Origin of the sequence: Paracoccus haematequi, from assembly GCF_900631945.1 — a bacterium.
Classification (GTDB): Bacteria; Pseudomonadota; Alphaproteobacteria; order Rhodobacterales; family Rhodobacteraceae; genus Paracoccus; species Paracoccus haematequi_A.
The window spans coordinates 56,117-112,003 of sequence record NZ_UZWE01000025.1; the positions used below are offsets into that span (position 1 = coordinate 56,117).

General features: G+C 67.4%; 53 protein-coding genes and 1 riboswitch (2 of these 54 only partly in view). Of the genes, 20 read left to right on the forward strand and 33 right to left on the reverse strand.

The genetic code is table 11. The features are described 5' to 3' along the window. The 3 genes from nrdI to nrdF form a co-directional block, all read left to right on the forward strand. Positions 1 to 294, forward strand: the 3' portion of a protein-coding gene (nrdI, locus tag PARHAE_RS06690) for a class Ib ribonucleoside-diphosphate reductase assembly flavoprotein NrdI (RefSeq protein ID WP_126153836.1). Its footprint begins 120 nt before the window's first position; only the last 294 of its 414 coding nucleotides appear in the window; its start codon lies beyond the left edge, outside the window; the stop codon is at positions 292 to 294. Then, positions 279 to 2,402, forward strand: coding sequence for a class 1b ribonucleoside-diphosphate reductase subunit alpha (gene nrdE, locus PARHAE_RS06695; RefSeq protein ID WP_126153837.1), 2,124 nt, complete (start codon positions 279 to 281; stop codon positions 2,400 to 2,402). The genes nrdI and nrdE overlap by 16 nt, the downstream gene beginning before the upstream one ends. Before the next feature lie 79 nt (positions 2,403 to 2,481). Continuing rightward, positions 2,482 to 3,453, forward strand: coding sequence for a class 1b ribonucleoside-diphosphate reductase subunit beta (gene nrdF, locus PARHAE_RS06700; RefSeq protein WP_126153838.1), 972 nt, complete (start codon positions 2,482 to 2,484; stop codon positions 3,451 to 3,453). Here the strand turns inward: nrdF and PARHAE_RS06705 are convergent. Continuing rightward, a complete protein-coding gene (locus PARHAE_RS06705; RefSeq protein WP_126153839.1) occupies positions 3,450 to 5,093 on the reverse strand; it encodes an NAD(P)H-hydrate dehydratase in 1,644 nt (547 codons plus the stop codon). The genes nrdF and PARHAE_RS06705 overlap by 4 nt on opposite strands. A 154-nt stretch (positions 5,094 to 5,247) precedes the next feature. On the opposite strand from PARHAE_RS06705, the gene PARHAE_RS06710 reads away from it, so the two are divergent. Both PARHAE_RS06710 and glnA read left to right on the forward strand, forming a co-directional pair. Next, a complete protein-coding gene (locus PARHAE_RS06710) occupies positions 5,248 to 5,586 on the forward strand; it encodes a P-II family nitrogen regulator (RefSeq protein ID WP_126153840.1) in 339 nt (112 codons plus the stop codon). Between the two features lie 78 nt (positions 5,587 to 5,664). Continuing rightward, positions 5,665 to 7,071 carry a type I glutamate--ammonia ligase gene (glnA, locus tag PARHAE_RS06715; RefSeq protein ID WP_126153841.1) on the forward strand — a complete coding sequence of 469 codons (1,407 nt, stop codon included), beginning with the start codon at positions 5,665 to 5,667 and terminating at the stop codon, positions 7,069 to 7,071. Between the two features lie 46 nt (positions 7,072 to 7,117). On the opposite strand, the gene PARHAE_RS06720 is transcribed toward glnA, so the two are convergent. The 8 genes from PARHAE_RS06720 to PARHAE_RS06755 form a co-directional block, all read right to left on the reverse strand. After that, positions 7,118 to 7,999 (reverse strand): LysR family transcriptional regulator, encoded by an 882-nt coding sequence (locus PARHAE_RS06720; RefSeq protein ID WP_164555168.1) that lies wholly within the window; start codon positions 7,997 to 7,999, stop codon positions 7,118 to 7,120. Positions 8,000 to 8,078: 79 nt separating this feature from the next. Next, positions 8,079 to 8,342 carry a hypothetical protein gene (locus tag PARHAE_RS06725; protein ID WP_164555169.1) on the reverse strand — a complete coding sequence of 88 codons (264 nt, stop codon included), beginning with the start codon at positions 8,340 to 8,342 and terminating at the stop codon, positions 8,079 to 8,081. A 110-nt stretch (positions 8,343 to 8,452) separates the two neighbouring features. Next, on the reverse strand, positions 8,453 to 8,962 hold the full coding sequence (locus tag PARHAE_RS06730; RefSeq protein WP_241232701.1) for a gluconokinase: 510 nt from the start codon (positions 8,960 to 8,962) through the stop codon (positions 8,453 to 8,455). Next, on the reverse strand, positions 8,959 to 10,335 hold the full coding sequence (locus PARHAE_RS06735; protein WP_126153845.1) for a GntP family permease: 1,377 nt from the start codon (positions 10,333 to 10,335) through the stop codon (positions 8,959 to 8,961). Before PARHAE_RS06735 ends, PARHAE_RS06730 begins: the two co-directional genes overlap by 4 nt. A 172-nt stretch (positions 10,336 to 10,507) precedes the next feature. Then, complete coding sequence (locus tag PARHAE_RS06740; protein WP_126153846.1) at positions 10,508 to 11,386, reverse strand: transglutaminase family protein; 879 nt, start codon at positions 11,384 to 11,386, stop codon at positions 10,508 to 10,510. Further along, positions 11,386 to 13,773 carry a circularly permuted type 2 ATP-grasp protein gene (locus PARHAE_RS06745; protein ID WP_126153847.1) on the reverse strand — a complete coding sequence of 796 codons (2,388 nt, stop codon included), beginning with the start codon at positions 13,771 to 13,773 and terminating at the stop codon, positions 11,386 to 11,388. The genes PARHAE_RS06740 and PARHAE_RS06745 overlap by 1 nt, the downstream gene beginning before the upstream one ends. Positions 13,774 to 13,779: 6 nt before the next feature. Beyond that, the gene (locus PARHAE_RS06750; protein ID WP_126153848.1) at positions 13,780 to 17,112 is read right to left on the reverse strand and encodes a transglutaminase family protein; all 3,333 of its coding nucleotides are present in this window, start codon (positions 17,110 to 17,112) and stop codon (positions 13,780 to 13,782) included. A 73-nt stretch (positions 17,113 to 17,185) separates the two neighbouring features. Then, the gene (locus tag PARHAE_RS06755) at positions 17,186 to 18,079 is read right to left on the reverse strand and encodes a threonine-phosphate decarboxylase (protein WP_126153849.1); all 894 of its coding nucleotides are present in this window, start codon (positions 18,077 to 18,079) and stop codon (positions 17,186 to 17,188) included. 203 nt (positions 18,080 to 18,282) lie between these two features. Here PARHAE_RS06755 and PARHAE_RS06760 point away from each other — a divergent pair, with 203 nt between their 5' ends. The 7 genes from PARHAE_RS06760 to PARHAE_RS06790 all read left to right on the forward strand — a co-directional run bounded on the left by PARHAE_RS06760 (position 18,283) and on the right by PARHAE_RS06790 (position 23,395). After that, positions 18,283 to 18,786 carry a type III secretion system chaperone family protein gene (locus PARHAE_RS06760; protein WP_126153850.1) on the forward strand — a complete coding sequence of 168 codons (504 nt, stop codon included), beginning with the start codon at positions 18,283 to 18,285 and terminating at the stop codon, positions 18,784 to 18,786. A gap of 38 nt (positions 18,787 to 18,824) precedes the next feature. Further along, positions 18,825 to 19,640: a pyrroline-5-carboxylate reductase gene (gene proC, locus PARHAE_RS06765; protein ID WP_126153851.1), complete on the forward strand. Its 816-nt coding sequence runs from the start codon at positions 18,825 to 18,827 to the stop codon at positions 19,638 to 19,640. After that, the gene (locus PARHAE_RS06770; RefSeq protein ID WP_126153852.1) at positions 19,637 to 19,969 is read left to right on the forward strand and encodes a tRNA-binding protein; all 333 of its coding nucleotides are present in this window, start codon (positions 19,637 to 19,639) and stop codon (positions 19,967 to 19,969) included. The genes proC and PARHAE_RS06770 overlap by 4 nt, the downstream gene beginning before the upstream one ends. Further along, the gene (locus tag PARHAE_RS06775) at positions 19,969 to 20,916 is read left to right on the forward strand and encodes a 2-hydroxyacid dehydrogenase (protein WP_126153853.1); all 948 of its coding nucleotides are present in this window, start codon (positions 19,969 to 19,971) and stop codon (positions 20,914 to 20,916) included. The genes PARHAE_RS06770 and PARHAE_RS06775 overlap by 1 nt, the downstream gene beginning before the upstream one ends. 72 nt (positions 20,917 to 20,988) lie before the next feature. Continuing rightward, the gene (locus PARHAE_RS06780) at positions 20,989 to 21,192 is read left to right on the forward strand and encodes a CsbD family protein (protein ID WP_126153854.1); all 204 of its coding nucleotides are present in this window, start codon (positions 20,989 to 20,991) and stop codon (positions 21,190 to 21,192) included. Positions 21,193 to 21,267: 75 nt separating this feature from the next. Next, positions 21,268 to 22,257 (forward strand): magnesium transporter CorA family protein, encoded by a 990-nt coding sequence (locus PARHAE_RS06785; protein WP_338142918.1) that lies wholly within the window; start codon positions 21,268 to 21,270, stop codon positions 22,255 to 22,257. 79 nt (positions 22,258 to 22,336) lie between these two features. Next, positions 22,337 to 23,395, forward strand: a complete 1,059-nt coding sequence (locus PARHAE_RS06790; protein ID WP_126153856.1) for a DUF475 domain-containing protein — start codon at positions 22,337 to 22,339, stop codon at positions 23,393 to 23,395. Between the two features lie 88 nt (positions 23,396 to 23,483). Here the strand turns inward: PARHAE_RS06790 and PARHAE_RS06795 are convergent, their stop codons facing one another. The 13 genes from PARHAE_RS06795 to PARHAE_RS06855 form a co-directional block, all read right to left on the reverse strand. Continuing rightward, positions 23,484 to 23,765, reverse strand: coding sequence for a protealysin inhibitor emfourin (locus PARHAE_RS06795; protein ID WP_126153857.1), 282 nt, complete (start codon positions 23,763 to 23,765; stop codon positions 23,484 to 23,486). Between the two features lie 34 nt (positions 23,766 to 23,799). Continuing rightward, entirely contained in the window at positions 23,800 to 24,897 is a 1,098-nt protein-coding gene (locus tag PARHAE_RS06800; protein WP_126153858.1) for a M4 family metallopeptidase, read from the reverse strand. 68 nt (positions 24,898 to 24,965) lie between these two features. Then, positions 24,966 to 25,973, reverse strand: coding sequence for a sn-glycerol-3-phosphate import ATP-binding protein UgpC (locus PARHAE_RS06805; protein ID WP_126153859.1), 1,008 nt, complete (start codon positions 25,971 to 25,973; stop codon positions 24,966 to 24,968). Positions 25,974 to 25,976: 3 nt separating this feature from the next. Next, positions 25,977 to 26,825: a sn-glycerol-3-phosphate ABC transporter permease UgpE gene (gene ugpE, locus PARHAE_RS06810; RefSeq protein WP_126153860.1), complete on the reverse strand. Its 849-nt coding sequence runs from the start codon at positions 26,823 to 26,825 to the stop codon at positions 25,977 to 25,979. Continuing rightward, positions 26,825 to 27,703, reverse strand: coding sequence for a sn-glycerol-3-phosphate ABC transporter permease UgpA (gene ugpA, locus PARHAE_RS06815; protein WP_126153861.1), 879 nt, complete (start codon positions 27,701 to 27,703; stop codon positions 26,825 to 26,827). Before ugpA ends, ugpE begins: the two co-directional genes overlap by 1 nt. Positions 27,704 to 27,754: 51 nt before the next feature. Beyond that, positions 27,755 to 29,074 carry a sn-glycerol-3-phosphate ABC transporter substrate-binding protein UgpB gene (gene ugpB / locus PARHAE_RS06820; RefSeq protein ID WP_126153862.1) on the reverse strand — a complete coding sequence of 440 codons (1,320 nt, stop codon included), beginning with the start codon at positions 29,072 to 29,074 and terminating at the stop codon, positions 27,755 to 27,757. Between the two features lie 165 nt (positions 29,075 to 29,239). Beyond that, complete coding sequence (locus PARHAE_RS06825; RefSeq protein WP_126153863.1) at positions 29,240 to 30,223, reverse strand: DUF808 domain-containing protein; 984 nt, start codon at positions 30,221 to 30,223, stop codon at positions 29,240 to 29,242. Between the two features lie 77 nt (positions 30,224 to 30,300). Further along, entirely contained in the window at positions 30,301 to 31,263 is a 963-nt protein-coding gene (locus PARHAE_RS06830; protein ID WP_126153864.1) for a Bug family tripartite tricarboxylate transporter substrate binding protein, read from the reverse strand. Between the two features lie 19 nt (positions 31,264 to 31,282). Beyond that, positions 31,283 to 32,791, reverse strand: coding sequence for a tripartite tricarboxylate transporter permease (locus PARHAE_RS06835; RefSeq protein ID WP_126153865.1), 1,509 nt, complete (start codon positions 32,789 to 32,791; stop codon positions 31,283 to 31,285). A 10-nt stretch (positions 32,792 to 32,801) separates the two neighbouring features. Beyond that, positions 32,802 to 33,266 carry a tripartite tricarboxylate transporter TctB family protein gene (locus PARHAE_RS06840; RefSeq protein WP_126153866.1) on the reverse strand — a complete coding sequence of 155 codons (465 nt, stop codon included), beginning with the start codon at positions 33,264 to 33,266 and terminating at the stop codon, positions 32,802 to 32,804. A 56-nt stretch (positions 33,267 to 33,322) separates the two neighbouring features. Further along, complete coding sequence (locus tag PARHAE_RS06845; protein WP_126153867.1) at positions 33,323 to 34,297, reverse strand: tripartite tricarboxylate transporter substrate-binding protein; 975 nt, start codon at positions 34,295 to 34,297, stop codon at positions 33,323 to 33,325. 92 nt (positions 34,298 to 34,389) lie between these two features. Then, positions 34,390 to 36,333: a MacB family efflux pump subunit gene (locus PARHAE_RS06850; protein WP_126153868.1), complete on the reverse strand. Its 1,944-nt coding sequence runs from the start codon at positions 36,331 to 36,333 to the stop codon at positions 34,390 to 34,392. A 4-nt stretch (positions 36,334 to 36,337) separates the two neighbouring features. Next, the gene (locus PARHAE_RS06855; RefSeq protein WP_126153869.1) at positions 36,338 to 37,555 is read right to left on the reverse strand and encodes an efflux RND transporter periplasmic adaptor subunit; all 1,218 of its coding nucleotides are present in this window, start codon (positions 37,553 to 37,555) and stop codon (positions 36,338 to 36,340) included. A gap of 201 nt (positions 37,556 to 37,756) precedes the next feature. Here PARHAE_RS06855 and PARHAE_RS06860 point away from each other — a divergent pair, with 201 nt between their 5' ends. The 3 genes from PARHAE_RS06860 to PARHAE_RS06870 all read left to right on the forward strand — a co-directional run bounded on the left by PARHAE_RS06860 (position 37,757) and on the right by PARHAE_RS06870 (position 41,102). Further along, positions 37,757 to 38,476, forward strand: a complete 720-nt coding sequence (locus PARHAE_RS06860; RefSeq protein ID WP_126153870.1) for a response regulator transcription factor — start codon at positions 37,757 to 37,759, stop codon at positions 38,474 to 38,476. Further along, positions 38,473 to 39,720, forward strand: coding sequence for an ATP-binding protein (locus tag PARHAE_RS06865; RefSeq protein WP_126153871.1), 1,248 nt, complete (start codon positions 38,473 to 38,475; stop codon positions 39,718 to 39,720). The genes PARHAE_RS06860 and PARHAE_RS06865 overlap by 4 nt, the downstream gene beginning before the upstream one ends. A gap of 296 nt (positions 39,721 to 40,016) precedes the next feature. Continuing rightward, positions 40,017 to 41,102 carry a DUF475 domain-containing protein gene (locus PARHAE_RS06870; protein ID WP_126153872.1) on the forward strand — a complete coding sequence of 362 codons (1,086 nt, stop codon included), beginning with the start codon at positions 40,017 to 40,019 and terminating at the stop codon, positions 41,100 to 41,102. A 259-nt stretch (positions 41,103 to 41,361) separates the two neighbouring features. Here the strand turns inward: PARHAE_RS06870 and PARHAE_RS06875 are convergent, their stop codons facing one another. From PARHAE_RS06875 to PARHAE_RS06925, 11 genes are all read right to left on the reverse strand, one after another. Beyond that, complete coding sequence (locus tag PARHAE_RS06875; protein ID WP_126153873.1) at positions 41,362 to 41,901, reverse strand: SRPBCC family protein; 540 nt, start codon at positions 41,899 to 41,901, stop codon at positions 41,362 to 41,364. Next, the gene (locus PARHAE_RS06880; RefSeq protein ID WP_241232702.1) at positions 41,898 to 42,836 is read right to left on the reverse strand and encodes a vWA domain-containing protein; all 939 of its coding nucleotides are present in this window, start codon (positions 42,834 to 42,836) and stop codon (positions 41,898 to 41,900) included. Before PARHAE_RS06880 ends, PARHAE_RS06875 begins: the two co-directional genes overlap by 4 nt. Then, entirely contained in the window at positions 42,833 to 43,384 is a 552-nt protein-coding gene (locus PARHAE_RS06885; protein WP_126153874.1) for a hypothetical protein, read from the reverse strand. Before PARHAE_RS06885 ends, PARHAE_RS06880 begins: the two co-directional genes overlap by 4 nt. Continuing rightward, positions 43,381 to 44,394 (reverse strand): vWA domain-containing protein, encoded by a 1,014-nt coding sequence (locus tag PARHAE_RS06890; protein WP_126153875.1) that lies wholly within the window; start codon positions 44,392 to 44,394, stop codon positions 43,381 to 43,383. The genes PARHAE_RS06885 and PARHAE_RS06890 overlap by 4 nt, the downstream gene beginning before the upstream one ends. After that, entirely contained in the window at positions 44,391 to 45,209 is an 819-nt protein-coding gene (locus PARHAE_RS06895; protein WP_126153876.1) for a nonribosomal peptide synthetase MxaA, read from the reverse strand. The genes PARHAE_RS06890 and PARHAE_RS06895 overlap by 4 nt, the downstream gene beginning before the upstream one ends. Continuing rightward, positions 45,206 to 46,069 carry a DUF58 domain-containing protein gene (locus PARHAE_RS06900; RefSeq protein WP_126153877.1) on the reverse strand — a complete coding sequence of 288 codons (864 nt, stop codon included), beginning with the start codon at positions 46,067 to 46,069 and terminating at the stop codon, positions 45,206 to 45,208. Before PARHAE_RS06900 ends, PARHAE_RS06895 begins: the two co-directional genes overlap by 4 nt. Continuing rightward, positions 46,066 to 47,094, reverse strand: a complete 1,029-nt coding sequence (locus tag PARHAE_RS06905) for an AAA family ATPase (protein WP_126153878.1) — start codon at positions 47,092 to 47,094, stop codon at positions 46,066 to 46,068. Before PARHAE_RS06905 ends, PARHAE_RS06900 begins: the two co-directional genes overlap by 4 nt. Positions 47,095 to 47,174: 80 nt before the next feature. Then, entirely contained in the window at positions 47,175 to 47,486 is a 312-nt protein-coding gene (locus PARHAE_RS06910) for a methanol dehydrogenase (RefSeq protein WP_126153879.1), read from the reverse strand. A gap of 56 nt (positions 47,487 to 47,542) precedes the next feature. Then, positions 47,543 to 48,076: a cytochrome c(L), periplasmic gene (gene moxG / locus PARHAE_RS06915; protein ID WP_126153880.1), complete on the reverse strand. Its 534-nt coding sequence runs from the start codon at positions 48,074 to 48,076 to the stop codon at positions 47,543 to 47,545. Positions 48,077 to 48,090: 14 nt separating this feature from the next. Then, complete coding sequence (moxJ, locus tag PARHAE_RS06920; RefSeq protein WP_126153881.1) at positions 48,091 to 48,927, reverse strand: methanol oxidation system protein MoxJ; 837 nt, start codon at positions 48,925 to 48,927, stop codon at positions 48,091 to 48,093. Positions 48,928 to 48,992: 65 nt separating this feature from the next. Further along, complete coding sequence (locus PARHAE_RS06925) at positions 48,993 to 50,891, reverse strand: methanol/ethanol family PQQ-dependent dehydrogenase (protein ID WP_241232703.1); 1,899 nt, start codon at positions 50,889 to 50,891, stop codon at positions 48,993 to 48,995. 325 nt (positions 50,892 to 51,216) lie between these two features. On the opposite strand from PARHAE_RS06925, the gene PARHAE_RS06930 reads away from it, so the two are divergent. The 5 genes from PARHAE_RS06930 to PARHAE_RS06950 all read left to right on the forward strand — a co-directional run. Next, positions 51,217 to 51,699, forward strand: coding sequence for a protein moxZ (locus PARHAE_RS06930; RefSeq protein WP_126153882.1), 483 nt, complete (start codon positions 51,217 to 51,219; stop codon positions 51,697 to 51,699). Then, complete coding sequence (locus PARHAE_RS06935; protein WP_241232706.1) at positions 51,699 to 53,084, forward strand: LapD/MoxY N-terminal periplasmic domain-containing protein; 1,386 nt, start codon at positions 51,699 to 51,701, stop codon at positions 53,082 to 53,084. Before PARHAE_RS06930 ends, PARHAE_RS06935 begins: the two co-directional genes overlap by 1 nt. Then, complete coding sequence (locus PARHAE_RS06940) at positions 53,081 to 53,752, forward strand: response regulator transcription factor (protein ID WP_126153884.1); 672 nt, start codon at positions 53,081 to 53,083, stop codon at positions 53,750 to 53,752. The genes PARHAE_RS06935 and PARHAE_RS06940 overlap by 4 nt, the downstream gene beginning before the upstream one ends. A 96-nt stretch (positions 53,753 to 53,848) precedes the next feature. Then, positions 53,849 to 54,040, forward strand: a riboswitch (cobalamin riboswitch). 96 nt (positions 54,041 to 54,136) lie between these two features. After that, a complete protein-coding gene (locus PARHAE_RS06945; RefSeq protein WP_206436885.1) occupies positions 54,137 to 55,147 on the forward strand; it encodes an ABC transporter substrate-binding protein in 1,011 nt (336 codons plus the stop codon). After that, positions 55,144 to 55,887, forward strand: partial view of a FecCD family ABC transporter permease gene (locus PARHAE_RS06950; protein WP_126153885.1) — the 5' portion only. The gene runs 294 nt beyond the window's last position; 744 of the gene's 1,038 nt are visible here — the first part of the coding sequence; its start codon is at positions 55,144 to 55,146; its stop codon lies beyond the right edge, outside the window. The genes PARHAE_RS06945 and PARHAE_RS06950 overlap by 4 nt, the downstream gene beginning before the upstream one ends.

A 55,887-nucleotide genomic window follows, 5' to 3' on the forward strand; every position in this document is an offset into this window, starting at 1 on the left:
GCGCCTTTTGTGCTGATCTGCCCCACCTATGCCGACGGGCAGGGGCGCGGCGCGGTCCCGAAGCCGGTGATCCATTTCCTGAACGATCCCGCCCGCCGCGCATTGCTGCGCGGGGTGATCGGCACGGGAAACCGCAACTTCGGCGCGACCTATGCGCTGTCGGCCCGCGTAATCGCGGAAAAATGCAATGTCCCCGTGCTGTGGCGGTTCGAGCTGGCGGGGACGGACACCGATATTCAAAAGGTCCGCGCGGGCCTTCATCACTTCCGGGGGTTGGAATGCTTGACGGTCTGAAGCCAGAACTGGATTACCACGCGCTGAACGCGATGCTGAACCTGTATGACGCCGACGGCCGCATCCGGTTCGACGCCGACCGCATGGCCGCGCGGCAATATTTCCTGCAACATGTGAACCAGAACACCGTCTTCTTCCACAACCTGGACGAAAAGCTGCGCTATCTGGTGGACGAGGGCTATTACGAGCCCGAGGTGCTGGACCAGTATTCCAAGAATTTCCAGCGCGCCATCTGGGACGCCGCCTATGCGCGCAAGTTCCGCTTTCCCACCTTCCTGGGCGCGTTCAAATATTACACCAGCTATACGCTGAAGACGCGCGACGGGCAGCGATACCTTGAACGCTACGAGGATCGCGTGGTTATGGTCGCCCTGACGCTGGCGCGCGGGGACGAGGCGCTGGCGATGCGCTTCATGGAGGAGATGCTGTCGGGCCGCTTCCAGCCCGCGACGCCCACCTTCCTGAACGCGGGCAAGAAATCGCGGGGCGAGCTGATTTCCTGCTTCCTGCTGCGGATCGAGGACAACATGGAGTCCATCGGCCGGGCGATCAATTCGTCGCTGCAACTGTCCAAGCGCGGCGGCGGCGTGGCGCTGATGCTGACCAACATCCGCGAGGCCGGGGCGCCGATCAAGGGAATCGAGAACCAGTCCTCGGGCGTCATCCCGGTGATGAAACTGCTGGAGGACAGCTTCAGCTATGCCAACCAGCTGGGCGCGCGGCAGGGGGCAGGCGCGGTCTATCTGAACGCCCACCATCCCGACATCCTGCGCTTCCTGGACACCAAGCGCGAGAACGCGGACGAAAAGATCCGCATCAAGACGCTGTCGTTGGGCGTGGTCATCCCCGACATCACCTTCGAACTGGCCAAGAAGAACCAGGACATGTACCTGTTCTCGCCCCATGACGTGCAGAAGGTCTATGGCGTGCCTTTCTCGGACATTTCCGTGACCGAGAAATATGCCGAGATGGTGGACGACAAGCGCATCAAGAAGCGCAAGATCAACGCCCGCGAATTCTTCCAGACCATCGCCGAGATCCAGTTCGAGAGCGGCTATCCCTATATCATGTTCGAGGACACGGTGAACCGCGCCAACCCCATCCACGGGCGCATCACCATGTCGAACCTGTGCAGCGAGATCCTGCAAGTGAACGAGGCGTCCGAGTTCAACGAGGATCTGTCCTATTCGCACCTTGGCACGGATATTTCCTGCAATCTCGGCTCGCTGAACATCGCCGCGACCATGGACGGCCCGGACTTCGGCGCCACCATCGAGGCCGCGATCCGCGCCCTGACCGCCGTGTCGGAAATGTCGGCGATCGACGCCGTGCCCTCGATCCGGCGCGGCAACGACGAGGCGCATGCGGTGGGCCTGGGCCAGATGAACCTGCACGGCTTCCTGGCGCGCGAACGCATCCATTACGGATCGCCCGAGGGGGTCGAGTTCACCTCGGTCTATTTCGCCGCCGTGGCCTTCCACGCGATCCGCGCGTCGAACCTGCTGGCGCAGGAGAAGGGCCTGACCTTCAAGGATTTCGACAAGTCGGCCTATGCGGACGGGTCGTTCTTCGACAAATACACCAGCCGCGACTGGCTGCCCACGCTGCCGGACGTGGCGCGCGTCTTCGAGGGCGTGACCCTGCCCACGCGCCAGGACTGGGCGGCGCTGAAAGCCGATGTGATGGAACACGGACTGTATAACCGCAACCTTCAGGCGGTGCCGCCCACGGGGTCGATCAGCTATATCAACAATTCGACCAGTTCGATCCATCCCATTGTTTCCAAGATCGAAATCCGCAAGGAGGGCAAGATCGGCCGGGTCTATTACCCCGCCGCCTTCATGTCGAACGAGAACCTGGAATACTATCGCGACGCCTATGAGATCGGCCCCGAGGCGATCATCGACACCTATGCCGCCGCGACCGAGCATGTGGACCAGGGCCTGTCGCTGACCCTGTTCTTCCCGGCCGAGGCCACGACCCGCGACATCAACCGGGCGCAGATCTATGCGTGGAAGAAGGGCATCAAGACCATCTACTACATCCGCCTGCGCCAGACCGCGCTGGAGGGGACCGAGGTCCAGGGCTGCGTGTCCTGCACCTTGTAAGGACCGTCGCACCGGGGGTTTCACACCCCCGGACCCCCGTGGGATATTTTTACACAGAAGATGAGAGGGGTTCTTCGCCATGAAGGATCAGCAGATGCGGACGGTCGCGCGCGCGATCAACTGGAACCGCCTGGACGACGAGAAGGATCTGGAGGTCTGGAACCGGCTGACGGTGAACTTCTGGCTGCCGGAAAAGGTGCCGCTGTCGAACGACGTGCAAAGCTGGGCGACACTGCGGCCCGAGGAGCGGGAATTGACCATTCGCGTCTTCACCGGGCTGACATTGCTGGACACGGTGCAGAACACCATCGGCGCGCCTTCGATGATGCCGGATGCGATCACCCCGCACGAGGAGGCGGTGCTGTCCAACATCGCCTTCATGGAGGCGGTTCATGCGCGGTCCTATAGCTCGATCTTCTCGACCCTGTGCCTGACCAAGGAGGTGGACGAGGCCTTCCGCTGGTCCGAGGAAAACCCGCATCTGCAGGGCAAGGCGCGGCTGATCCTGGACGAATACAAGGCGGGCAGCGATCCGCTGAAGCGCAAGATCGCCAGCGTTTTCCTGGAAAGCTTCCTGTTCTATTCGGGCTTTTATCTGCCGATGTACTGGTCCAGCCGCGCCAAGCTGACCAACACCGCCGACCTGATCCGCCTGATCATCCGCGACGAGGCGGTGCATGGTTATTACATCGGCTACAAGTATCAGCGCGGGCTGGAAAAGCTGTCCGAGGAGAAGCGGGCCGAGTTGAAGGACTTCGCCTTCTCGCTGATCTTCGAGCTTTACGATATCGAGCAGCGCTATACGGCCGAGCTTTACGACGGCATCGGCCTGACCGAGGACGTCAAGGCCTTCCTGCATTACAACGCGAACAAGGCCTTGCAGAACCTTGGTTATGAAGCGCTTTTCCCGCCCCAGGTCTGCGAGGTGAACCCCGCCATCCTGGCCGCCCTGTCGCCCGATAGCGAGAACCACGATTTCTTCAGCGGATCCGGGTCGTCCTATGTCATCGGCAAGGCCGTCGCGACCGAGGACGAGGACTGGGATTTCTAAGCCGTCTCGCGCAAGATCTGCGGGATCATCTCTGGCAGGTCGTCGGCGATCAGGCCGGGGCCGAAGGCGCGGGCGGCCTTGGCGTGGATCAGCGCGCCCAGGCCGGCGGCGTCCAGCGGTGGCAGGCCGCGCGCCAGCAGGCCGGTGATGATCCCCGCCAGCACGTCGCCTGCGCCCGCGGTGGCAAGCCAGGGGAGGTCTAAGGCGGAATGGATGCGGGCGCGGCCATCTGGGGCGGCGATCACCGTGTCGGGGCCTTTCAGCAGGACAACCGCGCCGCAGCGCACAGCGGCCCCGCGGGCGGCGTCCAGCTTGGAATAGGCGGGGCCTTGCAGGGGCGTGGCGTCCAGCCGTTCGGCAAGGTCGGGGAACAGGCGGGCGAATTCACCCATGTGGGGCGTCAGGACGCAGTTGTCGTGCAGCGCGGCCATCAGGTCGGGGTTGCGCGACAGGGCCGTCAGGGCGTCGGCGTCCAGGACGATCGGGCGCCGGGCGGGCAAGGCCTCGGCCAGCAGGGCGGTGGCGCGGTCCACGCCGCAGCCGGGGCCGATGCAGATCGCATTGATGCGGGCGTCGGTCAGCAGGTCGCGCAGGGCGTCGGCATCGTCGATGGCGCGGCGCATCAGGGCGTCGGGTTGACCTGCATGTTCCGCCAGAGCATCGGCGTGCGGCGCGATGGTCACAAGCCCCGCGCCGATCCGCAGGGCGGCACGGGCGGACAGACGGGCCGCGCCGCCCTTGGCCGGACCCCCCGAAACGACAAGGGCATGACCGTGGCTGTATTTGTGACTGCCGCTTGCGTCCCGCTTTTGAAGCCATGCCGCCTGCCTTTCGGTCGTATCCGAATACCGGCGGGAGTCCGAAACAGAGAACGGGGGCCAGATCGCCTCGACATAGGGACGGCGCACCACGGTTACGGGTGGCCCATCCTTGCGAATGCGCACCTCGCTAACGCGCTGCTGGTGCAGGCCGATGTCGGCGATTGCCAAGGTGCCGCAGCATTCCGGCCCTTGTTCCAGCAGATGCCCGATCTTGGGGCTGTCGAAGGCAACGGTTAGGCTTGCCCGCAGCTTGTACCAGGTTGAGTCCTGGCCGCGTCGGCTGCCCAGCATCACTCCGCTGTCCAGGCACAGGCCGCTTGGGCAATCGACGGCAACAAGGCGCGGCAGATAATAACCGATGTCGCCGCCATATCCGCCCAGATGCCTTATAATTCGTTCAACGTCGCCTTCGGGCGGGCGGGTCAGGCCGGTGCCGAAGATCGCGTCGACATAAACGTCGCTCTTGGCCCCGCTTCGCAATTCCTGCACGGTCAGCACCCCGATCCCCCCGATCTTTCCCCACCGCCGCTTCATCTCGGCCGCGTCCGGGCCCGGCGTGTTGTCCATTCCCAGCACTCGCACCCGCCATCCCGCCCGGTGCAGCAGCCGCGCCACCACATAGCCGTCGCCGCCGTTGTTGCCGGGACCGCACAGCACCGTGACCCGCCCCGGCTTGGGCCAGCAAAGGCGAATCTGCCCTGCCACGGCGCTGCCCGCCCGCTCCATCAGGTCCAGTCCCGTGACCTTGCCGCTGGCCATGGCGGCGGATTCGATGGCGCGCATTTGGGTGGTCGTCAGAACTTCGGTGCCTGTCAGCATGGCGTCTGCCTTTTAATTCATCATCAAGCGCAAAAAACAGGCACAAAACCCGGCTCTCTGGGGTTGCAGCGGCAATCCGCATCGCCGCCCGTTTACCCGTGCCATGAAACCCGCCAATCAGGCTTCAGACAAGCCGCGAGGAAGGATCATTGCGATGAAGAAGATCGAGGCGATCATCAAGCCGTTCAAGCTGGACGATGTGAAGGAGGCGCTTCAGGAAGTGGGCGTGCAGGGTCTTTCCGTCACCGAGGTCAAGGGCTTCGGTCGCCAGAAGGGTCATACCGAGCTTTATCGCGGCGCGGAATACGTGGTCGATTTCCTGCCCAAGGTGAAGATCGAGATGGTGCTGCCCGACGACCAGGTCGATGCCGCCATCGACGCCATCGTCGGCGCCGCCCGTACCGAGAAGATCGGCGACGGCAAGATCTTCGTCTCTCCGGTCGAGCAGGCGATCCGCATCCGCACGGGCGAAACCGGCGACGACGCCGTCTGAACCCGTCACGCAATCCCAGAATGACTTTCGTGCCCGGCGTCAGGATGGCCGGGCCGCAGCTACGAAGAAAGGGAAGAGATGAAAGTCAATGATGTCTTGGCTCTGCTGAAGGACGAGGAGGTCGCCTATGTCGATGTCCGCTTCACCGATCCCAAGGGCAAGCTTCAGCATGTGACGCTGGACGTGGATCTGATCGACGAGGACTTCTTCGAGGAAGGCTTCATGTTCGACGGATCGTCCATCGCGGGCTGGAAGTCGATCGACCAGTCCGACATGAAGCTGATGCCGGACCCGTCCTCGGTCTATCTGGATCCGTTCTATGCGGAAAAGACCCTGTGCATCCATTGCAACGTGGTCGAACCCGACACCGGCGAGGCCTATGCCCGCGACCCGCGCGGCACCGCCGTCAAGGCCGAGGCCTATCTGAAATCCACCGGCATCGGCGACGCCTTCTATTGCGGCCCCGAGGCCGAGTTCTTCATCTTCGACGACGTGCGCTATTCGGTCACGCCGCAGAAAGTCAGCTTCCAGATCGATTCGGTCGACGCCGCCTGGAACACCGACACCGAATACGAGATGGGCAACACCGGCCATCGCGCGGCCCACAAGGGCGGCTATTTCCCGGTGAACCCCATCGACGCGGGCCAGGACATCCGCGGCGAGATGCTGTCCACCATGAAGCGGATGGGCATGAAGGTCGACAAGCACCATCACGAGGTCGCCAGCGGCCAGCACGAGCTGGGGCTGATCTTCGGCGGGCTGACAGAACAGGCCGACAACATCCAGAAGTACAAATACGTCATCCACAACGTCGCCCATGCCTATGGCAAGTCGGTGACCTTCATGCCCAAGCCCATGAAGGGCGACAATGGGTCGGGGATGCACGTCAACATGTCGATCTGGAAGGACGGCAAGCCGCTGTTCGCGGGGGACAAATATGCCGACCTGTCGCAAGAGGCGCTGTATTTCATTGGCGGCATCCTGAAGCACGCCAAGGCGCTGAACGCGCTGACCAACCCCAGCACGAACAGCTACAAGCGGCTGATTCCCGGCTTCGAGGCGCCGGTGCTGCGCGCCTATTCCGCGCGCAACCGTTCCGGCTGCGTCCGCATTCCGTGGACCGAATCGCCGAAGGCCAAGCGTGTGGAAGCCCGCTTCCCCGATCCGTCGGCCAACCCCTATCTGGCTTTCGCGGCGCTGCTGATGGCGGGCCTGGACGGGATCAAGAACCGGATCGACCCCGGCCCCGCGTCGGACAAGGATCTGTACGACCTGCCGCCGGAAGAACTGGCCGAAATCCCGACCGTCTGCGGCTCCCTGCGCGAGGCGCTGGAAGAGCTGGAGAAGGACATGGACTTCCTGCTGGCGGGCGACGTGTTCACCCGCGACCAGCTCGAATCCTATATCAAGCTGAAATGGGAAGAGGTCTATGCCTATGAGCATACGCCCCATCCCATCGAATACGCGATGTATTACAGCTGCTGAACCGCAGCGTCGGCGATACCGGAAGCCGCCCTTGGGGCGGCTTTCTTCATGACAGCCGCAGCTTGGTCGCGAAATCCAGAAAGCTGCGCATCGCCCCGGTCAGCAGCTTGCCCGAGGGATAGACCAGGTTCACCGGCAGGTCGGGCAGCGTGTATTCGGGCATCAGCACCTCCAGCCTGCCCGCCGCCACGTCGTCGCGCACCAGGAATTCCGGCAGCAGCGCGACCCCCTGACCGTTCAGCGCCATGGCATGCAGCAATTCCGTGTTGTTGCTGGAAAAGCTGGGCCTGACCAGTTGGCGGATCGTGCGGCTGCCGCGGCGCAGGGGCCAGGTCAGGTTGCCGGGCAGGTTGGTGTAATGCAGGCAATCGTGACGCAGCAGGTCGGCGGGGCGTTCCGGGCGGCCGTTGCTGTCCAGATAACCGGATGCGGCCACCAGCCGGATCTGCACCGAATGCAGCTTGCGCGCGTGCAGGGTGGAATCCCGCAGATTGCCGATGCGGATCACCGCGTCGAAGCCCTGGCCGATGATGTCGCTGGCGCCGTCGTCCAGCATGACCTGCAACTGGATGTCGCGATACCGCTCCATGAAGTCCAGCAGATGCGGCTGCAATACCTTCAGCGTATAGAAGATCGGGCTGCCGATCTTGAGGATGCCGGACTGACTGCCCGAGGCGGCCTTGACCGATTCCGTCGCCTCGTCCAGCCGCGCAAGGATTTCTCGCAGATCGCGGCAATAGGACAGGCCGACCGCCGTGGGCGTCACCTTGCGGGTGGTGCGCGTCAGCAGCCGGACGCCCAGGTCGGCTTCCAGGTCGGCGACATGCTTGCTGCACAGGCTGCGGGAAATGCCCAGGCGCAGGGCGGCGGTTGAAAAGCTGCCCTCATCGACGACGCTGACGAATGTGCGGAAGACACCGATATCCATGCGCGCCACCATGCACCGGGCCGGCGAAAAGGAAAACCGCCCCCTGTAAGGGGGGCGGTTCGGGCGCGGAACGGGCCGTTCAGCGGGTATAGGTCGAACGCGGGCCGGGGGCGGTGAAATCGCTGACCGTCACTTCGGTGTTGGCGTCCACACCGCGCCGCGCAAGCTCCTTGCCGGACAGCACCTTCGCCGCCTTCACCTGCACGCTGTGGGCGGCGACGACCGGGGCGGTCGGCATGTCGGCATCGGGATTGCCTGCGTTGAAGCTGGCGGCTTGGGCAGTGCCGGTGGCCAGGATCAGGGCGCCAAGAACAGTTGCAAAGGTTTTCATCGTATTGCTCATCGTGTTTGTCGTTTCCATGACAAAGGATATAAGCCGATGAAATGTCAGGAATTAGTATGCCTCTGCTGGCTTCAGTGTTCAACGGTGCTGCACAATCATGCGCCGGTCCGTCAGGCCAGCCCCAGCATCCGCACCGCCGCCCGCACCTGATCCTCGACCGGCAGCGCCAGGTCCACGACCGCGCCGTCCTCGTCTTCCGCCAGCGGTTCCAGCGCCGCCAGTTGCGATTCCAGCAGCTTAGGCGGGAAGAAATGGCCCGCGCGGTGGTTCAGCCGTTCGGCCAGCAATTCGCGCGGGCCGTGGATATGCAGGAACCGCACGCGGGGCGCGCCGCCGCGCAGGATGTCGCGATAGGCGCGCTTCAACGCCGAACAGCCCAAGACCAGGCTTTCGCCCCGCGCCTCGGCCGCGGCGATCTGGTCCGCAAGGGCTTGCAGCCAGGGGGCGCGGTCGGTGTCGTCCAGGGGCGTGCCCTCGGCCATCTTTCTGACATTCGCTTCCGGGTGGAAGCTGTCGCCTTCCACGAAGGGCCAGCCCATCCGCTGGGCCAGGGCGGCGCCGGTGGTGGTCTTGCCGCTGCCCGACACGCCCATCACCACGATATGCTGCGGCCCTGTCACAGCAGCCACCATCCCAGCAGGGCGAAGCCGAAGCCGATGCTGCCCAGCAGGGTCTCCATCACCGTCCAGGTCTTCAGCGTGGTCCTTTCGTCCATGTTGAGGAACCGCCCGACCAGCCAGAAGCCGGAATCGTTGAAATGGCTCAGCACCGTGGCTCCGCCCGCGATGGCGATGACCAGGAAGCAGCGGTCCAGTTCGGACAGGCCGGTGGTGGCGGCGACGGTAGGGGCGATCAGCCCGGCGGTGGTGGTCAGCGCCACCGTGGCCGATCCCTGCGCCACCCGCAGCGCGGTCGAGATCACGAAGGCCGCCACGATCAGCGGCATCCCGACCGATTCCAGGCTGCCCGCAAGCGCCTGGCCCACGCCGCTGGCGCGCAGCACGCCGCCGAACATGCCGCCCGCGCCGGTCACCAGGATGATGGCGCAGATCGGGCCAAGGGCGCGGTCCACGATCCGTTCGACCTCGGACGCGGGCTTGCCCTTGCCCAGGATCGCCATCGCCACCAGCAGCGTGATCAGCAGCGCCACGGGCGTCTGGCCCAGCAGGCGCAGGCCGATGATCCAGGCGGCCTCTGCGTCCACCACGCCGATGGTCGCCAGGGTGTTCAGCCCGGTGTTGAGGAAGATCAGCCCCAGCGGCAGCAGCAGGACCAGCATCACCTGCCCGAAGCGCGGCACCGGCCCGGCGTTGTCCCGCGTCAGGTCGGCTCCCAGCAGTTCCGGGACAGGAACCACGAACCGCTTGCCGGCCCATTGCCCGAACAGATAGGCGCCCAGATACCAGGTGGGGATCGCGACGATCACGCCCACGATCAGCAGCAGCCCGATATCCGCCCCCAGCAGGTCGCCCGCCGCGACCGGGCCGGGATGGGGCGGCACGAAGGCGTGCATCACCGCGAAGGCCCCGGCGGCGGGCAACGCATACAGCAGCACGGACCCCCCGAACCGCAGGGCCACGCTGAAGATGATCGGCAGCATCACCACCAGCCCGGCGTCGAAGAAGATCGGAAAGCCGAACAGCAGCGACGCGATGCCCAGGGCAAAGGGCGCGCGGCGTTCCCCGAACTGGGCGATCAGCCGGTCGGCCAGAACCTGCGCGCCGCCCGTCACCTCCAGCAGGCGGCCGATCATGGCGCCGAACCCGACCAGCAGCGCGACGGACGCGAGCGTGCTGCCGAAGCCTTGCAGCAGCGTGGGCATCACGTCGTTCAGCGGAATGCCCGCGACCAGGGCCGTGACCAGGCTGACCAGCACCAGGGCGATGAACGCGTGCATCTTCAGCCGCATGATCAGGAACAGCAGCAGCACGATCGCCAAGGCCGCGATGATCAGCAGCGTGGCGGTGCCATAGACCGGCTCGATCGGTGTCATGAAAACCTCCCCCCAATTCGTTAGCGCAAACAGGTCGCGCTTCTTACAACCAAAATCGCGACCGCGTGAAGCCATCAAATCCATGGCAGCGGGCTTGTATCGCCCCCAGCTTGGCACGGCTTTGGCGCAGGGTCATCCCTGATTGTCGCGGGGCGCGGCGGGGCCGGGACGGTTATTCCTCGGCGACGATGTCGACGCTATGGCTGCCCGATTGCGACCCGGCCAGCCGCATGGATCCGGTGACGGGGGCCACGTCGCCATAGTCGCGGCCATAGCCGATGGTGACGTGATCGGCGCCCACGAAGCAGGCATTGGTCGGGTCGTATTCGCACCAGCCCGCCTCGGCCCCGGTCCAGGCGCGGACCCAGGCGTGCATGGCGTCGGCGCCTTCCAGCCGGGGCCTGCCGGGCGGCGGCACGGTGCGCAGGAAGCCCGAGACATAGGCCCCCGGAACGCCGATGCTGCGCAGCCCCGAGACCATGATCTGCGAAAAATCCTGGCAGACCCCCTGCCGCCCGGCAAAGGCGTCGGCGATGGGGGTGTCGACCTCGGTCGCGACGGAATCGAAGCGCATGTGGGCGTGGATGGCGCGGCCCAGGGATTGCACCGCATCGCGCAGGGTGGCCGCACCGGCGCAGGCGGCGCGGGCGAAATCGGCGATGGCCGGGACATGCGGGATGCGGGGCGAGGGGCGCAGGAAGTGATGCGGTGAATGGGGGCCAAGATCGGTGATCTCGGCCAGGTCCAGGGCCAGAGAGGCGGGGCTGGCCGACAGGTCCAGTTCGGTCTCGTCCCCGTGGCGCAGCACGCGGCCCGACATGTCGAAGCGCAGCTGTGTCAGACCGGCGGGAAGGACCAGCTGCGTCACCTCGTTGCCGAAGAAATCGGTGAAGCCGCTGCGCTCGACCGGCGGCGGGGTGACGGTGATGGCGGTCTGCTGGACCTCTTGCAGGCCCGGCAGGTCGGCGGGGGTGATGCGCAGAAGCTGCCGCCCGGCGCCCGTCGGACGGGCGAAGTCATAGCGGAAGGACAGGCGCAGGCGGTACAGCATCAGGGAAAATAGGCGGCGGTCAGCAGGTCGGACAGCCCGCCGATGCGCCCGCGCAGCGACCACAGCGCGTCGGTCGTCAGGCTGTCGGGATCGGCGGTGGCCAGGTCGGCGTGCAGGCGCAGGACCGCGCGCGCCAGCGGAGACAGGGCGCCGTGGTCGTTGGCGGCAGGCAGCATGTCCACCTGTTCGCGCAGCCCGTCGATCTGGTGGCGCAGCGCGCGCGGGTTCAGCGGGTCCAGCGCCAGCAGGTCGATGACTGTCGCGCGGGACGCATCCAGGGTGAAGCGGCGGCGATGGGTCAGCACACTGTCGCCGACCTCGATCGCCAGGTCCAGGGCGCCTTCTGGCGCGGTCTCGTCGCACAGCACCGCCAGCAGCGCCGCGGTGCCCATGGCGCGTTCGTGCAGCCGCCCGATCGTCAGGAACCGCCAGCCGACGAAGCGGTACATGTTTTCATGCACCAGCCCCGAGATCCCCGCCAGCTTGCGCAGCAGCGCCGACAGTGCGCGGGCCGCGTCGTCGCCCGGCGCCACGCGGGGGGCCATGGCGCGGGCGCTGCGGTCGATATCGTGCAGCGCCGACCAGGCGTCGGGGGAAAAGCGGTCGCGCACCCGGCCCGCGCTGCCGATGGCGGCGGCCAGGTTGTCCAGCAGCCTTTGCGGAATGGGCGCGGCGGGGTCGATGCCCATCTGCCGGAACAGCGGATCGAACCCCTCCAGCAGCCCCGCCCCCGCATCGCCCGATTCCGCCAGGCGCATGTGATAGGCCCGCATCAACCGCACGATCCCCTCGGCCCGTTCGGCATAGCGGCCCAGCCAGAACAGGTTGTCGGCCGCCCGCGCGGGCAGGCCGCCGGGGATCAGGCGCTTGTCGGCGGCGCTTGCCTGCCGGGCCAGGCTGATCGCCGGCACCGGATCGCGCCCGACCACCCAGACATCCGCCGCCGCCCCGCCGTCCTGCATGGCGATGGCCGAAGCGTCGCCCGACGCGCCGATCCGGGCGAAGCCGCCGGGCATCACCGTCCAGCCTTCGGCGGTGCGGGCCAGATAGACGCGCAGCGTCATCGGGCGCGGCACCAGCCTGCCCTCCACCAAGGCGGGGGTGGTGGACAGGGTGACGGCTTCCTGCGCGACCAGATCGCCGCCGCCCTGGTCCAGCCTGAGGGCGAGCGCCTGGGGCGGCAGCGCGGCTGCCCGGATCAGGTCGTCCTTGGGATCGAAGGGCGCGCGCGTGGTCAGCGCGTCGGCCAGCACCATCCGGCGGGGATCCGCCCGCACCTCGGCCCGCGCGGATGCCGTGCCGCACCACCAGGTCGCGATATTCGGCATGGCCAGCGGCGCACGCACCAGTTCGGGCGCAAGCTGCGGCAGGAAGGCCATCAGGGCGCGGGTCTCCAACACCCCCGACCCCAGGGCGTTGACCATCGTCACCGTGCCCGCCCGCAGCGCGGCCATCATCCCGGGGGTGCCGATTCGCGAGGCCGGGTCCAATTCCAGCGGGTCGGCATAGTTCCCGTCCAGCCTGCGCCACAGCACGTCGACCGGGGCCATCCCCTGTACGCTGCGCACCATCAGCCGGTCTCTGGCCACGACCAGGTCGTCGCCCTCCAGCAGGGTGAAGCCCAGATAGCGGGCGATATAGGCATGTTCGAAATAGGTTTCGTTCATCGGGCCGGGGGTCAGGATCGCCACCCGGCCGTCGCGGTCGCCCGCCTGGTCGCGCAAGGCGTCGCGGAAGGCGCGGAAGAACCCGGCAAGGCGGTGGACATTGCCTGCGGCGTAAAGCTCGGAATAGGCGCGGGTCATGGCGACGCGGTTTTCCAGGGCATAGCCCGCGCCCGAGGGCGCTTGGGTGCGGTCTGCCAGAACCCACCACTGCCCGTCGGGGCCGCGCCCCAGCTCGAAAGCCAGGAAATGCAGGAAATGCCCGCCGCGCGGCTTGACGCCCACCATCGGGCGCAACCATTCCGGGTTGCCCGCGACCAGGGCGGCGGGCAACTGCCCCGAGGCGACAAGCTGGTTCGGGCCGTAGAGATCGGCGATCACCGCCTCCAGCAGGTCGGCGCGCTGCGTCAGGGCATGGGCGATCCGGGACCATTCGTCCTCGGCCAGCAGGACGGGGATCTGGCTCAGCGGCCAGGGGCGTTCGACGGACTGTCCTTCGCCGTATTGGCGATAGAAGACCCCGCTATCCAGAAGATAGCGGTCGGCGCGGGCCAGGTCGCGGGTCAGCTCCTCGTCCGACAGCGCGTCCAGATGGGCCATCAGCCTGCGCCAGGGCGGGCGGATCAGGCCATCCGGGCCGACCATCTCGTCCGGGATGCCGGGCAGCGGGCGATAGGACGCGCTGCGCGGCTGTCCCATGGCAAAGGCGGCCTCGCCGGTCATGGCGCGTCACACCCCCACCGCACGGCGCAGATCCAGCGTCAGCGGGAATTCGCGGTGGATGCGTTCCGGCGCGACCGGGTGGCCGTGGCCGGGGCGGTGGCCGTGAGGGCTGAAGCGCGCCAGGCGGCGCGCCTCGGCCTCGTTCCCGTTCACCGGGAAGGTGTCGTAATTTCGCCCGCCCGGATGGGCGACGTGATAGACGCAGCCGCCCAGCGGGCGATTCGACCAGCTGTCGAAGATGTCGAAGGTCAGCGGCGCATGGACCGGCAGGACCGGGTGCAGCGCCGATGCGGGCTGCCACGCCTTGAAGCGCACCCCCGCCACCGATTCGCCCGCGCCGATATCCGTCAGCGGCACCGCGCGGCCGTTGCACAGCACCTGATAGCGAAGGGGATCCGCCGCCGACAGCTTGACCTGCAAGCGTTCGGTGGAACTGTCGGTATAGCGCACGGTGCCGCCGATGGCGCCGGTTTCGCCCAGGACATGCCAGGGTTCCAGGGCCTGGCGCAGTTCCAGGTGGACCCCCTCGACCTCGACCTCGCCGCAGAAGGGAAACCGGAATTCGGCCTGGGCCTTGAACCAGTCCTGCCGCATCGGGAAGCCGTGGTCGGTCAGGTCGCGCAGCACGTCGCAGAAATCCGTCCAGACGAAATGCGGCAGCATGAAGCGGTCGTGCAGCGCCGTGCCCCAGCGGGTCAGGTCGCCCGAGGCGGGCGACTTCCAGAACCGCGCGATCAGCGCGCGCAGCAGCAGTTGCTGGGCCAGGGACATGCGCGCGTCGGGCGGCATCTCGAAGCCCCGGAACTCGACCAGGCCCAGGCGGCCGGTCGGACCATCGGGAGAATACATCTTGTCGATGCAGATTTCCGCCCGGTGGGTGTTGCCCGTCACATCGGTCAGGATGTTGCGCAGCAGCCGGTCGGTCAGCCAGGGCAGGGGCGGCGTGCCCCGGTCCGGCCCCGGGATCTGGGCCAGGGCGATTTCCAACTCATAGAGCGAATCGTGCCGCGCCTCGTCGATCCTTGGCGCCTGCGAGGTCGGGCCGATGAACAGCCCCGAGAACAGGTAGGACAGCGAGGGATGCCGGTTCCAGTGCCGGATCAGGCTGGCCAGCAGGTCGGGGCGGCGCAGGAAGGGGCTGTCATTGGTCGTCGCGCCCCCCACCACGACATGATTGCCCCCGCCGGTGCCGGTATGCTTGCCGTCGATCATGAACTTTTCCGCGCCAAGGCGGGACTGGCGCGCGTCCTCATAGACGCCCTGGGTGATCGCCACGCAGTCGTCCCAGCTTTCGGCGGGGTGGATGTTCACCTCGATCACGCCGGGATCGGGGGCGACCCGGATCACGTTCAGGCGCGGATCGTGGGGCGGGGCATAGCCTTCCACATGGATCGGCAGGTTCAGGCGCAGGGCCGCGGCCTCGACCGCGCGCAGCAGGTCCAGATATTCCTCCAGCGTCGCCACCGGCGGCATGAAGACGCAGAGCCGCCCGTTCTTCGGCTCGACCGACAGAGCGGTGCGGATCTTGCCGCCCAGTTCCGCGTCGCCCGCGCCAGGCCCTTGGGGCACCCCGTCCTGAACCGGCGCATGGGCGACGAAACTGGCCATGGGCTGCGACTTGCGGCCGGGCGCGACCGGACCCGGCGGGGCCAGCGGCGCGCGGTCCTGGGTCGGATCGGCCGGATTGACATAGGGATAGTCGGATTCCGGCAGATGCGGCAGCGACGACAGCGGCAGGCGATATCCGACAGGGCTGTCGCCGGGCACCAGGAAGATATGCCCGCGCCGCAGCCGCCAGCGTTCCGAATGCCACCGCAGGCCCGCGCGCGATTGCCAGGCCTGCACCGGCAGCACGAAGCCGGTGGGCACGGTCAGCCCCCGGTCGAAAACGGCCGCGATGCGGTGGCGCGCCTCGGGGTCGGCCAGTTCGCTGTTTTCGGGCGTGACATTCGCGGGCAGCCGGGCCTCGCGCAGCAGCCATTCGGCCGGATCCTCATAGGCGGGCAGCACGTTGTCGCCGGAAACGCCCAGTTCGGCCGCCATTTCCCGCAGCAGTTCCTGCGCCTGGAGGGCCGTCGCCGCGCCGCCGCCCGATTCGCGCGCGATCAGGCCGGGATTCTGCCAGACCGGCTGGCCGTCGCGCCGCCAGTAAAGCGAGAAGGTCCAGCGGGGCAGCGTTTCCCCCGGATACCATTTGCCCTGGCCGTGATGCAGGAACCCGTTCGGCGCGAAACGGTCTCGCAGCTTGCGGATCAGCAGGTCGGCGCGGTCGCGCTTCGCCGGGCCGACCGCATCGGTGTTCCATTCCGGGCTTTCGAAATCGTCGATGGACACGAAGGTCGGCTCTCCGCCCATGGTCAGGCGCACGTCGCCCTCGCGCAACGCCGCATCGACCTGGTGGCCCAGCCGGTTCAGGTCGGCCCAGGCATCGTCGCTGAAGGGCTTGGTGATGCGCGGATGTTCGGCCACGCGGCGGACCTGCATGTCGAAATGGAAATCGACCTCGGCAAAGCTGGCGGCGCCGCTGATGGGGGCGCAACTGCGGTAATGCGGCGCGGCGGCCAGCGGGATATGGCTTTCGCCGGCCAGAAGGCCGGATGTCGGATCCAGGCCGATCCAGCCGGCGCCGGGCAGATAGACCTCGGCCCAGGCGTGCAGGTCGGTGAAGTCGTGGGCGGTGCCGGAAGGGCCGTCAAGCGCCTGGAAATCGGGCTTCAACTGGATCAGGTATCCCGACACGAAGCGCGCGGCAAAGCCCAGATGGCGCAGCGCGTTGACCAGCAGCCAGGTGGAATCGCGACAGGATCCGCTGCGCAGGGCCAGCGTCTCCTCGGGCGTCTGGACGCCGGGTTCCATGCGGATGGTATAGCCGGTCTCGGCCGCGATGCGCGCGTTCAGCGCCACCACGAAATCCACGGTGCGGGTCCGGTCGCGCGGGATGCTGTCCAGCAGCGCGCGCAGCAGCGGCCCGGCGGGTTCGACGGCGCGGTAAGGGACCAGTTCCTCGGCCAGGTCGGGGGCATAGTCGAAGGGCCAGTGTTCGGCGCTGTCTTCCACGAAGAAGTCGAACGGGTTGTAGACGGTCATGTCGGCTGTCAGATCGACCTCGATCTTCAGCTCGCGGACGGGTTCGGGAAAGACGAAGCGCGCCAGCCAGTTGCCGAAGGGATCCTGCTGGTGGTTCACGAAATGGCCTTCGGGCGCGACCTTCAGCGAATGAGAGATGACACGGGTGCGCGAATGCGGCGCGGGGCGCAGCCGGATCACCTGCGGGCCAAGGATCACCGGACGGTCGTATCTGTAATGCGTCAGGTGATAGATGCTGGCCTTGATCGACATGCGCTGTCCCCGCTGGTCTTTCCCGCAGCTTACACAATGCGGTCCGGGGCGCGAGATCTTGCGGAGCCGTTGCCTAAAATTCGCGCAGGGCGGCGCAGAGGCGGTCCCATTCCGCGAGATCGGCCGGGATGCCCAGCCGCAGGCGGTGGTCCGGGCGGACAGGCCGATGCACCCGGATATGGGCGCGGGCCAGCCGGTCCTGCGCCGCCGCCGCATCGCCGGTGTCGTACAGGCGAAACAGATGCGTGCCGCCCGCCGGGCGCCATCCCGCCGCCGCGGCCAGACGGTCCAGGCGCAGCACGGCCTCGGCCAGATACAGGATCGTCTGATCGGCCCAGGCCCGGTCGGCCAGGGCCTGGGCGCCAAGCGACAGGGCCGGGCCGTCGGGCGGCGGGCAGTCGGACAGGCGGTCCAGCAGGGCGGGGGCGGCCAGCACCAGGCCAAGCCCCCGCAGGCCCCAGAACGGGCGGAGATCCCGCAGGATCAGCGCGTTGCCCGGCAGGGCGGGGGCCAGCGACAGATCGGGGCGCGGATCGGCAAGGCTTTCATCCACGACCAGGTGGCCCACCTGCCGGGCCAGCCGGGACAGCGCCTCGGGCGGCCAGTCCCGGCCAGCGGGATGGCCGGGATTCCCGACCACCGCAAGGTCGGCACCCGCCATGTCGTGGATGTCCCGGACCTGGGCCACCTGCCAGCCCGCCGCGCGCAGGGACGCCGCATCGCCGCCCGCCAGCACCGCCGCCCGACCGGGCGGCAGGCGCAGGATCGCCGCAGTCACCTCCGCCACCGCCCGGACCTGCGCGGGATCGCAGCCCAGCCAGTCTGCCGTAGCCTGCGCCAGCGGCTTTTGCGGCCCGTCCGCGGGCTGCGCGCGCCCCGGCCAGGGACGGCGGTTGGCCGCCCCGGACAGGTCGATCCAGCCCCGCGCCGAATCCTGTTCCGTATCGCCGCGCGGGTCGTCCTGCATGGGGTTCGCCTGTCTTGCCGTTCCGATGGCGCGATTTAGCCAGTCGTGGTGTTTTCCACAATCTTTTCGGGAATTTTGCTTTACAGCGGGCACAATCGCGACCACGATATGCAGTAGGAACATCCGGGCAACCCCGCCCGGTCTTGTTTCATGAACAAGGGACAGCGGCATCGCATCGCGTCCCGTCCGAGGCAGGATACGACATGGCGCAAACGGAAGCAGTGATTCCGACCGATGAGATTCATCCCATCGACATCGTCGAGGTGGTCGCCGCCCATCACGACTGGGATTTCGACCGCCTGGCCGACGATCAGATCGTCATGACGGTCCAGGGGCAGTGGCGCAGCTATACCCTGACGCTGGCCTGGTCCCCTCGGGAAGAGGTGCTGCGCCTGATCTGCACCTTCGACCTGGATCCGCCCGCCGACCGGCTGCCGCTGATCTATGAGACGTTGAATCTGGCCAACGATCAGGTCTGGGACGGCGGCTTCACCTTCTGGTCCAGGCAGCGGCTGATGGTCTGGCGCTATGGCCTGGTGCTGGGCGGCGACGCGATCGCCTCGGCCGAGCAGGTGGACCGGATGATCGGCAACGCGCTGCTGGGCTGCGAGCGGTTCTATCCGTCCTTCCAACTGGTTGCCTGGGGCAACAGCGCCCCCGCCGCCGCACTGGACATCGCCCTGGGCGAGGCCTACGGACGGGCATAAGGGGCGGCGCGGGCCCGATGCAAGATAAGGGGGGCCGGATGGGCGATTTCGACGATATCAACAGGCGCGGGCTGGTGCTGGTCGGTTGCGGGCGGATGGGCGGCGCGATGCTGCGCGGTTGGCTGGCGCGCGGGCTGGAACCCGGCGCGGTGACGGTGATCGACCCCCGGCTGGCGCCTGAATGGCAGGACAAGGGGCTGCGGGTGAACGCCGCGCTGCCCGCTGATCCGGCGGTGCTGGTGCTGGCCGTCAAGCCGCAGATGATGGCCGAGGCCTTGGGCGGCGCGCCGCGTCTGGCCGATACGCTGGTGCTGTCGGTCGCCGCGGGCACCACCATCGCCACCTTCGAAGCCGCCTTTCCTGGCGCGCCCATCGTCCGCGTGATGCCGAACACCCCCGCCGCCATCGGCCAGGGGATCAGCGCGATGATCGGCAACAGCCTGGCGACCCCGGCGCATCTGGATCTGGCGCAGACGCTGATGGCGGCCGTGGGCCGCGTTGTGCGCCTGGACAGCGAGGATCAGATGGATGCGGTGACCGGCCTGTCGGGCAGCGGACCGGCCTATGTCTTCCACCTGATCGAGGCGATGGCCCAGGCGGGCGAGGCGCAGGGTCTGCCCGCCGCGCTGTCGCTGGACCTGGCGCGCATGACCGTCGCCGGGGCGGGGGCGCTTGCCATCGACGCGGACGAGGATCCGGCGGTGCTGCGCGAAAACGTCACCTCGCCCGGCGGGACGACTGCCGCCGGGTTGCGGGTGCTGATGGATCCGGATAACGGACTGCCGCCGCTGATGGCGCGCACCATTGCCGCCGCCACCGAACGGGGGCGCGAACTGGGAAAGGCTTCACAATGACGATCAGCTTCGACGATTTCCTGAAGGTCGACATCCGCACCGCCACCATCACCCGCGTCGAGCCGTTCCCCGAGGCGCGCAAGCCCGCCTTCAAGCTGTGGCTGGACGTGGGCGATCTGGGCGAGCGCAAATCCTCGGCCCAGATCACCCGGCACTATGACCCGGAAACGCTGGTCGGCAAGCAGGTGCTGTGCGTGGTGAACTTTCCGCCGCGCCAGATCGGCCCCGTCCGGTCCGAGGTGCTGGTCCTGGGCGTCCCCGACGCGGACGGAGAGGTCGTGCTGGTCCGCCCCGACCTGACCGTGGCGAATGGCGGGCGGCTGTTCTGATGCGGCTGCTGGTGACGCGGCCCATGACCGACCGGGCCAGCCAGGCGATCCGCGACCGCTTCGACGCCACCTTCCGCGACAATACCCCGATGTCGGAATCCCAGGCCGCGCAGGCGCTGCGCGATTACGACGCGATCATCCCGACGCTGGGCGACGCTTTCACCGCCGCCACCTTCGCGCAGCCGGTGCGCTGCCGGATCCTGGCGAATTTCGGGGCGGGCTATAACCATATAGACGTAGCGGCGGCCGCGACGGCGGGGGTCGTGGTCACGAACACGCCGGGGGTGGTGACCGACGCCACGGCCGACATCGCGCTGACGCTGATCCTGATGACGCTGCGCCGCGCCTCGGAGGGAGAGCGGATCCTGCGTGCCGGTCAGTGGCAGGGCTGGAACCCGACGCAGCTTCTGGGCGGCCAAGTCAGCGGGCGGACCGTCGGCATCGTCGGCATGGGCCGGATCGGCAAGGCCATCGCCCGGCGCTGCCATTTCGGCTTTGGCATGGACGTGGTGTTCTTCAACCGATCCCCGGTCGCCGGCCTGGAATTCCCGGCCCGCCAGATTCCCGACCTGGACGGGATGCTGGAACAGGCCGATGTCGCGGTCGTCGCCGTTCCGGGCGGCGCGGGAACCCGGCACCTGATCGGCGCGCGGCAGATGGCGGCGCTTGGGCCGCAGGGCTATCTGGTCAATATCGCCCGCGGCGACGTGGTCGACGAAGCCGCGCTGATCCAGGCGTTGAACGCGGGGCAGATCGCGGGCGCCGGGCTGGATGTCTATGAACGCGAACCGCTGGTGCCGCAGGCGCTGCTGGACGCCCCGAACGCCACCCTGCTGCCCCATCTGGGCACCGCCACCGACGACACGCGCACGGCGATGGGGCTGCGCGCCCTGGACAACCTGACGGCCTTCGCCGAAGGGCGCGACCCTCACGACCGGGTGAACTGAGGCAGGCGCGCCGGAACCCTGGCCCGCCGCAGGCGGTTATTTCCCAGATCACAGCGTCCAAAGGAGACAAGCATGAACTGGGACATCATCCAGGGAAAATGGAAGCAGGTCAAAGGTTCGGTCAAGGAAAAATGGGGCGACCTGACCGACGACGACCTGGACCGGATCGACGGCAACAAGGACCAGCTGGCCGGCAAGTTGCAGGAAAAATACGGCTGGACCAAGGACGAGGCCGAACGCAACATCGACGACCATTTCCGCGACCGCACCTTCTGAGGCGGTTCGGCCCGAACGGGAAAGGGTGCCTTCCGGGCACCCTTTTTCTTTGGCGGACGGCAGGCTACCAAGGCGGTGTTTGCCAGGATCGGGATCGCCGCCATGATGTATTCCTATGTCATCCGCAACGGGCGCATCGTGCGGCAGGACAAGGACGCGCCCTTGGCCGATGCCATCTGGATCGACCTGATCGCCCCCGGAAAGCAGGAAACCGCGCTGCTGCGCGACCTGGGCGTCGATGTTCCCACGCTGGCCGATATGGAAGAGATCGAGATCTCGAACCGCCTGTATCGGGAAGCGGGGACGGACTACATGACCGCTGTGCTGCCGGGGGAACGGGGCGACGGCAACCGCGTGACGATGCCGGTCAGCTTCATCCTGTCGCCAGACCGGCTGGTCACGGTGCGGCACCATTCGCCGCGCCCGTTCCTGACCTATCCCGAACGCGGCGAACGGTCGACGCTGGGCTGTTCCACCCCCCACCGCCTGTTCCTGGGCCTGGTCGAGGAGATCATCGCCCGGCTGGCCGACATCCTGGAGGGATCGGGCCGATTGCTGGACGACACGACGATCTCGATCTTCGAGACCCGCAGCGCGCGCGGCCAGGGCGACCGCCTGCAAGCCGCGCTGCGCCAGGTGGGCCGCGAGGCCGAGGCCATGGCCCGCGTCCGGCTGTCGCTTCTGACCATCGAGCGGATGCTGGCCTTCTATATCGCCACCATCGACGAACAGCCCGAATCCGGGCGGCTGCGTCCGGTGGTCAAGGGCCAGTTGCGCGATGTCCAGGCGTTGGAGGTCCATGCCGATTTCCTTGGATCGCGGGTCAGCCTGGCGGTGGACACGACGCTGGGCATGATCAACCTGGAACAGAACAATACCGTGCGGATCCTGTCGGTGGTGGCAGCCCTGTTCCTGCCGCCGACGCTGATCGCCAGCATCTATGGCATGAACTTCCAGATGATGCCGGAACTGGACGAGGCCTGGGGCTATCCCATGGCGCTGCTGCTGATGGCGGGGACGGCGGCGGCGACCTGGCTGGTGCTGCGGTGGAAACGCTGGCTGTAGGGCCGCGCCCCTGCGGCGAAGGCCCTTGCCGCCCCAGTTCCAGCCGCCTATTGGTCGGTCCGTAAAGGGGAGAAACCCGATGCGTTCATCCTTGTCCTATCTTCGTTGGCCATTGATCGTCACGGCGACGGGCGTCGTCCTGGCCGCCTGGCTGGGGTATCGGTTTACCGGCAGCACCTCGGGCGCGGTGTCCTTCCTGATGATCGCGCTGGTGCTGGCGATCCTGGAAATCTCGCTGTCCTTCGACAACGCCATCGTCAACGCCAACAAGCTGAAGGAAATGACGCCCGCCTGGCAGCGCCGCTTCCTGACCTGGGGGATCCTGATCGCCGTCTTCGGGATGCGGGTCATCTTTCCGCTGCTGATCGTGGTGATCGCCGCCGGGATCGGTCCCTGGGCCGCGATCAGGCTGGCCGCGACCAGCCCCCAGGAATATTCCCGCCTGATCCAAGAGGCGCATCTGCCCATCGCGGCCTTCGGCGGCGCCTTCCTGATGCTGGTCGCTCTGACCTTTTTCTTCGACCAGTCCAAGGAGGTCGACTGGATCGGCAAGGTGGAACGCGCGCTGCGCGCCTGCGGATCGGTGCGCGGGATGGAGGTCGGCTTCGTGCTGGTCATCATCCTGGTCTTCGTCTGGCTGCTGCCGGTGCGCGACGAACACCTGTTCATGTTCAGCGCCATGTGGGGGATCGTGACTTTTCTTGCCGTGGATGCCCTGGGCCATGTGCTGGACCGCTGGGGCGAGGCGCAGGAACGGTCCCACAGCGCCGCGCAGGCGGGGCTGGGCGGGTTCCTGTATCTGGAAGTGCTGGACGCGTCCTTCAGCTTTGACGGCGTGATCGGCGCCTTCGCCCTGACCCAGAACCTGTTCCTGATCGCCATCGGACTGGGCATCGGCGCGATGTATGTGCGGTCCATGACGGTGATGCTGGTCGAACGCGGCACGCTGGCGGAATTCCGTTACCTGGAACACGGCGCCTTCTGGTCGATCCTGATCCTGTCGATCATCATGTTCGGCCAGACCATGTGGCACCTGCCCGAGGTCGTGACGGGAATGCTGGGCGCGGTCTTCATCGGCGCGGCCTTTGTCAATTCGGTCATGTGGAACCGCCGCCACAAGGGCGCGGCGCAGGGCTGACGGCCAAGCCGGGGGACTTCACGTCCCCCGGACCCCCTGTGGGATATTTGGACACAGAAGATGGGCGCGGGTTGGACCTGCGCCTTTCCTACATCTGGTCGATCAGGTCCAGCATCTCGGGCGGGATCTGCTGTTCGTGCAGGGTGAAGCTGCGGCTTTCGCGATCCTCGGTCACGGTGATGCAATAGGTCATGCGGTCGGCGCAGTCGCCGCAAGGCTGGCGAGCCAAGCGGGCCAGTTCGTCGGGTTCGAACGCGTGGCACAGTTCCTGGCGCATCTGTTCGGGCTGGTCCGCCACGTCGATGGTCTTGTGCAGACTGGCGGCGGCGATGCCGCCAAAGCCGCCATGCGCCGCGATTTCGATGATCATGACCCGACCCCCCGCTGATGCGGGGAATCTAGGGTCAGATGGCAATTCCCACAAGTTTCCAGGCGCGGCGCAGCATCACCGTCTCATAGCTGCCGCGGCTGGTCAGTTCGATGGCGGCGTCCATGGTCTGGTCGGCCCAGTCGGAAAAGCTGGCCATCGGATTGTTCAGCGTCTGAAGCGCCCGGTACCAGATCCGCCCCGGCAGTTCCCAGGCCCGCCCGCCCAGATAGGCGCAGAACAGGTAGAAGGCGTGGTTGGGGATGCCGGAATTGATATGCACACCGCCGTTGTCGTCAGCGGTCGCCACGAAATGATCCATGTGCCAGGGCTGCGGATCCTGGCCCAGCAGGTCGTCGGAATAGGCGGTGCCCGGCGCCTTCATGCTGCGCAGCGCTGCGCCGTTGATGCCGGGGCCGAGAATGCCGCGCCCGACCAGCCAGTCGGCCTCATGCGCCTCTTGTCCCAGGGCGCGTTGCAGCGCCAGGCTGCCGAACACGTCGGCGATGCTTTCGTTCAGCGCGCCCGACTGGTTTTCATAGATCAGCCCGCCGGAATGCTGGATGACGCCATGCGCCATCTCGTGCCCGATCACCGACAGTTCCAGGAAGGTGCGGAAAATCTTGCCGTCGCCGGTGCCATAGGCCATCTGCGTGCCGTTCCAGAAGGCGTTGTTGTAATCGCGCCGGTGATGGACGGTGGCTGTCAGCGGCATTCCCGCGCCGTCCAGGGAATTGCGGCCGTATTCCTCGGCGAACAGGGAAAAAACCTGGCCAGCCGCGTCATAGGCGGTGTCGGCATCCGCGATGCCCGTGGGATCCTGGCCTTCGGACCGGATCAGCTTGCCCGGCAGGGCGGCCTTGAACTGGCCGTCGTGGATGCGGCGGTCGGGACAGCACAGCCCCTGGGCCGGGGTGACGGCGGCGGCGACATAGGCCCCGGACGCATCTGCGGGGGGCAGGCCCGCGCGGGTCATCTCGGTCCGTTCCTCGCGCAGCTTTTCGGTCTGCTTCAGCAGGGTGCGCGCCATGTCCGCAGTCCTGGCATCGCCGCGCAGGGCCAGCACCCGCAGCATATAGGGCGGCACGATGCAGTGGATGGCATGGTGACGCGAACCGTTCAGCGAAAAGCACATGAGGCGAATCCCGTTCTGGAAAACTCATCCCAGAATAGCACGGGTCGATCATGAACGAAACATGAACATCAATCGATGCGCCGACCGCTTTCCGCCTGGAACAGGTGCAGCGATCCGGGGCGCCAGGCCAGGCGCAGCGTCCGGGGCAGTTCGACCCCCGAGGGCAGCGTCACCGTCAGCCGCTCGCCCCCGGTCTGGCCGTGGACCAGGCGTTGCGCGCCCAGTTCCTCGACCGCCAGGATCTCCATGTCGATGGGACCGTCCGGGGCAGGGGTCAGATCCTCGGGGCGGATGCCGATGGTTCCGGCATGGGCCGTGCCGGGCAGGTGCGGGACGGCGCGGTTGCTGATCAGGTTCATCGCCGGGCTGCCGATGAAACCCGCCACGAAGGTCGAGGCGGGCTTGCGATAGACCTCCAGCGGGGTACCGATCTGTTCGATCCTGCCGCCGTTCAGAACCACAAGCCGGTCGGCCAGGGTCATCGCCTCGAGTTGGTCATGGGTGACGTAGATCGAGGTGGTCCGCAGCCGGCGCTGCAAGTCCTTGATCTCCAGCCGCATGGTGACGCGCAGCTTGGCGTCCAGGTTCGACAGCGGCTCGTCGAACAGGAAGGCCGCCGGTTCGCGGACGATGGCGCGGCCCATGGCGACGCGCTGACGCTGGCCGCCCGACAATGCGCGGGGCTTGCGGTCCAGATAGGGACCGATTTGCAGGATCTCGGCGGCCTGGGCCACGCGGCGGTCGATTTCCGCCTTTGGGGTGCGGCGGTTCTTCAGCCCATAGGCCAGGTTCTGACGCACCGACATATGCGGATACAGCGCATAGTTCTGGAACACCATGGCGATGTCGCGGTCGGCGGGCTCCATGTCGTTGACCACCCGGTCGCCGATGCGGACGGTGCCTTCGCTGATCGATTCCAGCCCCGCCACCATCCGCAGCAGCGTGGATTTGCCGCAGCCGGACGGGCCGACCAGCACGATGAATTCGCCGTCAGCGATGTCGATGGACACGTCGCCCACGGCGCGGGTGCCGCCGGAATAGATCTTGCCGATCTTGTCGAGGGTAATGGATGCCATGTCTTACTTCTCCGTCTCGACAAGACCTTTGACGAACAGGCGCTGCATCCCGATCACCACCGCGACCGGGGGCAGCATCGCCAGCATCGCCGTCGCCATCACCAGATGCCATTGCGGCAGCCCGTCCACCGCGTCGGCCATGCGCTTGATGCCCGCGACGATGGTGTAGTAATCGCTGCTGGTGGTGATCAGCAGCGGCCACAGATACTGGTTCCAGCCATAGATGAACAGGATCACGAACAGCGCCGCGATATTGGTGCGCGACAGCGGCAGCAGGATGTCGCGGAAGAACTTCATCGGGCCTGCGCCGTCGATGCGGGCGGCCTCGGTCAGCTCGTCCGGGATGGTCAGGAAGACCTGGCGGAACAGGAAGGTCGCGGTCGCCGACGCGATCAGCGGCACGGACAGGCCGGCATAGCTGTTCAGCATCCCCAGGTCGGCGACCACCTGGAAGGTCGGGACGATGCGGACCTCGACCGGCAGCATCAGGGTGATGAAGATGCACCAGAAGGCCATCCGCCGCAGCGGAAAGCGGAAATAGACGATGGCGAAGGCCGAGGTGATCGAGATCGCGATCTTCCCGCAGGCGATCAGCAGCGCCATGATCAGGCTGTTCAGCATCATCGTGCCGACCGGGGGCATGCCGCTGGTGGACACCCCGGAATCCAGCATCCGGCCGTAATTTTCCAGCAGATGCGGGCCGGGCCACATGGGGATCGTGCCCGACATGAAGTCGGTCGCGGTATGGGTCGATGCGACGAAGGCCACCCAGACGGGCAGGGCGACGACGACGACCCCCAGCATCAGCGTCAGATGGGCCAGCAGGTTCAGGCCGGGGCGGTTCTCGATCATCAATAGGCGACCTTCTTCTCGACCCAGCGGAACTGGATCACCGTCAGGGCGATCACGATCAGCATCAGCACCACCGACTGCGCGGCCGACGATCCCATGTTCTGGCCCACGAAACCGTCGAAATAGACCTTGTAGACCATGATGTTGGTGGCCTGGGCGGGGCCGCCCTCGGTCGTGGCGTCGATCACGGCGAAGGTGTCGAACATCGCATAGACGATGTTCACGACCAGCAGGAAGAAGGTGGTCGGCGACAGCAGCGGTAGGGTGATGTCGAAGAACCGCCGCACCGGGCCCGCGCCGTCGATGGCGGCGGCCTCGCGCAAGCTGGCCGGGATGGATTGCAGGCCCGCCACGAAGAACAGGAAGTTGTAGCTGATCTGCTTCCAGGCGGATGCGATCACCACCAGGATCATCGCGTCGGTTTTCGAACTGATGTGGTTCCAGTCATAGCCGACCGTCGCCAGCACATAGGGCATGACGCCGATGGTCGGGTTGAAGATGAACCACCACAGGATCCCCGCGACGGCCGGGGCCACCGCATAGGGCCAGACCAGCAGTGTCGTATAGACGCTGGTGGACCGGATCATCCGGTCTACCGCGACCGCCAGCAGCAGCGAAAAGCCCATCGACAGGATCGTGACCGATACGGCGAAGACCGCTGTCACCTGCAACGAATTCAGGTATTCCGGGCTGGTCCACAGCGCCTTGAAATTCGACAGGCCCACGAAGGTCGTGTTGATGCCGAAGGCGTCCTGGCGCAGGAAGCTTTGCCGGATCGCCTGGGCGGCGGGCCACAGGAAGAAGACGAAGGTGATCGCCAGTTGCGGGGCCAGCAGCAGCCAGGGCAGCAGCTGGTTGCGGAAGATCGTGCGCTTCATCTTCGGGCCTTTCGGGGGTGGCGGGGCCGCGATGCGCGGCCCCAAGCCTGATCACTGGTTCTGGGCTTCGAACTCGGCCAGCAGCGCATTGCCGCGTTCGACCACCGAATCCAGTGCGCCCTGGGCGTCCTTGGACCCGGACAGAAGCTGCTCGAATTCCTCGTCGATGATGCCGCGGATCTGGACATAGTTGCCGAAGCGCAGGCCCTTGGAATTCTCGGTCGGCGGGTTCAGCGTGATCTGCTTGATGCTGATCTCGGTGCCGGGGTTCTGCTCGTAGAAGCCCTGTTCCTTGCTCAGGTCATAGGCCGCCTGCGTGATGGGCAGATAGCCGGTGAATTGGTGCCAGTCGGCCTGCACCTCGGGGCTGGACAGGTATTCGAAGAACTTCGCCACGCCCGCATATTCCTCGTCCGGCCGCCCCGACAGCACCCACAAGGATGCGCCGCCGATGATGGAATTCTGCGGCGCGCCCTCGACATCGTCGTAATAGGGCAGCATCCCGTAACCCACCTCGAAATCCTTGGCATTGGCCACGATCCCGGCGCGACCGCCCGAGCTTTCCATGTAGATCGCGCATTCCTGCGAATAGAACAGCGGGGCGGCGTTGTCGCCCGCGACCGGCCCGCCGTATTTGTACAGCCCCTCGTCGGCCCACCGCTTGAGGTTTTCCCAGTGCTTGACCTGCACCGGCCCGTTATAGGACAGCCGCGCCGCCAGCCCGCCAAAGCCGTTTTCCAGCGTGCCGATGGGCTGGTTGTGCCAGGCGCTGAAATTCTCGGTCTGGATCCAACTGACCCAACGCGAACTCAGCCCGCAGTTTGCCGCGCCCGATTCCTTGATCTTCTTCGAGAATTCCTCGAACTCGGCCCAAGTTTTGGGCGGCGTGTCACGGTCCAGCCCGGCCTTTTCGAAGACATCCTTGTTGTAATACAGGATCGGGGTCGAACTGTTGAAGGGCAGGGACAGCATGTTCCCGTCCGTATCGCTGTAATAGCCGACCACGGCGGGCAGGTAGGCGGCCGGATCGAAGGCCACGTCGTTGTCGGCCATCAACTGGTGGACCGGGACGATGGCGCCCTTGGCGGCCATCATGGTGCCGGTGCCGACCTCGAACACCTGGACGATGGCGGGCTGCTGCTGCGCGCGGAAGGCGGCGATCGCGGCGGTCATCGTTTCGGGATAGGTGCCCTTGTAAGAGGGCACGATCCGGTATTCGTCCTGGCTGTCGTTGAAGCCCTTGGTGATTTCTTCCAGCTTGGCGCCCAGCTCGCCGCCCATGGCGTGCCACCACTGGATTTCGGTCTGCGCCTGTGCCGCCGACAGCGACGCGATCAGCGCCACGGCGGACGCTGCGAAAAGTCGGTTCATGATTTACCTCCCTTATGGAGTTGCGGTTCGCGACGGGCCTAGCGGGCCAAGGTGACGCAAACACAACATCCGCATGACGAAATGGTGACACTCTTTGACCAATCGGTCAATCTTCCAAGATTGTTCGACACATACAGGAATATCAATCGGTTGCGGCGGGGCTGGTCACGCCCCGCGCAGCCGCGCCATCAGCGGCGCGACCGTCGCCTGCAAGACCGGGTTGATGACGCGGTGGACGATGGGGATCAGGATCATGCCCAGGACCAGCCCGAAGATGCCGTCGAAGAAGGCGGTGACGATCCAGGCGACAAGGCCGGGCGCCTGGGGAACGGCATGGGCCGCGGCCTCGGCCCGGTGGTGGATCCAGTCATAGGCAGAGGCCCAGCCCAGTTCGGCAAAGCCGTGCAGCACGATCTGGCCGCCGACCCAGATCATCGCGGCGGTGCCGACGATGGTCAGCGCCTTCATGAAGCCGGGCATGACCTTGACGATGCCGCGCCCGATGGCCGAGGACAGGCCGTTCCGGCGCATCGCGAGGTGGACCCCCACATCGTCGGCCTTCACGATCAGCGCCACGAAGCCATAGACGGCTGCGGTGATGCCGACCGCCACCACCGCCAGGATGATCGCCTTCATCCAGATCGAGTCGCCGACCGGGATGGTCGCCAGCGCGATGGTCATGATTTCCGCCGACAGGATGAAGTCGGTCTTGATCGCGCCCGCGACCCGCGCCTCCTCCAACGCCGCCCCGTCCGAGTCGGGATGGATGTGTTCCGCGCTGTCATGCGTGTCGCCATAGCCAAGCGCATGGGCGATCTTCTCGGCCCCCTCATAGCACAGATAAGCGCCGCCCAGCATCAGCAGGGGGGAAATCGCCCAGGGCGCAAAGGCCGACAGCAGCAGCGCCACCGGCAGCAGGATGGCCAGCTTGTTGAACAGCGACCCGCGCGCGATCTTCCAGACGATGGGGATCTCGCGGCTGGCGTCGAACCCGTGGACATATTTCGGCGTCACTGCCGCGTCGTCGATCACCGCCCCCGCCGCCTTGGCCCCGGCCTTGGCCGCCTGTCCCGCCACATCGTCGATGGACGCCGCCGCGACCTTGGAAATCGACGCCACATCGTCCAGAAGTGCCAGAAGTCCGCTCATCCATTCCTCATCGGCTGTCTTCGGCGCGATCCTTGGCGCAGATCACGCCGAAAGCAACCCTTGCGAGGCGGGTTTGTTCAATCCAGGCTGACGTTCGCATCCCGGACCACGGGTTCCCATTTCGCCATCTCGGCCTTCACATGCTCGGCCAGTTCCTCGGGGCCCGAGGCGACGATGGTGGCCGAGAATTCGGCCATGCGAGCGGCGACCGCCGGGTCGGCCATGGTCGCCTGCGCCGCCGCCGACAGGGCCTCGATGGCCTCGGGCGGGGTGCCTGCGGGGGCGAACAGCGCGTTCCAGGTATAGGTCTCGTATCCCGGCAGGGTTTCCGCGATGGTCGGCACGTCGGGGAAGCTGGGCGCGCGTTCCGCCGTGGTCACGCCAAGCGCGCGCAGCTTGCCGCTGCTGATGTGGCCGGACGCCGAGGGCAGGTTGTCGAAGATGATCGGCACCTGGTTGCCCAGCACGTCGGTCAGCGCCGGGCCGGATCCCTTGTAGGGGATGTGGTCGATCTGGATCCCCGCCATCGACTTGAACAATTCGCCCGACAGGTGCAGCGGCGTGCCGTTGCCCGACGACGCATAGGCCAGCGGTTCCTGTTTCGCCAGGTCGATCAGCTCCTGCACCGTGTTTACCGGCAATTCCGGGTTCACCGCCAGCACGTTCGGCACCAGGACCAGCAGCGACACAGGCGCGAAATCCGCCACCGGGTCATAGGGTTTCTGCTTCAGGATCAGGGGGTTCAGCGCGTGCGTCGCGACGGTGCCCATCAGGATCGTATAGCCGTCCGCGTCGGCTTGGGCGACCTGGCCCGCGCCAAGGCTGCCGCCCGCGCCGCCGACATTCTGGACGACGATCTGCTGGCCCAGTTCCTGGCCCATGCGTTCGGCGACGATGCGGCCCACCACGTCGGTGGATCCTCCGGCGGCGAAGGGGATCACCAGGGTGATCTGGCGGTCGGGAAATTCTGCGGCGGCGGCGCCGGCAAGGCCAAGCGCCAGGGCCGTGCCCAGCAGGATGCGGCGGGTGATGGTCGGCATGGGTTCCTCCTTGGTTGGGTCAGGCGTCGCTTTCGGTAAACACCTCGTCGCGGCGTTTGCGGATCTGGGGCAGGAAGACCAGCACCAGGACCGCCAGCGACAGCACCAGCAGGCCCGCGCTGATCGGACGGGTCACGAAGGTGGTGGGATCGCCGCGCGACAGGATCATGGCGCGACGCAGGTTTTCCTCGAGCAGGGGACCGAGGACGAAGCCCAAAAGCAGCGGCGCAGGTTCGCAGCGCAGCTTGGACATGACGTATCCCAGCAGGCCGAAGAAGGCGACGGCGAACAGGTCGTAGGGGTTCGAGTTGACGGAATAGACCCCGATCGAACACATCGCCATGATGATCGGGAACAGCACGTAATAGGGCACGGTCAGAAGCTTCACCCAAAGCCCGATCAGGGGCAGGTTCAGCACCACCAGCATCAGGTTGCCGATCCACATCGACGCGATGATGCCCCAGAACAGCGCGGGCTGTTCGGACACCACGTTCGGCCCCGGCACGATGCCCTGGATGATCATCGCCCCGATCATCAGCGCCATCACCGGGTTCGCGGGGATGCCCAGCGTCAGCAGCGGGATGAAGCTGGTCTGCGCGCCCGCGTTGTTGGCGCTTTCGGGTCCGGCGACGCCTGCCAGGGCGCCCTTGCCGAATTCCTCGGGGTGCTTGGACAGCTTCTTCTCGACCGTATAGCTGGCGAAGGACGCCAGGATCGCGCCGCCGCCGGGCAGGATGCCCAGGACGGACCCGACCCCGGTGCCGCGCAGCACCGGGCCGATCATCTGGCGGAATTCCTCGCGCGTGGGGAACAGGCGGGTGATGTTGCGGGTCATCACCTGCCGGTCGTGTTCGTCTTCCAGGTTGCGCAGGATTTCCGCGATGCCGAAGACGCCCACGGCGACGGCCACGAAGTTCAGCCCGTCCGCGAACTGGGTCATGCCCATCGTGAAGCGCGGCGCGCCGGTATAGACGTCGGTGCCGACCATGCCCAGCAGCAGGCCCAAGACCACCATGGCCAGCGCCTTCAGCACCGATCCATGAGCCAGCGCCACCGACATCACCAGGCCCATGACCATCAGGCTGAAATATTCCGCCGCGCCGAATTTCAGCGCGATGGCGGTCAGCGGCGGGGCGAAGATCGCCACCAGGAAGGTCGCCACGCTGCCCGCGAAGAACGACCCCAGGGCGGCGGTGGCAAGCGCCGTGCCCGCGCGCCCCTGCCGCGCCATCTGGTATCCGTCGATGGCCGTCACGGCGGACGAGCTTTCGCCCGGCATGTTGATCAGGATCGCCGTGGTCGACCCGCCATATTGCGCGCCGTAATAGATGCCCGCCAGCATGATCAGCGACGACACGGGTTCCAGCTGGAAGGTGATCGGCAGCAGCATGGCGATGGTCGCGGTGGCGCCGATGCCCGGCAGCACGCCGATCAGCGTGCCCAGCAGCACCCCGATCAGGCAGAACAGCAGGTTTTCCAGCGACGAGGCGACGCTGAAGCCAAGCGCAAGATTGGAAAGCAGGTCCATGCGCGTCCCCTCAGACCGGCAGCCAGGGACCGAATCGCCGGAACGGCAGGCCCAGGCCATAGGAGAAGATCAGCGTCGACATGATGGTGACGATGATTGCCAGGATCAGCGCCGCCAGGGGCCGCATCCGCATCGAAGCCTGGCTGGCGATCAGCGTTGTGATGAACAGGGCGGGCACGAAGCCCAGGCCGCGCACCGTCAGGCCGAAGAAGATCGGCGCGGGCAGGATGAACAGGATGCCGCGCCAGGCGATGCGCCCAAAGGACTCGTCATCCGGGCGCCCGAACGCCTTGACCAGGATGATCGCGCCCAGCAGGAACAGCAGGCCCGACAGGACGATAGGGAAATAGCCCGGTCCCATGCGGGTCGAGGTTCCCATCTCCAACCCCAGCGATTGCCAGGCGAAGAAGGCGGCGATGGCCATGAACAACAGGCCAGCGGCAATGTCGGTGCCGTCTTTCGGTTTCGTGGACATGATACCCCCGCGTGCCGGAAAAAACCCGCCGCCTCGATGGGCGGCGGGGACTTGGGTCAGTCGGCGTAGACGCCGGCGGCCTCGATCACCGGCTTCCAGCGGGCGATCTCGGATTCCAGCTTGGCCTTCAGCGCCTCGGGCGTGGCGTCGGCGGCGGATGACGGGGCGGTGCCCAGATCGGCCATGGCCTTGGCCACGCCGTCGTCGGCCAACGCCTTTTGCAGCGACTCCGACAGGCGCTGATTGATCTCGGGCGCGGTGCCCTTGGGGGTATAGATGCCATGCCAGATGCCGAACTGCATCGCCTCCAGCCCGGATTCGGCGGCGGTGGGCAGGTCAGGGAACAGATCCAGCCTTTCGGGCGTGGTCACGGCATAGGCCTTGATGGTGCCCGCCTTGATCTGCTGGGTGGTGTTGGTGGTCTGGTCGCACATGATGTCGACCTGCCCGCCCAGCAGGTCGGTCATCGCCGGGCCGGTGCCCTTATACGGCACCGTCACCAGCGGCGCTTCCAAAGCCTGCATCAGCAGCATCCCGCACAGATGGCTGGCCGCGCCGATGCCCGCATTCGCCAGGGTCAGGGAATCGGCGTTCGCCTTGACATAGTCGATGAAGGCCAGGAAATCGGCCGGTTCGAAATCGGCCCGCGCGGTGACGACCATCGGCACCTCGGTGACAAGGCCGACATAGTCGAAGGCGTTCAGCGTGTCATAGGGCAGGTTGCGATACAGCGTGGCCGAGGTCGCCATGCCGATGTGATGCAGCAGCACCGTATACCCGTCGGCCTCGGCCTTGGCGACCTGGGCCGCGCCCAGCGTGCCGCCCGCGCCGCCCACGTTCTGGATCACGATCTGCTGTCCCAGGTCGTCGGACATGCGTTCCGCCACGAGGCGCGCCACGGTGTCGGTCGGGCCGCCTGCGGAAAACGGCACCACCATGGTGATCTGGCGTTCGGGATAGCCCTGGGCAAAGGCGGGCGCGGTCAGGATCGTGGCGGCGAAAAGCGCGCCGATCAGTTTCGAAGCGGTCATGTGTCCTCCCAGACTGGCCGGCGGCGCGGTTGACGCCGCCGTCATGCTGGCGACAGCTTGCGCCAGCATTCGGACAAGGCACAATCTTTTTTTTAGCCTTTGGAAAGCGCCGCGACCGGGTCCATCCGCGCGGCGCTGCGGGCGGGCAGAAAGCCGAAGGTGATGCCGATCAGGGTCGAGCTGATCAGCGCCGCGATCATCGCGTTCGGCGACTGGATCATGGTGAAGCTGGTGCTGAAGCGGTCGAAGACCAGCCCGAATCCAAGCGCCGCCGCGATGCCCAGGATGCCGCCGATCATGCAGACCAGCACGGCCTCGATCAGGAACTGTTGCAGGATGTCGCTGCGCCGCGCGCCGACCGCCATGCGCAGGCCGATCTCGGACACCCTTTCGGTGACCGAGACCAGCATGATGTTCATCACCCCGATCCCCCCGACCACCAGCGAGATGACGGCGATGGCCGCGATCAGCAGGGTCAGCGCGCCGGTGGTGCTGGTGATGGTCTGGCGGATCTGGTCGGTGTTGACGATGAAGAAGTCCTGCGTCCCGTGCCGCTGGGTCAGGAACGCGGTCACTGCCGATTGCGCCGCGCCCATGTCGGCATCATCGGCGATCCGCAGCGTCAGGCTGGACAGGGTGCTGGTCCCCAGATAACGCGCCTGCACCGTGGTATAGGGGGCGTAAAGCCGCAGGCTCTGGCTGCCGCCCGGCCCGCGCGAGGCGATCTCGGCCACGCCGACCACCTGCAACAGCCCGTTGCCCGCGTGGATCACCTGGCCCACGCCGCCGTCCGCGCGGTCCGGGAACAGGCTGTCGCGGGTGTTGGTGTCGATCACCACCTCTTGCGCCATGCGGTCGACGGCCGCCTGGCCGAAGCTGCGCCCGGCGACAATGGCCGATCCGGTGACGGCGAAGTAATCCGCGCCGACGCCGCTGATCTGGGCGCTGGCCTCGGTCCCGCCGAAGCGGATGGTGGCGGTGGTCGCGGTGCCGGGGGTCGCTGCGGCGACGAAGGACAGGCGGCCCAGGGCCTCGGCATCCGCCGCGACCAGGGTCTTGATCCGCCCCGACCGCATGTCGCCGAAGTCGCGGCCCGGAAACACCTCCAGCGTGTTGGTCCCAAGCGACGAGATATTGGCCAGCACCTGCTGGCGCGACCCTTCGCCAAGCGCCACCACCGACACGACCGAGGCGATGCCGATGATGATCCCCAGCATGGTCAGGAAACTGCGCAGCTTGTGCGCGCGCATCGACACCAAGGCCATCCGCAGCGCCTCGCGGAAGGCCGAGCCGGGCAGGGCGGATGCGCCCCTGGCCGATCTGTCGCGGACGGCAGCCGGGGTTTCAGGGCGGTTCTGGCGGTCGGCGATGATGCGGCCGTCGCTGATCTCGATCACGCGGCGGGCGCGGGCTGCGACCTTGGGGTCATGGGTGACGATGATGATCGTGCGCCCGTCGGCGTTCAGTTCTTCCAGGATCGACAGCACTTCCTCGCCGCTGCGGCTGTCCAGGGCGCCGGTCGGCTCGTCCGCCAGGATGACGCTGGCGTCGTTCATCAGCGCGCGGGCGATGGACACGCGCTGCTGCTGGCCGCCCGACAGGGCCGCCGGACGATGGTCCAGCCGCGCGCCCATGCCCAGCCGGTCCAGCAGCCCGGCGGCCCGCGCCCGGCGGAGCGATGCGCTCTCGCCCCGATAGACGGCCGGGATTTCCACATTGCCAAGCGCGGTCAGTTCCGGCAGCAGGTGATACCGCTGGAAGATGAAGCCGAAGCGTTCGCGCCGCAGCGCCGCCAGTTCGGCATTGTCCAGCCCGCCGGTATCCTGGCCCGCGAACAGATACCGGCCGGTGCTGGGCCGGTCCAGGCAGCCCAGGATGTTCATCAGCGTCGTCTTGCCCGACCCCGACGCGCCCATGATCGCCACGAATTCGCCGGGCCGGATGGTCAGGTCCACGTCGCGCAGGACGCTCAGCCGCTCCTCGCCCTGGGGATAGCTGCGTCCGATGCCCGTCAGCTGGATGATCGGCCCGTCCACCGGATCAGCCCCGCATCCCGCGCGGCATCCCGCCCAGCGGGTTGCGGGCGGGAGAGCCGCCGTCAGCGCCGCCGGTGCCTGTCACGATCTTCTCGCCCTCGGCCAGGCCCTCGGTGATCTCGGCCATCACCTTGTCGTTCAGGCCGACGCTGACCACGCGTTCGGACAGCGTGCCGTCGCTGCCCTGGACCTGAAGCCGATAGCGCCCGTCCGGGCCGGGCGATCCAAGCGCCATAGACGGCACCGTCAGCACGTCCTGCGCGCTGCCCAGCACGATATGGACCTGCGCGGTCATATAGGTGCGCAGGGTGCCGTCCGGGTTCGGCACGGTGAAGCGGCCGTTGTAATAGATCGCCTCGGACGTGGCGCTGCTGCCGGTTGCGGCGCTGCCGGCGATGCTGGAATCGTTGACGATCGATTCGGGGGCGGGGGCCAGGGCTTCCAGCACGGCGTCATAGCGGCGTTCGGGCGCGCCCAGGATGGTGAACCAGACCGGCTGTCCGGGCCGCACCTGGCCGATATCGGCCTCGGAGATCTCGGCAAAGACCTCCATCTGCGTCAGATCGCCCAGCACGACGATGGTGGGCGCGGATTGGGCGGCATTGACGGTCTGGCCCTGCTGCGCGGTGATCGCCAGCACGGTGCCGTCGCTGGGCGCGGTGATGCGGGTATAGTCCAGGTTCGCCTGCGCCGTCTCGATGGCGACCTGGGCCTGGGCGATCTGGGCGTCCAGCGCCTCGATCTGGGCCTTGGACACCGCGACATCCGACACGGCCGTGTCGTATTCGGCCTGCAAGGACAGGTTGCTGCGCTGCAATTTCGCCAGCCGGTCCAGCGTGCGTTCGGCCAGATCCAGCGTCGATTCCCGCTCGACCCGCTGGGCGCGGGCGACGGCCAGGTCGGATTGCGCGGATTTCAGCGCGTTCTGCTGGTTGACCGAGTCGATCTGGGCGATCAGGTCGCCCTTTTTCACGGCCTGGCCCAGTTCCACGGCGATGCGGGTGATCCGGCCCGACGCCTGCGCGCCCACCGCGACCAGGTTCCGGGGCTTGAGGGTGCCCTGCGCCAGCACCGTCACCTGGATGTCGCCGCGTTCGACGGGGGTGGTCAGCACGGTCGCGCCGCTGTCGCCGGACTGGCCGATGCCCACCGCCGCCGCCCCGGCGGCAAGCGCCGCGCAGATCGCCAGTGCCAGCACCCCGTGGCGAAACCGAACCCGCATCTGCCCTCCCTTTTCGGAAAACCGTTCCTCGACCCATAGATAGCGTCGGGGGCGGCAGATCCAATCCCGCCCGCGCGGCTGGCCGGGACAGATTTGTAAACCAATGTTGCGGCGGCGGCGCGGGAAACGTTCGGTTGCAAAATTCCCGCCCTCTCGGCGCGCCGGGCGCTATAGTCCCGGTCGAACGCGATCAGGATCATCATGACCGGCAGCCCGCGCATCCTTGTCGTCGACGACGACGCCGAAATCCGCAGCCTGCTGGCCCGCTATCTGGGCGGGCAGGGGTTTCGCGTCGCCACCGCGCAGGACCGGCGCGAATGTCTGGCCTCTGTGGCCGACGCGCGGCCCGACCTGATCGTGCTGGACGTGATGCTGCCCGACGGCACCGGGCTGGAGATCTGCCGCAGCCTTCAGGACCGGCGGCCGCGCATCCCGGTGATCCTGCTGACCGCGCTGAAAGAGGACGTTGACCGCATCGTCGGTCTGGAGATCGGCGCCGACGATTACCTGGGCAAGCCCTTCAACCCCCGCGAACTGACCGCCCGGATCCGCGCCGTCCTGCGCCGCAGCGGACCCGAGGATGCCCCGCCTCCCGCCCGCCGCTATCGCTTCGCGGGTTTCCAGGCGGTCCCTGACCAGCGGCGCGTGGTGGCGGATGGCGTGGACATCGACCTGACCGGGGCCGAATTCGACCTGCTGATGGCCTTCCTGGAACGGCCGGGGCGGGTGCTGTCGCGCGACCTGCTGCTGGAACTAACCCAAGGGCGCGACCGCGACCCGCTGGACCGTTCCATCGACGTGCTGATAAGCCGCCTTCGCCGCAAGCTGGCCGCCGACAGCCTGCCCGCGATCTTCAAGACGGTGCGCAACGGCGGCTATCAACTGGCGGTGCCGGTGCAGGCGGACGCGGCGGATCCATGACCTCGCTTCGCAACCGGATCGCGGGCTTCATGATCCTGGCCATCGCCACGGTGATCGTGCTGGCAAGCCTGGTGGCCATGCAGATGATGCAGCGGCCGCTGCCGGAAACGGCGATCATCCCCGTGGCGCGCCAGATCGCCTGGAACGTCCGTTTCGCCCAGGCCGATCCGCAGGCGGCGGCGGATGCCGGGATCGCCTTCGCCGACGCCCCCGCCGCCGGGCTGCCGCAGGACCGTTCGACCCAACGCTGGTCGCGCGTGCTGGCGCGCCAGGGAATGGATCTGCCGCTGGCGGTGAGTGCCGATCCGGCGGGGACGACGCTGCGCATCTCGGTCGATCTGGGCGACCGCTGGGCGGTGCTGCCCCTGCCCGACCTGAGGCCGCCGCGCGGGGGGTGGCGGATCTTCGGGGCCTGGATGGCGCTGATCGTGGCGGGGGCGACCGTGGTGTCGCTGATCGCCGCCACGCGCATCACCGGGCCGCTGCGGATCCTGGAAAGCGCCGTGGACCGGATCGGCCGCGACGGCGTGCTGGTGCCGATCCCGGAAACCGGGCTGCCCGAGACCCAGGCCACAGCGCGGGCGCTGAACCACCTGTCGGCGCGCCTGAAATCGGCGATGGAAAGCCGGATGCGCCTAGTCGCGGCGGCGGGCCACGACCTGCGTACGCCCATGACCCGGATGCGCCTGCGCGCCGAATTCGTCGAGGACGACGAAGAGCGGGGGAAATGGCTGGCCGACCTGGCCGAGCTTGACGCCATCGCCGACAGCGCCATCCGGCTGGTGCGCGACCAGGTGGCGCAGGGCGACACGCAGGATCTGCGGCTGGACCGGCTGGTGGCGGACGTGGCGCAGGAACTGGACGCCCAGGGCTATGCCGTGGCGGTGGGGCCGCTGGCGCCGCTGACCGTCGCGGCCGATCCGCTGTCGCTGAAACGCGCCGTGCGCAACCTGCTGATCAACGCCGCGACCCATGGCAAGGCGGCGCGCGTCGCCCTGTCCCGCAACGCGGACCGCGCCGCCCTGCTGATCGAGGACGAAGGCCCCGGCATCCCCGAGCCGCTGATGGAGCGCGCCTTCGAGCCGTTCTTCCGCGTCGACGAGGCCCGCCGCAAGGCCCTGCCCGGCGCGGGCCTGGGCATGGCCATCGCCCGCCAGATCATCGAGCAGTCGGGCGGGCAGGTGCTGCTGGAGAACCTGCGCCCCCACGGGCTGCGGCAGCGGGTGGTGCTGCCGCTGCGGTGATCGTCAGCCACGATGCCAAGCGGACAGGCCGCGCCGTGGAAGGCGCGGGCTGCCAATGGAGACAGATTCCCGACCGCCACCCCTGCCGGGCGGCAATGACGCAATCCGGGCCTATTGCCATGCACGATTTTGCGCCGGCCGGTCACATTTCTGTTGGCGAAACCACCCCAGCTATTGCATAGACGCGGCATTCGCGGATTCGCGGATGCAGATTGGGTGACCGGGCCCCTCTGGCGGATGTGGCGGCACATCCGTGATGTCGGCACTGTTTCGAAACAGCCGCCTGGATTCTTTGCATGGAAAACGGACTGCCTTCCGATGGCGCGCACGCAGGCGCCCGGCCGATCCTTCACTATTTCACCTGGGCCTTCATCGTCACCGTCGTCGGCCTGGCCTTGGGCGCCTATCTGGGCTGGCAGATGACCGGCACGGTCGGCGGCACGCTGACGATCTTCTTCATCTGCACGGTGCTAGCCGTGCTGGAAATCTCGCTGTCCTTCGACAACGCCATCGTCAACGCCAACAAGCTGAAGGAAATGACGCCGGTCTGGCAGCGCCGCTTCCTGACCTGGGGGATCCTGATCGCCGTCTTCGGGATGCGGATCGTATTCCCGCTGCTGATCGTGGTGATCGCCGCCAAGATCGGCCCGTGGGAGGCCGTGGTCCTGGCCGCCGCCCAGCCCGAGGAATACGCCCGCATCATGCATGATGCGCACCTGCCCATCGCGGCCTTCGGCGGCACCTTCCTGATGATGGTCGGCCTGTCCTTCTTCTTCGACCATGAAAAGGACGTGCATTGGGTCCGCTGGCTGGAATCCAAGATGCAGAAATACGCGACCATCCGCGGCATCGAGGTCGCCCTGGTGCTGTCGCTGATCCTGATCTTCTCGCGCTTCCTGGATCCTGCCGAATCCGAGGTGTTCTTCAAGTCCGCGATCTGGGGCCTGCTGACCTTCCTGCTGGTCGAGGTTCTGGGCGGGCTGCTGGACAGCACACAGGAAACGCTGGTCGCGGGCGCCAAGGGCGGCCTGGGCGCCTTCCTGTATCTGGAGGTGCTGGATGCGTCCTTCAGCTTTGACGGCGTGATCGGGGCCTTCGCGCTGACGCAGAACCTGTTCATCATCGCCATCGGCCTGGGCATCGGCGCGATGTATGTGCGGTCGATGACCATCATGCTGGTGGAAAAGGGGACGCTGGCGCAATACCGCTATCTGGAACACGGCGCCTTCTACGCCATCATCGCGCTGTCGGTGATCATGTTCCTGCAATCCTTCGTCCACATCCCCGAGGTCATCACCGGCCTGGGCGGCGCGGCGCTGATCGGCGTGTCGCTGTGGTCCTCGATCCGGTGGAACAGAAGATCCGCCGAGGCAGGCGAGTAAAAGGAAACCTGCCGTCGAGCGATCTGGCACATTCCGTCTTGCAGGACATGTGCATCCGGGCCTGCCAGCGTCGCCGCTGGCAGGCTTTTCTATGCTGCAACAGCAAGACAGGCTGCGGTCTTCATCCCGGCGCCCACCGATTTGGGGATATACACGGATGAGCTCGCCCGCCGATGACCTCATCCGAGTGTCCAGCATTCTCGATCAGGCAAGCATCAGGAGCGGCACCGATACGCGACAGCTTCCGGGCCAGCGTCCGTCAGCTTGGACCGCCGTGATCTGCTGCATCTTTCAGACCTGACAAACCATTGTCGATCAGGGCCTTCATCGCCGTGACGGCCGCCTCGTCGCTGAACTGTTCGGCGGGTTCGTTGGTGGTGTCGGCGCGGAAGAAGCTGGCTTTCCAGGTTACGTCCGACCCTTCGGCGGCGGGGGCGACCGTGATGCTGTTGGTATAGTAGCTGACGGGAAAGACCTCGATATCCGGCTCGCTCAGCCGCCAGCGGATTTCCAGCGTATCGTCGTCGATACGGTCGATGCCGTCGGTCACCGTGCCGCCCGAGGTGAATTCGACCGTCCGTCTGGCGCCCTTGCCCTCGCCCTCCATGGCGACCGAGGCCACATCGGGGTGCCAGTCGGCGATGCTGGCGGGGTCGCGCAGGATTTTCCACACAGCCTCGGGCGGGGTAGCCAGGGTGATCTTTTGTTCGGCCTGCTGGGGCGTCGGGCCGTGCGCCCAGGCGGGCAGGGCAAGCGAGGCTGTCAGCGCGGCGGCGGCGACGAATTTTCCAAATGTCATGTGATGTCCTGTCGGGTCAGGGAAACGCGCCTGCCGCCAATGACCCAAAGTGTCAGCAGCAGGACCAGGGCCGCCGCCGCAAGGGGCGGCGACAGGCTGCGGGTCGCCGGGACGGTCTTGCCCGGCGCATGGACGGCAAGCGCGCGGTCGATCGCCGCCGGGCCGTCCGACAGGCGCAGGAAGCCAAGGCCGCGTTCTGCGGCAAGGTCCGCCAGATACTCGGCGCGCAGGGCCGACAGATGTTCGCTGCCGTCCAGGTCAGACTCGCCATAGGGGTTGTTGCGCGGGTGCCAGCCGGGGCGTTGGGCCGCGTCGGGCGGCGGCGCGCCCAGCCGTGCCGGGGCGTGCTGCACGTCGCCGGGTTCATAGAAACCGGCCTCGCGGCCCAGATCGTCGAATTTCGGGATCGGCGCGGGCTGATCGCCGCCCACGCCCAGAATCAGCCCGCCGGGACTGTCGCCTGCAAATCGGGCCGCGCCGGAATAGGGCAGGGGCGGGGCCTCTTGCCCATCGGTCACGAAGATCAGGGGAACGCCCAACCCCCCGGCGCGGCGCAGCGCGTGGTCCAGGCCCTTCTGGATCATGCTGTCGCCTTCCCAGGCCATTCGCCAGTCCAGTCCATCCATCGCGCCCTTGATGGATGCGAAGTCGGCGCAGATCTCGACCGGCTCGAACAGGGTCAGGCTGCGGCGTTCGGTGAAGAGCGCAAGGCCGATGCGGCTGCCGCAGGGGCGGGTCGCGATCCAGTCGGTCAGCGCGCGGCGCGCGTAGTCCAGCCGCGAGCCGCCCTCCATGTCGCGGGTGTTCATCGACCGGGTGATGTCCACCACCACCAGCGCATCGGTCAGCCGCTGCGGGCGCGTCAGGCCGGGGCCGATCATCGCCATTCCGGCCAGGATGGCGGCGATGGCGGGCAGGATCACGCGCACCCTCATGGCGCCCCCCGAGGCAGGCCGGGCAGATCGGTCCACAGCCTGCGGGGCTGCGCCAGCGGATCGCTTTCGCCGTCGGCCAGCGGCCGGGGCAGGTCGCGCACCAGGCGCATGGCAAGATCGAGGTTCACCTTGCCGTCCCGAAACCCAGGCACGGCGCGCAGCGCGTCCCGATAGGCGGTCTTGGCAAGCGAGATCTCGGTTTCGGCATTCTCGAAATTGCCCGCTTCGATCTGTTGGAAACCGGCGCGCATCCGGGCGTTGCCGATGGCATAGCTGGCCTCGGACAGCAGTTCGGGCGGGGCGCCGACCAGCAGCGGCAGCCGATCCTGCGCCTCGGGCAGGCGGTCGCGCCAGGCCAGGAACAGGATCCGGGCATGGGTGGCGCGCGGATCGGCGCTTGCGGCCGGAATGGCGTCGCGGCCCGCCGCCAGGTCGCGGATCGCGGCATTGTCGCGGGCGTCCTGCCAGACGGCGCGGCCAAACCAGGCGGTCGCCGCGAGGGACGCGGCAAGACACAGCAGCAGCGCCATGAAGGCCAGCCGTCTCATGGCTGGCGCACCAGCGGGGCGGGGCGGCGGGGCGCGAAGGGCCGCTCCAACGCGCGGGCGGCGGTCAGCAGCGCGGCGGCAAGCGCGGCGGCCAGGAAGCACAGCCAAGCCAGATCGCGGCGGGGCAAGCTGCGTTCGGTCAGGATCGGCCTGGATTCCAGGGTGCCGATCTCGGCGACGGCCTGGGCCACGGCCTCGGGGCTTTCCGCCTCGAAGGCGCGATAGGTGATGCCAAGCCGCTGCAACAGCAGGTGCAGGTGGCGTTCGGGCCGGGTCTGGGGGCTGTCCGCCTCGCCCGGCGCGCCGGGGTCGAAAATGCTGCGCGCGCCCTCGGTCCGCAGATACAGCCAATAGAGGTTGACCTGCTGTTCCAGGGCCAGTTCGCGGACCAGATCCTGCACCTCGGGCGCGATGACGGCGGCGCCGTCCGACACCAGCACCACCGCCCGCGATCCCATGGCCGACGCGTCTCGGGTCATCTGCATCGCCAGGGCCAGCCCGCGCCCCACATCGGTCTGCGACAGGCCGCGTTCGCTCTGCGCGGTGATGGCCGCGGCGATGGCGCTGCGGCTGGTGGTCATCGGCAGCACCTGCAACGGCGCCGTGGAAAAGGCTGCGATGCCGATGCGGTCGTCGGGGCGGCCCGCGATGAAGTCTTGCAGGATGCGGCGGGCGGCGGCGGCCTTGCTTTCGTCGGTCCCGTCGGGCGCGCGGCCCGCGAAGGTGTCGTCCATGCTGGAGGAGCGGTCGATCAGCAGAACAAGGTTGGTGCCCATGCCGCGATAGGGCAGGGATCCGCCCCGCAGATACGGACCGGCCAGGCCCATGATCAGCGCCGCGAGCGCGATCACGCCCGCCGCCGTCAGCCCGCGATCTACGGCGCGGGACACCCCTTCGGCCGGACGCAGATCCAGCCGGGGCACGGACGAGGATCGCAGCCATCGCGTCAGCAGCGGCAGGCCCGCAAGCGGCAGCGCCCACAAGGCGAAGGGTGCGGTAAAGCCGATCATCGCCGCCCTCGTTCGATCCGCGCCAGGTCGCGGGCCAGGGCCTGGGCCTCGGCCGTGTCGGGGTGCGCGTGCTGGCCGAAGAAGGCGGCGTCCGAGGCGGCGAAGAAGGCGGCCAGCCGGTCGGCCAGCGGGCGGAACTCGGGCCGGGCGGCCAGGAACTGCGGCAGGTCCGCGCCGATCAGGACGCGGCCGAACGCGGCGTCCAGGGCGCGGTGCAGCAACCGGCGGTCGGGCAGGCGGGCCATTGCGCGCGCCGCACGGGTGAAGGGGCGCGCGGGCCGGGCGCGGAACGGTCCCCAGGCCTGGTGCCAGGCCAGGCCCAGCCCCGACAGGATCAGCGCCGCCAGCGACAGGCCCAGGCCCGCGCGGGCGGGCATCGGGTCGATCAGCCGGAAACGCGGATCGGGCTGCAACTGATCGGCGGTCGAGGGCGCGGTCAGCGGCCGGAGGGGCGAGGTGACGAAGCCGAAACCCGGCAGTTCCGCCACGGTGCCGTCCGACAGGCGGATGGGCTGGGCGGGAACCTCGCGCCAACTCGGCTCCAGTGCGGAATAGAAGTTCTGCCAGCGCAGGGTCAGATGCAGGCCGGTGTCGGCCTGTTCGGCTTCGACCGCGCGCAGGTCCAGCCAGTAATCCACCGCCCGAGGGCGCGGCAGGCTGGCGGGATCGACGGTCACGCCCGGCGGCAGGGCGATGGTGACGCGCTGCACCAGTTCGTCGCCCAGCCACCAGCCATAGCCATGCGGATTGTCCGCCGTGACGACCGGCTGCGCCAGGGCGGGCAGGGGCAGCAGCGCAAGCGCCAGCCATTTCATAGCGGCGCCTCGTCCAGGGTGGCGATCAGGTCGCCGATGTCGATGCTGTCGCGGATCTCGACGGGACGCAGGCCTTGGCCCGCAAAGACCGCCCGCAGGGACTGCCGGTGGCGCAGGCTGGCCTGAGCCTGGCGGGCGGCCCATCTGCCCGAGGTCAGCAGCGTGCGGCGGCGGCCGGTTTCGGGATCGCGGATCTCGGCCAGGCCGAAATCGCCGGGCGGTTCCTCAAGCCCGCTGTCGCGCAGCCAGATCGGCAGAACCGGACGGGGGGACAGCGCTTCCAGCAGCAGGGCCAGTTCGGGCGCCGAGATGTCGAAATCCGAAATCACCGCGACCAGGACGCGCCGCCGGGGCAGCGAGGATGCGGCGGCGATCAGCCCGCCGACGCCCGACCCCGTGGGGATCAGCGCCGCGATCAGATCGCGCGCCTGTTGCCCGATACCTGCCCGCCGAGATGGGGGCAGCGCGGCCAGGATCTCGTTGCCGCCGACCGCCTGGACCGCCGCCCGGTCGCCGCCGCGCCGGGCGGCCTGGGCCAGCCCGCCCGCCATCAGCGCGGCCAGCCCCTGCCGGTCGGATAAGGCCCCCGCCCCCAGCGAGGCCGAGGCATCCACCAGCACATGCAGCGTGATGTCGGCGGGCCGTTCGAAACGGCGCACGAAGAAACCGCCCATCGGATCGGTCAGCGACCGGCGCAGATCCAGCCGCCGTGCGTCGGGATAGGCCAATAGCGGCGCAAGATCGGCGAACGCGCCGCCCGCGCCGCGCATTCGGCCGCGATGGGCGCCCTGGCGCAGGCCGGGCTGCGGCTGCGCCATCCGCCAGGCGAGGGCGTCGAACAGATGCAGGTCCGCCGTCATTCCGCAGGCACCGGGATCGTGTCGAAGGCTGCGCGGATCAGGGCGGGCACCAGGATTTCGCGCCGTGCCTCGTAGGCGGGTCCAAGAAAGGTGCGATGGGCCATCACCGGGGCAAAGACCTCGCGCACGTCCTGGGGCAGCACCGCGTCGCGGCCATCGGCCCAGGCGGCGGCGCGGGCGACACGCACCAGGGCCTGCATCCCGCGCGGGCTGACGCCGCCCTGCACCAGCCGGGCCATGTCCGCGTCCTGAACGGAAAGCCCCGCCCGGACCGGATCGCGCAGGGCGTCGCACAGGTCGAAGACATAGCGCTGCAAGGCCGGGCTGGCATGGACGCCCGCCTGGATCTGCGCGGCCAGCCGGTTCAGCCCGTGATAAGGCAGCACGCCGGCGGACAGGCCGCCGATCAGCGCGTCGGTGTCGTGGAAACGGGTGTCGAAGGCCAGGGCGATCCGGTCGTCGCGGGCCGTCGGCACCGTCACCGGGATTTCCATCGCGAAGCGGTCGCGGGCGGCGGCGGGCAGTTCGAACGTCTCGTCGCGCTCGATCTGGTTGCGGTCGGCGAAGACCTGAAGATGCGGAAAGCGGTATTCGCGGCGAAAGGCGGTCAGGCTGCGTTCGGCCATCAGCCGCAGCAGCATGGCGTGAACCTGCGGGCGGGCGCGGTTGATCTCGTTGAAGAAGAAGATCGACAGATCCTCGCCCTGCGACAGCGCCGGGCCGGGTTCGATCCGCGGCTTTCCGTCGTCGTCCAGATGCGCGTCATAGATCAGGTCCGTGGGCAGCAGATCCACCGTGCCCTCGACCCGCGCATAGGGGCCGCCGATGGCGCGGGCGACCGCGCGCAGCAGCGTCGTCTTGCCGGTGCCCACGTCGCCCGCCAGCAGCACATGGCCGCGCGCCAGAACCGACAGCAGGATTAGCCGGATGGCCCGCGACTGGCCCAGGACGACGGAATTGAGTTGCGCCTCGGCGTCGCGCAGGCGGGACAGCCAGTCGGCCGGGGCAGGGGCATCTTGCAGCATGGATCACCGTGGAAAAGCGGATGTGCCGCGCCGGGACGTGACATTTGGGAGTAGCCGTCCGGGGGCGCGGCACGCCCCGGTCACTGTGCGGGCGGCGTGGCGCCTTCCTCATAGCCGGGGATCTTGGCGACATCGTATTCGAACGTCCCCGTCTGGGCCGCATGCCAGATCCGCCAGGCGTTGCGATTGTCCATCGCCGCCAGGGATTCGCCCTGCTTGGACAGTTCCGCCGGATCGTGCTGGGGGTCGTATTCGGAACCCTCGACCCGTTCGGGATAGTCGGGCTTGGGTTCCCAGCAATTGCCGGGGGCGCGGCAGTTGGTGCCGTCATAGGCGAAGGCCGGGGCGGCCAGGGACATCGCGGCGGCGATGCCGAATGCGATCAGTTTCATCTGTTCTCCTCCTTCTGTGGAAATGACCGGCGCCGCTGCGCCGGCCGGTCGCAGCCTCAGGACTGGTCCTCCTCAGCGCCCTGGGGCTTGAACGGGGCAAAGTTCTCGCGCTGTTCCGGCGTCAGCCAGGTCGCGGTCTGCGGATCGCCGGTATAGAGATGGCGCACCCAGGCCATCGCCAGCAGCATCTCGTCCAGGGTCAGGCTGCCCCACATCGGACCCATCTGCCCCGAAGCGCCGCCATAGAGCGTCGAGAACAACCCCACATCGGTTTCGTTCTGCGGATAGGTCCAGTAGGAATCGTTGATCCCCGGCCCGATCTTGCCCTCGCCGTAATGGCCGTGGCAGCCCGAACACATGGTGTTGTAGGTTTCCTCGGCCTGGGCCATCACCTCGGGGTTCTCGTTATAGATGTTGACCCCGGTGGCCATGAATTCCTTGACCGCCTCGGTGTCGCGGCCTTCCTCCATGGCGTCGTCGAAGTTCAGCGGAGAGCCGTCGACCGTGTTGTAGAACTGTGGCTGCGCGAAGGCGGCGCCAAGCCCCAAACCCAAGCCCGTCACGATCACTGCCAGCGAAAGATGCCTCATGTCTTGTCCTTGTCTTAGGAATCGAGCGGCAAGGTCGGGATGCCTTCCTCGTCCAGGATCGCCCGGATGCGGTCCTTGCCGGATTCCAGGGCCGTGTTGATGCGGTCCAGCAGTTCGGGCTTGTCCGGCGCGACGCCGACCGACTGGCTGTATTGCAGCGGGATGATGACGCCATCCTGGCGTTCGATCTCGTTGGTGATCAGGGTCAGCTTCAGCGGCTCGCGGGAATCGCGGACATAGCGGGCCACGTCGGGGGCGAAGGCGATGCCCAGATCGGCATTGCCCGCCGCGACCTCGGACACGACGCGGTCGGCCGGAACCTGGGTGTATTTGTTGCGCCGATCCTCGAAATCCGTCAGCGAGGCCTGATAGATCAGGTTGTATTCATAGCGGCCGGTATATTTCAGGATCGTCTCGGCCGGGCTGTGATAACGATAGGAAAAGGTGTCGAACCCTTCCCGGTCCACGTCCTGCCACCTGTCGCCCTCGAAGTTCCGGTCCTGGCGGCTGATGAAGGCATAGGCCGAACGGTAATAGGGTTCGCTGGTCAGCAGCCGCCTGTCACCCTGGTCCACGCCGATCAGCACGTCGCACAAACCGTCCTCGATCCCGTCGCGGACCAGATAGATCGCGTCCTTGCCGATCTGCACCAGATCCAGGGTCATCCCCGCCTCGTCGGCCAGAACCTCGGCGATCCGGTTCTCGAAGCCGGTGCGGTCCTCGGTCGAATAGGGCGCGTCCATGGTCGAGGCGCAGACCCGCAGCGTGTCGGCGTCCTGGGCTGCGGCGGTGCCAAGGCCGCACAGCAGGGCAGCCGTCCCGCAGCCGAGGCGCGAAATCGTCGCGTTCATCGTCAAGTCTCCCAAATGTCGGTCGGATGATGCGGCGGGCCGGTCGCGGCCCGCCGCGGCGGGGATCAGGCGTCGTCGCCGGGGATCCATTCGCCGATATTCACGTCGTCGGTATGGACGCTGTTGCCGTCCAGCGAAAAGACCATCACGCCGCCGCCCATCTGGGTGAATTCCTTCAGCCTGCGGAAGGCGCCGACCGAACCCAGACCGGCGGTCGGGTCGTTCAGGTCGAAGACCAGGCCCACGCCGGGCCAGCCGCCCACGCCGTAATAGATGGCGACATATTGGCGCCCGTCATGCTGATAGGTCATCGGATGGCCGACCACACCCGAAGGCAGCTTGTGCTTCCACAGCAGGTCGCCCGTGTCGCTGTCGCGCGCCTTGATGTAACCGTCCAGCGTGCCATAGAAGGTCAGCCCGCCCGCCGTGGACATGGTGCCGCCCCAGACGGCGAAACGCTCCATCTTCTCCCAGGCCATTTCGCCGGTGATGGCGTTGTAGGCCTTGATCTGGCCCAGCCCCAGGCCGTTCTGGCGATCGCCCTTCGGTCCCGGATACATGTCCAGCGTGGCGCCGACGAAGAACTGGCCCGCGCGATAGGGCAGCATGAACGGTTCCCAGTCCATGCAGATATGGTTGATGCCCAGCATGAACAGCTTGCGTTCCGGGTCATAGCTGTCATGGCCCTGGTTGTGATAGCCCATGGCCGAGGGGCAGATGTCGCGCGCCTTGTGGTCCATGCGGGTGCCGAATTCGGGGTCGCGGACCGGCAGGCCGGTATCCAGCTGAACCTCTTTCACCCAGTTGACCGTATCGTCCATCTTGTCGGCCGAGATCAGGTCGCCATTGGTGCGGTCCAGCGTATAGACGATGCCGTTGCGGTCGGGATGGGTCAGCAGCTTGCGCATCTGACCGTCCTTGTCTTCCTGTTCGGACAGCATCATCACGTTGACGCCGGCATAGTCCCATTCGTCATGCGGGGTCTTCTGATAGGCGAACTTGGCTTCGCCCGTCTCGGCCTCGCGGCCCCAGATGGCCATGGTCCACTTGTTGTCGCCCGGCCGCATCGTCTCGTTCCAGGGCGCGGGGTTGCCCGAACCGTAGTAGAACAGATCCTCGTCGGGGTCATAGGCATACCAGCCCCAGTTGGTGCCGCCGCCGATCTTCCAGGCGTCGCCCTCCCAGGTCTCCAGACCCAGGTTGAACTGGCCGTAATGCGGGTTCGGTTCGTTGAAATCGGACGCCAGCTTCAGCTCCTCGTCCGGGCCGGTGGCGAAGGCGCGCCAGCGCTGTTCGCCGGTCTTCACGTCATAGGCGGTGACATAGCCGCGCACGCCCAGTTCCGCCCCCGAACTGCCCACCAGCACCATGTCCTTGATGACATAGGGCGCGATGGTCAGGGTCGAGCCGACCTTGATGTCGGAATTCTCCATGATCCAGATATTCTCGCCGGTATCGGCATCCATCGCGACGATATGGCCGTCAAGCTGGGTGCGGAACACCAGTGGCCCGCGCGTGTCGTCGCCCGGCCAATAGGCAAGGCCCCGGTTCACCACGTCGCAACAGGCGACGGTCCGGGCGGTCGGGTTCTGGCGCGGCTTGTTCTGCCACAGGATCGTGCCGGGATCGTTCAGATCCAGCGCGAAGGTGGTGTTCGGGAAGGGCGAATGGATGAACATCTTGTCGCCCACCACCAGAGGCGTGCCCTCGTGCCCGTGCAGCACCCCGGTCGAGAAGGACCAGGCCGGGCGCAGCCGGGCCACGGTTTCCTTGTTGATCTCGGTCATCTCGGAATAGTTCTGCGCGTTGTAGTCGCGCCCGGTCATGACCCAGTTCGCCGGATCCTGGGCCAGTTCCACCAATGTGTCGTTGGCGGCGGCGGGCGCCGCCAGCCCGCAGGCCAGCACGCTTGCCACGGCCAGCGGCGAGACATGCGTCATCGTCTTGCGAATTGTGCGTTTCATGTGATCCTCTCCCTATCGCGCGGCGGATCCGGTGTCGGAGCCCTCCCCTCCGGTCCCGCGCGCCTGCTGCCAGCCTTCCGCCTGTGGGCGTTCGGTCTGCTGCAAGGACGATCAGAACACCCCGCCGCGGGCGTGTCTGCGGGGAACGGTCCCCGATCTTCGCGGGGGATTTTCCCCGTTGAAGCGGGGGGAAAGTCATGGCGCGTCCCGATCGGCCATACCATTGTCCGAAGCCCGCGCAGATTGTCTCATCCCTTGGGCTGACCTAGCCTTGAAGGGCGCATCGGGCGCGGGGGCGAATCGCCCCGGACTGGGAAAGGACCGGATGCAGGTCACTGCGACACGATACCGCACCGCCGCCATGACCGCCCTGATGGCCCTGGCCCTGTCCGCCTGCCGCGAGGAAGAGCAGACCCTGCCCGCCGCATCGGAACAGGCCCACCGGATGCCGGCGCAGGGGCAGGCCTGGCTGGATGCGACCGGCGACGAAGCCCCCGCGGCCTTTCTGGCCCGCGTGACCGGGCACCCCGCCGACGGGATCGCGCCGTCCCTGGACCGCGCGACGGCCGCCTATGGCGACAGCCCGCGCATGATCGCCAATCGCGCGGCCCAGCTGTGGGACGAGATCCGGCGGAAGGACGATCCGCCCATCGCCATCGCGGCGCTGCTGGACCAGCTTGCCGCTGGCGGCGGCCCGGATCGGCCCAGCATCGGCCCGGTGATCCAGCATTATCGCGTCCTGCGCGCCCAGGGCGCCGACCACGCCGCCGCCATGCGGGCCGCCACCGCCGAAGGCCGGGTGCCGTGATGCGCTTTGAGGCCCGGATCCTGCCAGATGCCGCCGTCCCGTCCCGGATCCGGCCCTGGTCGCTGCACCGCATCGTCACCATCGTGCCCGTGGCGGTTGGGGTCATGCTCTGCGCCACGGTCGCCGCGATCATCGTCCTGAACGCCCGCATCGCCATAGACGAGGAAACCTCGTCGGCCTTCCGCACCGCCCAGGCCACGGTCGCGGTGCGGATGCCGCCGCGCTTCGCGGGCCAGGACACGATGGGCCAGGCGATGCAGCTGGCCGCCGAGATCGACGCCCTGCGCCATCTTTCCGCCTCTGTGACGGACAACCACGGCCATCCCGTGACGCCCCATGCGGAGGGTGCGGCGTTGACAGAGGACCAGGCGCCGGGCTGGTTCAGCGACCTGATGCGCCCCGAACTGCGGTCGGACCGCGTTCCGATCTCGCATTATCCCAACGTCCTGGGCTGGCTGGTCATCCAGACCGATCCCGCCGACGAGATCGCCGAGGTCTGGGAGGATTTCCGCATCATCATGCCGCTGCTGGCGCTGACCTGCGCGGCGCTGGTCGGCATGTCGATGGGCTTCAGCCGCCTGATCCTGCGCCGCCTGCGCGCGATCCAAGAGGCGCTGGGCGCGATGCGGCAGGGCGATCTGGACCGCCGCGCGCCGCCTGACCGGCTGGCGGAATTCGCGGCGCTGGCCAATGGCGTGAACGCGCTGGCCGACCACCTGACATCGCAGCGGGCAGAAAACCGGCAACTGCAAGCCCGGCTGCTGACCCTGTCCGAGACCGAGCGCGCGAAGATCGCCTCGGATCTGCATGACGACATGGGTCCGCAGCTTTTCGCGCTGAACGCGGCGCTGTCCCAGGCCCGCGCCGCCGCGCGCGAGGTTTCGGGCCCCGGATCGGCGCAGCTTGACGATGCGCTGCGGGCGATCCTGGTCCATGCGGGCGCGGTCCGCGACAGCGCCCGCACCGCGATCAACGACCTGCGCCCGATGCTGATGGGCCACGGATCGCTGCCTGAACTTCTGGGCGAACTGGTGGCCGAATTCGCCGAGATCGCGCCGGATGTGGCCATCGACCTGGATTGCGACGGACGGATCGCGGCCAGCGAGCCTGCGGAAACGGCGATCTATCGCTTCGTCCGCGAAAGCCTGCTGAACGCCGTCCGGCATGGCAAGGCCCGCCGCATCCGCATCGAGATGCGCCGGACCCAGGACCAGATCGTCACGCAGCTGCGCGATGACGGGCGCGGTCCTTCGGGGCGCGGCTCGGCCGGGGGACACGGGCTGGCCGGCATCCGCGACCGCGCGCGCGCCCTGGGCGCCGCCTTCGACCCGCCCCGCCGCGTGGGCGCCGAAACCGTCACCGAACTGAGGATGCCGCACCGATGATCGAAGCCCCGCCCCGGAAACAATCGGCCAACGGCCTGAAGCGCATCGTCATCATCGACGATCACCCCGTCGTTGTCGAAGGCTGGGGCCGCATCATCCGCCAGCGCATCCCCTGCGAGATCGTCGGCGCGGCCACCGCGCTGGAAGGCTGGCGCGCCTGGCGGGCGGCGCGGCCCGACCTGATGGTCGTCGACCTGACGCTTGGCGATCACCGGATCGCGGGGATCAAGCTGATCGACCGGCTGCGGATGCTGGACCGGGATCTGCCGATCCTGGTCTTCACCATGCATCGCAGCCCGATCCTGGCCCGCCGCGCGCTTCATGCGGGGGCCAATGGCGTCATCAACAAGGATTCGCCCTCGGACGAGATCCTGATCGCCCTGACCGAGGTGCTGGCCGGCGGCAATTATGTCGAGGGCCGGCTTGCGACGCAGATCGCGCTGATGAACCTGCCCGGCCGGCGCGGCAATGCCGCCAACCTGACCGCGCGCGAGGAAGAGATCCTGGGCCTGATCGCCGAGGGCCTGTCCTATCGCGAGATCGCCGACCGGGCCTGCATCAGCTACAAGACCGTGTCCAATGTCAGCCTGGTGCTGCGCGACAAGCTGGGCGCCTCCAGCCTGGGCGAGTTGGTGGTCAAGGGGATCCGCTATTTCGACGGCGGCTGAAAGGCATCTTTGTCACCGGGTTTGGCGCCCTTCGCGGGAATCGGGACCGACCGTCCCTTTCGACCGATAGGCGATCTTGTCAGAAAACCCGCTTCGGGCTAAGGACGGTGCGTCGGTTTCCACCCGGAATTAATAGGGAATCCGGATCCGCCCCTGGGCGACAACCGGAACTGCCCCCGCAACTGTAAGCGGTAGCCTGCCCGATCATGCCACTGGACCTCGGTCCGGGAAGGCCGGGCAATGCGATCATCCGCCAGTCAGGAGACCTGCCGACGCAGTCTGTTCAACCCGAGCGGGTCGGCTCGGCGTGACATCGTGTTGCGGGTCGTGGTCCCCGCGCCTGTGTCCATGCCTTCCGTCCCGCCGAATGCATCGGAAGGAAGCATGATGTTGAAGCTAGCCACGGCAACCGCCGTCGCCGTTGCCCTTGCGCCCATGGCGCTGGCGGGCACCGAATACCCGTTGACCCTGACCAGTTGCGGCCATCGGGTCACCATCGACAAGGCCCCCGAACGGGTGGTCAGCGTCGGCCAGAGCACGACCGAGATCCTGTATCTGCTGGGCCTGGCCGACAAGGTGGCGGGCACCGCGCTGTGGATCAACCCGGTCCTGCCCGAATTCGCCGAAACGGATGCCAAGGTCGAACGGCTGGCTGACAACGCCCCCAGCTTCGAAAGCGTCCTGGGCAAGAATCCCGATCTGGTCGTCACCGCCTATGAATGGATGATCGGGCCGCAAGGCGCCGTCGGCACGCGCGAGATGTTCGACGATTCGCGGATCCCCAGTTGGGTCATGCCCACCGAATGCGTCGGCAAGGACAATACGCAAAGCATGGACGGCGCGCGCACGGTGATGTTCGACCCGGACCTGGTCTATCAGGGCATCGCGGAACTGGCGCGGATCTTCGATGTCGAGGAGCGCGGCGCCCAGGTCATCGCCGACCTGAAGGCGCGCGAAGCCGCCGCCGTGGACAAGGCCGGGGCGCTGAACCTGCCCGACGATGTCACGGCGGTCTTCTGGTATTCCTCGGCCGATATCGAGATCGATCCCTATGTCGCGGGCGCCTATGGCGTTCCGGGCTGGATGCTGTCCACGCTTGGGGTCCGCAACATCGTCGATTCCGCCGAGGAATGGCCGACCGTCGGCTGGGAAACCATCGCCAGCGCGAACCCGTCCTTCATCGTCGCGGCCGAGATGAACCGCCGCCGCTTTCCCGCCGACGACATCGCCGTGAAGCGCGATTTCCTGACCAGCGACCCGGTCGCCAGGGAAATGGACGCCGTGAAGAACGACCGCATCGTGACGATCGAGGCCAATGCGATGGACCCCTCGGTCCGGTCGATCTACGCCCTGGAAGCCCTGGCCCAGGCGCTGGCCGGGTTCGGCCTGAAATGAGGGATCGCGCCGTGGTGCAGGGCTGGGGATGGCTTTGGCTTGCGCCCGTGATCCTGGCCGCGGCGCTGTTCTTCGGCACGGCGGTGGGCGAGACGCGGATCCCGCTGTCGGTGGTGCTGGACGTGCTGTCGGTCAAGGCCGGCCTGTCGCAGGCCGAGGTCGGCGCCGTCGATGCCGGCGTGATCTGGCATTACCGCCTGTCGCGCGCGGTCGTGGCGGCCTGCGGCGGCGCCAGCCTGGCGCTGTCGGGGCTGATCCTCCAGGCGCTGCTGCGCAACCCGCTGGCCGAACCCTATCTGCTGGGAATTTCCGCCGGTGCCTCGACCGGGGCCGTCGCGGTCTCGGTCGCGGGGATCGGAGCGGGGATGCTGTCGATGTCGGCCGGTGCCTTTGCCGGTGCGCTGACGGCCTTCGTGCTGGTGGCGGCGCTGGCGCGGGCGGCAGGCGGCGGCACCGGCACACGCGGGGCAGGGGTCATCATCCTTGCCGGTATCGCGGGGTCGCAGATGTTCAACGCGCTGACGGCGCTGATCATCGCCCGGTCCGCCAGCGCCGAGCAGGCACGGGGCATCATGTTCTGGCTGCTGGGCAACCTGTCGGGCGTGCGCTGGCCCGACACATGGCTGGCGCTGCCGATGGCCGGGCTGGGCCTGGGCGTGGCCTTGTGGCACGCGCGGGCGCTGGACGCCTTTACCTTCGGCGCGGACAGCGCCGCGTCGCTGGGCATCGGCCTGCGCCGG

Bases quoted from the DNA above. Each gene is read 5' to 3' on its own strand.
- nrdE (WP_126153837.1), top strand. From the start codon at position 279: ATGCTTGACGGTCTGAAGCCAGAACTGGATTACCACGCGCTGAACGCG.
- nrdF (WP_126153838.1), top strand. From the start codon at position 2,482: ATGAAGGATCAGCAGATGCGGACGGTCGCGCGCGCGATCAACTGGAAC.
- PARHAE_RS06705 (WP_126153839.1), bottom strand. From the start codon at position 5,093: ATGCTGACAGGCACCGAAGTTCTGACGACCACCCAAATGCGCGCCATC.
- PARHAE_RS06710 (WP_126153840.1), top strand. From the start codon at position 5,248: ATGAAGAAGATCGAGGCGATCATCAAGCCGTTCAAGCTGGACGATGTG.
- glnA (WP_126153841.1), top strand. From the start codon at position 5,665: ATGAAAGTCAATGATGTCTTGGCTCTGCTGAAGGACGAGGAGGTCGCC.
- PARHAE_RS06720 (WP_164555168.1), bottom strand. From the start codon at position 7,999: ATGGATATCGGTGTCTTCCGCACATTCGTCAGCGTCGTCGATGAGGGC.
- PARHAE_RS06725 (WP_164555169.1), bottom strand. From the start codon at position 8,342: ATGAGCAATACGATGAAAACCTTTGCAACTGTTCTTGGCGCCCTGATC.
- PARHAE_RS06735 (WP_126153845.1), bottom strand. From the start codon at position 10,335: ATGACACCGATCGAGCCGGTCTATGGCACCGCCACGCTGCTGATCATC.
- PARHAE_RS06740 (WP_126153846.1), bottom strand. From the start codon at position 11,386: ATGCTGTACCGCCTGCGCCTGTCCTTCCGCTATGACTTCGCCCGTCCG.
- PARHAE_RS06745 (WP_126153847.1), bottom strand. From the start codon at position 13,773: ATGACCGGCGAGGCCGCCTTTGCCATGGGACAGCCGCGCAGCGCGTCC.
- PARHAE_RS06750 (WP_126153848.1), bottom strand. From the start codon at position 17,112: ATGTCGATCAAGGCCAGCATCTATCACCTGACGCATTACAGATACGAC.
- PARHAE_RS06755 (WP_126153849.1), bottom strand. From the start codon at position 18,079: ATGCAGGACGACCCGCGCGGCGATACGGAACAGGATTCGGCGCGGGGC.
- PARHAE_RS06760 (WP_126153850.1), top strand. From the start codon at position 18,283: ATGGCGCAAACGGAAGCAGTGATTCCGACCGATGAGATTCATCCCATC.
- proC (WP_126153851.1), top strand. From the start codon at position 18,825: ATGGGCGATTTCGACGATATCAACAGGCGCGGGCTGGTGCTGGTCGGT.
- PARHAE_RS06770 (WP_126153852.1), top strand. From the start codon at position 19,637: ATGACGATCAGCTTCGACGATTTCCTGAAGGTCGACATCCGCACCGCC.
- PARHAE_RS06775 (WP_126153853.1), top strand. From the start codon at position 19,969: ATGCGGCTGCTGGTGACGCGGCCCATGACCGACCGGGCCAGCCAGGCG.
- PARHAE_RS06780 (WP_126153854.1), top strand. From the start codon at position 20,989: ATGAACTGGGACATCATCCAGGGAAAATGGAAGCAGGTCAAAGGTTCG.
- PARHAE_RS06790 (WP_126153856.1), top strand. From the start codon at position 22,337: ATGCGTTCATCCTTGTCCTATCTTCGTTGGCCATTGATCGTCACGGCG.
- PARHAE_RS06795 (WP_126153857.1), bottom strand. From the start codon at position 23,765: ATGATCATCGAAATCGCGGCGCATGGCGGCTTTGGCGGCATCGCCGCC.
- PARHAE_RS06800 (WP_126153858.1), bottom strand. From the start codon at position 24,897: ATGTGCTTTTCGCTGAACGGTTCGCGTCACCATGCCATCCACTGCATC.
- PARHAE_RS06805 (WP_126153859.1), bottom strand. From the start codon at position 25,973: ATGGCATCCATTACCCTCGACAAGATCGGCAAGATCTATTCCGGCGGC.
- ugpE (WP_126153860.1), bottom strand. From the start codon at position 26,825: ATGATCGAGAACCGCCCCGGCCTGAACCTGCTGGCCCATCTGACGCTG.
- ugpA (WP_126153861.1), bottom strand. From the start codon at position 27,703: ATGAAGCGCACGATCTTCCGCAACCAGCTGCTGCCCTGGCTGCTGCTG.
- ugpB (WP_126153862.1), bottom strand. From the start codon at position 29,074: ATGAACCGACTTTTCGCAGCGTCCGCCGTGGCGCTGATCGCGTCGCTG.
- PARHAE_RS06825 (WP_126153863.1), bottom strand. From the start codon at position 30,223: ATGAGCGGACTTCTGGCACTTCTGGACGATGTGGCGTCGATTTCCAAG.
- PARHAE_RS06830 (WP_126153864.1), bottom strand. From the start codon at position 31,263: ATGCCGACCATCACCCGCCGCATCCTGCTGGGCACGGCCCTGGCGCTT.
- PARHAE_RS06835 (WP_126153865.1), bottom strand. From the start codon at position 32,791: ATGGACCTGCTTTCCAATCTTGCGCTTGGCTTCAGCGTCGCCTCGTCG.
- PARHAE_RS06840 (WP_126153866.1), bottom strand. From the start codon at position 33,266: ATGTCCACGAAACCGAAAGACGGCACCGACATTGCCGCTGGCCTGTTG.
- PARHAE_RS06845 (WP_126153867.1), bottom strand. From the start codon at position 34,297: ATGACCGCTTCGAAACTGATCGGCGCGCTTTTCGCCGCCACGATCCTG.
- PARHAE_RS06855 (WP_126153869.1), bottom strand. From the start codon at position 37,555: ATGCGGGTTCGGTTTCGCCACGGGGTGCTGGCACTGGCGATCTGCGCG.
- PARHAE_RS06860 (WP_126153870.1), top strand. From the start codon at position 37,757: ATGACCGGCAGCCCGCGCATCCTTGTCGTCGACGACGACGCCGAAATC.
- PARHAE_RS06865 (WP_126153871.1), top strand. From the start codon at position 38,473: ATGACCTCGCTTCGCAACCGGATCGCGGGCTTCATGATCCTGGCCATC.
- PARHAE_RS06870 (WP_126153872.1), top strand. From the start codon at position 40,017: ATGGAAAACGGACTGCCTTCCGATGGCGCGCACGCAGGCGCCCGGCCG.
- PARHAE_RS06875 (WP_126153873.1), bottom strand. From the start codon at position 41,901: ATGACATTTGGAAAATTCGTCGCCGCCGCCGCGCTGACAGCCTCGCTT.
- PARHAE_RS06880 (WP_241232702.1), bottom strand. From the start codon at position 42,836: ATGAGGGTGCGCGTGATCCTGCCCGCCATCGCCGCCATCCTGGCCGGA.
- PARHAE_RS06885 (WP_126153874.1), bottom strand. From the start codon at position 43,384: ATGAGACGGCTGGCCTTCATGGCGCTGCTGCTGTGTCTTGCCGCGTCC.
- PARHAE_RS06890 (WP_126153875.1), bottom strand. From the start codon at position 44,394: ATGATCGGCTTTACCGCACCCTTCGCCTTGTGGGCGCTGCCGCTTGCG.
- PARHAE_RS06895 (WP_126153876.1), bottom strand. From the start codon at position 45,209: ATGAAATGGCTGGCGCTTGCGCTGCTGCCCCTGCCCGCCCTGGCGCAG.
- PARHAE_RS06900 (WP_126153877.1), bottom strand. From the start codon at position 46,069: ATGACGGCGGACCTGCATCTGTTCGACGCCCTCGCCTGGCGGATGGCG.
- PARHAE_RS06905 (WP_126153878.1), bottom strand. From the start codon at position 47,094: ATGCTGCAAGATGCCCCTGCCCCGGCCGACTGGCTGTCCCGCCTGCGC.
- PARHAE_RS06910 (WP_126153879.1), bottom strand. From the start codon at position 47,486: ATGAAACTGATCGCATTCGGCATCGCCGCCGCGATGTCCCTGGCCGCC.
- moxG (WP_126153880.1), bottom strand. From the start codon at position 48,076: ATGAGGCATCTTTCGCTGGCAGTGATCGTGACGGGCTTGGGTTTGGGG.
- moxJ (WP_126153881.1), bottom strand. From the start codon at position 48,927: ATGAACGCGACGATTTCGCGCCTCGGCTGCGGGACGGCTGCCCTGCTG.
- PARHAE_RS06925 (WP_241232703.1), bottom strand. From the start codon at position 50,891: ATGAAACGCACAATTCGCAAGACGATGACGCATGTCTCGCCGCTGGCC.
- PARHAE_RS06930 (WP_126153882.1), top strand. From the start codon at position 51,217: ATGCAGGTCACTGCGACACGATACCGCACCGCCGCCATGACCGCCCTG.
- PARHAE_RS06935 (WP_241232706.1), top strand. From the start codon at position 51,699: ATGCGCTTTGAGGCCCGGATCCTGCCAGATGCCGCCGTCCCGTCCCGG.
- PARHAE_RS06940 (WP_126153884.1), top strand. From the start codon at position 53,081: ATGATCGAAGCCCCGCCCCGGAAACAATCGGCCAACGGCCTGAAGCGC.
- PARHAE_RS06945 (WP_206436885.1), top strand. From the start codon at position 54,137: ATGATGTTGAAGCTAGCCACGGCAACCGCCGTCGCCGTTGCCCTTGCG.